Genomic DNA, 57671 nt, shown 5'->3' with positions numbered 1-57671 from the left:
GAGCAGCGTAAACGCCGCGCCGGACGGGAAAATGGCAACAAGATTTTTAATAAATCACGCGGGCGGCTGAATACTAAACTCGGGATCCCTGACCCGCAGTGATCAGGTGAAGAAAATCCAGATAAGGTCGATCACGGCCAGCAACAGGCAGAGCGCGACGTAGATCATAAAGTGTTCGCGCAGATTGTTGACCAGATAGTTATATAGACGCTGCATTGTTGTTCTCTTTAAAGGCACATCATTGTATGTGCCTGCATTTTTCAGGTGGCGCTGCGCTTACCTGACCGACAATTGGCTTCGATTGTAGGACTGATAAGCGCAGCGCCATTAGGCAAACCGCACGGATTAATCGTCAAAACGGGAAAGCGAGAAAGGCGCCAGGTTAAAGGTTTCTGGCTGCGACTGCGCGAATCGCGTGGCGATTTCACCCAGCACGGTGGCGAACTTAAAACCATGACCACTCAATCCGCCAATCAGCAAAGTATTTGGCTGACCGGGCAGTGTATCAATAATAAAATCTTCATCCGCTGTGTTGTCATAGGTACAAGCCGCGCCGTGTAAACAGCCGCCAATACCGGGCAGAATATTGCGCAGGAAGCTGAAAGCCTCAGAGCCATCGGTCGCCACGGTTCCGAACGGTTTGCGTCCTTGTGGTGTATTGATGAGCTGGCCGCCATTATGTTTGCCGATTTTAAGTTCATTCTCAACCGCCGGGAAACCATAGAACTGATCGCCATTCGGTAGTTCACCCGTAAACGCCGGGAAATTATTTTTACGGCTGTAGCGCCCATCGGCCTGGAACCAGGCAAACACTTTACGAACCGGTTGGATTGGCAATTGCGGGTAAAGCTGTTTAGCCCATGTACCGGCGCTGAGCAGCAATTTCTTCCCCTCAAAACGGCCTTCTGACGTTTCGATCGCCACACCGTCAGCGTGATGTTCAATCGCGGTTACCGGGCAATTGAAGAGCTGTGCGCAACCTGCGTCCTTTGCCAGTGCGATCAGCGTTTTTACCGCCAGCTCGCTTTTTAGTACGCCGGAGGCTGGCTCAAAAATGGCCTGGTAATTATCGGGCACCTGAATTTCCGGCCAACGCGCCATCACGCCTGCGGCATCCAGTCGCTCGACATCAAGGCCAAATTTTTCCGCACTCTGCGCCACGGTGGCCAGAAAGGTTGAATCTGCCGGGCCAAGGTTCACCACGCCGCTGCGTTCAAACAGTTCTTCACCGCTGGTGGCGGCAAGCGTGTCCCACAATTGCTGCGCGCGCAGCACCAGCGGGACATATTTTTCGCCTTCACCATACGCGTGGCGAATCAGGCGCGTATCACCGTGGTGGCTGCCTTCGGTATGAGGCGGCATGTGGGCGTCGGTCATCAGGACATTAAGGCCCGCTTTACGAGCGTAGTATCCGGCAGCCGCCCCGACGGAGCCACTGCCGACAATGATTAGGTCATATTGCATAGCGCTTCCTGGAATTGTTGTTTGATAAGTCGCATCAGCATGATGTGTATAGCAGGGTAATTAACAAGGAGGATGGATACAAGTCTGAAAATAAAGAAGGCACCCGAAGGTGCCTGTTGATAATTATTCGTATCAGCGCTAATGCCTGCGATACTCATTCGCCTGGTAATCGCCGGATTCAATTTTGGCGATCCCCGCCTCTAATATTGAAATAAATTGACGAGCGACATCGGTAGTCAACCAAAGCGTTTGACCTATTTCAGCTTCTTTCTTGCTCGATTCATTGGGGTCTTGGTAGTGCAGGCGCAACATCAGCGCATCGTAGCTATCAACGGTGCTGATGTCCCATCCGACGAGAGGATGGGTCTGGATGACTTCATTATTCTTTTCCATCATAACCCCTTATATCTTTGTTAAAAGGCAACAACTCTCGAGGTTCAATGCAGGTTTTTTTCGAAGCTTTTTCAGTATACCAACAACTTACTTAATATTCGAGATTTTAAATAAAATGCAACACAAATTCCTAAAGCACGCGTTTTGTTGCGCAATAAATCACCATTATGGCTGAGATTTTATTAATGGAATCAGAATAAGGCCAAAAGAAGCGGGGCGGGAAGAAATAAAAAAGCCGGGGCGACCCGGCAAAGAACACAATGAGGGAGCAAATTAATCGGTTATATCCGTCATACTTCAGGTTGCAGATGCGTTGGCTGCGTTCGTTCACCCCAGTCACTTACTTGAGTAAGCGCATAGGGAGTCTCTGACTTGCCACCTTCCTGCAACTCGAATTATTTAGGGTATGAACCAGTCATCCGCGCTTTCCCAGGTCTCCTGGAGAATTTCGCTGATCCGGTCTTTGTCTTCTTTTATGCCACCGATAACCGAAAGATTATTTGCCGATGCGTAGCGTACCGACACGGTGCCGCCGCTATCCGGAAACTGATTGTTAATTCGTCGGGAGAGTTCACCCGCCAGAGCGTCAAGCGCGCCAGCGGGGAGGGTTGTGGTTTTAGCAATAGTCACTTCAATGCGCATGGTTGCCCCCTGTATGTGTGCTGTATATTTATACAGTTAAAACAAAAAACTTACAACAGGGAGCGGGCGATTTATTTTTTAACCGTCCAGCGCACGGTTTCACCCGCGAGGAAGGGAATCAGGGTGTCGTCAGAAAGGGCAATGCTCTCAACCACCTGGCTTTCTTCACGCACCAGCTCAACGGTCGATTCATTCACCGGTAGGCCATAGAAACGAGGGCCGTTTAGCGAGGTGAAGGCTTCGAAGTGCTGTAGCGCATTCATCTCTTCGAAAACGGTGGCATAGCTGCTAAGCGCGGTAGGGGCGTTAAAGCAGCCCGCGCAGCCGCAACTCGCTTCTTTGCGATGACGCGCATGCGGCGCGGAGTCCGTTCCGAGGAACGCGCGCTCGAAGCCGCTGGCGACCAGTTCGCGCAGCGCCTGCTGATGAATATTGCGCTTGAGGATAGGCAGGCAGTAAAGATGCGGTCGCACGCCGCCAACCAGCATGTGGTTGCGGTTAAACATCAGATGCTGCGGGGTAATTGTTGCAGCCAGCAGTTCATTACCATCACGGACATAATCTGCAGCGTCTTTGGTGGTGATATGTTCGAACACCACTTTTAGCCCCGGTAAACGCTGACGCAACGGCTCCATAACCGTTTCGATAAAGCGCGCTTCGCGGTCAAAGATATCGATGTCCGCGTGAGTGACTTCACCGTGAACCAGCAGGGGCATCCCGAGTTTTTCCATCCGTTCCAGCACCGGCATAATGGCATCGATACTGGTGACGCCGTGGCTGGAGTTGGTGGTTGCGTTAGCCGGATACAGTTTGGCCGCCGTGAATACGCCTTCCTGAAAACCGCGTTCTACTTCGTCCGGATCGAGGGAGTCGGTGAGGTAACAGGTCATCAGCGGGGTGAAATCGTGGCCAGCCGGAACGGCATCCAGAATGCGCTGGCGGTAGCTGATAGCCGCTTCCACGGTAGTAATAGGCGGCACCAGATTTGGCATGATGATCGCACGACCATAGAGCTCGCTGGTATAAGGCACGACGGTCTTCAGCATCTCGCCATCACGCAGATGGATATGCCAGTCGTCTGGGCGGCGAATTTTCAGAACTTGCGGTAATGCGGTCATGTGTGTGCTCCGGCCTGGTGGGAAATCAGTCATTAGGGCTGTTTTTTGCCGGGCACTAAGGATAAACGTAAACGTTTTCCTTTGCACTCCTTTCTGTAAAAAAAGACGCCGACGAAAACAATCGACGGGCGTCTTTTTTACGCTGCTAAATCGTTAATCAGTAAACGGGATAATAATTTGCCCTGGTTTTACCTCAATGCCTTTGGCGTATTTTTTGGCCAGCGCTTCACCTTTGCTGGCATCTTCTTTCAGCACGTAAGCCGGTTGCTGATTAAAGTAATTGCGCAGTGACTGGTTCAGATAAGGCACCAGCGTTTGCACCACCGATTGCATTTTCTCCGGCGTCACTTTGGCATCAACCACTTCCATCTCTTGCAGGAAAATGGCGCCTTTCTCTTTGTTGAAGACCGGCAACGCTTTCAGTTTCAGGTCAATGGTCGCTTTCTGACTGCCAAACAGCGAGTTTAAATCCAGTTTAGCGTCACCGGTAAGGGTAACTTTATTCGGCTCTTCACGGCCAATGGCGCTGGTAAGATTATTCAGCACGATGTGCGCGTCGGCCACACCTGGAAGGCCAATATCTTTCGAGAAATTATTGTGCTTTTGCAGCGCCTGATTAATTTCCTGTTCACTCACTGTGTATTGCGTCAGTTGATTACAACCCGCCACCAGGCCGCCAACGATCAGTGCGGCAATGACAAAAAATCTCTTCATGAAGTTCCTCAATATGATGCTGTGCTGTAATCCTGTCCACAGGCAGCTTGCGCTTTCAGTCGTGATTATGACAGCGGAAAAGACTGAAAGTGCCATCTCTTCTTTCTTAGGATGAGATTCTACTGATGGCCTGCGTAATTTGCAGGCCAAAAATTATGCGTAATAAAAGGGTTAAAGGCGGGGTTCAAGCATGCGCGAGGTCGCGCGTTTAGGACTGAATTGCCACCATAAGGCAACGAACGTGATGATGCCGATAAGCCCTAACATCGCCCACGGCAACTCAGGCTGGTTCAGCGCTTTCCCGCTGTCGAACAGCCAGCCGCCACCGGTGTAGCCGAGTGCGCCGCCAAAGGCCAGGCCCAGGCGGCTAAAGCCCATATAGCTGCCGCGCGCGCGGGCATTTGCCAGATGTGCGCTCAGCGTTTCACGCGCCGGTTCCGCAATGATCGAACCGATGTAGAACGTACAAATTAATGTGAACAGCTGTTGTAGTGAGTCTGCCAGACCAATCGGCAAAAGGGAAATCGTCATGATCAATAGCCCTCCCATTAAACGCTGCTCAAGGCGAAAGCGTTTTTCGCTCCAGCGTGCAATGGGGTAGAGCAGCGTCAATGACAGCGCCGCCTCAATGGCGTACATCCATTTCACGGCAGAAGGCGAGCCCGCGATATCGTTCACCATGATCGGCAGCATTAGCATTACCTGCACCGCCAGCATGTAGTAACCGGTGAGGGTTAACACGTAGGTGACAAAACGCTTGTCACGCAGCACCTGTGCAAGCCCTTCGCGTACCGGTGTTCTTACAGTCGAGAGCTTCCACGCCGGGAGGTAGCAGGCGTTAAAGATAGCGCACAGGATAAACAGTACTGCACCCGCGCTACACACCAGGCGGAAGTCATATTGCAGTAGCCAACTGCCCATCAGTGCACCGATGACTGCGCCAGCGCTGTCCTGCATCATCAATAGTGAGAAAAAACGGCCCCGATGCGCCGGGCGCACCAGTTTCACCACCAGCGCGGAACGCGGTGGATCAAACAGTGTACCGCCGAGCCCGGAGAGTAAGCAGGAGAGCCACAATACCCACGGTTCGTGCGCGACCGCCATAATGGCAAACCCGCCCGCGCGCATCAGCATGCCGGTTACAATCATCGGTTTGGCGCCGAAGCGGTCTGCAATCGCGCCGCCAAAAATACCCAGACCTTGTTGTATTAACTGGCGCAGACCGAGCGCAATCCCGACCATTAATGCCGCCCAGCCCATCTGATCGACAAAACGAATAGAGATCAGCGGAAAGACGACAAAAAAGCCCAGCACAACCAGCATGTTATCGACTAAGAGGAAGTATTTACCCAGGCTCCTTGCCTGCGATACGCGGGACATTTCCCCTCCAGGGGAATAAAAAGAGATGAACATCTCCATTCTGCCGGGTCGCTTCACCTTTTCCCATATTGCCAGCGACAATATTTTTTTATCAAAATGCTGCTTTGATTGAGCTTGTTTATCGAAATCGCGATCGGGGTATGAAAAAAGGTATGTTGCTGTTTTCACAGACCCCCTGCAGACAGGTATAGTGAGTTAACCCGGGTTATTATTCAGGTACAGGAGTAAGAGATGTTTGGCTATCGCAGTAACGTACCGAAAGTGCGTTTGACAACCGATCGTCTGGTTGTGCGTCTGGTCCATGACCGTGATGCATGGCGTCTTGCCGATTATTACGCAGAAAACAGGCAGTTTTTGAAACCCTGGGAGCCCATCCGTGACGATAGCCACTGTTATCCTTCCGGCTGGCAGGCTCGCTTGTCGATGATTAATGAATTTCACAAGCAGGGAAGCGCGTACTATTTTGCGCTGCTCGACCCGGAAGAGAAAGAAATCATTGGCGTCGCCAATTTCTCTAACGTAGTGCGCGGATCGTTCCACGCCTGCTATCTCGGTTACTCGATTGGGCAAAAATGGCAGGGGCAGGGGTTAATGTTCGAAGCGCTGACCAGCGCTATCCGCTATATGCAACGTACCCAACATATTCACCGTATTATGGCTAACTATATGCCGCATAATCAGCGCAGCGGCGATTTACTGGCGCGGCTGGGGTTTGAAAAAGAGGGGTATGCGAAAAACTATTTGCTGATCGACGGCGAATGGCGAGACCATGTTTTAACTGCCCTCACCACACAAGAATGGACTGCTGGTCGCTAAGGAGAAGAGATGAAATACGAGTTAACCCCGCTGGAAGCACGCGTGATTGGCTGTCTGCTGGAAAAGCAGGTCACTACACCCGAGCAGTATCCGCTGTCGATTAACGGCGTGGTGACGGCCTGTAACCAGAAAACCAACCGCGAACCGGTGATGGCCCTCAGCGAGTCCGACGTGCAGGAGCTGCTGGATACGTTGGTTAAACGTCACTATCTGCGTACGGTCAGCGGTTTTGGCAATCGCGTGACCAAATATGAACAACGCTTCTGTAATTCTGAGTTTGGCGATTTAAAACTCTCCAGCGCCGAAGTGGCCATTATCACCACGCTGCTCCTGCGAGGCGCGCAAACACCGGGTGAATTGCGTGGCCGCGCGCAGCGCATGCATGAATTTAGCGACATGGCAGAGGTGGAAGCCACGCTTGAACGGCTGGCAACGCGCGAAGATGGCCCGTTTGTAATGCGTCTGCCGCGCGAGCCGGGCAAGCGTGAGAGCCGCTACACGCATCTTTTCAGCGGTGAGATGGAGGTGCTGGCCCAGATTGCTGATGACGTTGCCCCGGCGGATGACGATCTCCACGCGCGCGTTGAAGCACTGGAAGGCGAAGTTGCGGAGCTGAAACAGCGCCTGGATTCCCTGCTGGCGCATCTCGGAGAATAACGATGGCAAAATTACGCGTAGGCGTGGTGGGGCTCGGCGGGATCGCGCAGAAGGCGTGGCTCCCGGTACTCAGCGCCGCCACCGACTGGACATTGCAGGCGGCCTGGTCACCCGGTAAAGAGAAGGCACTTAAGATTTGCGAAACCTACCGCATGCCGTATGCGGATTCATTGGCTTCGCTGGCGGCGCAGTGCGATGCGGTGTTTGTCCACAGCGCAACGGCGTCGCACTCTTCGGTGGTCAGCGAATTGCTGAATGCGGGCGTTCACGTCTGTGTCGACAAACCGCTGGCGGAGAAACTGAGCGATGCCGAGCGTCTGGTTGAACTGGCTACACGCAAAAAATTAACGCTGATGGTCGGCTTTAATCGCCGTTTTGCGCCGCTGTACCGCGAGCTAAAAAGCAATCTCACGCACGCCGCGTCGCTGCGGATGGATAAACACCGCACTGACAGCGTCGGCCCGCATGACCTGCACTTCACCCTGCTGGATGATTATCTGCATGTGGTCGATACCGCGCTGTGGCTGGCGGGCGGTAATGCGCCCTTAAGCAGCGGCACGCTACAAACCACAGACGATGGTGAGATGCTCTACGCAGAGCATCACTTCAGCCATCCTACGCTTAGCGTCACGACCAGCATGCATCGCCGCGCCGGTAGCCAGCGCGAGTGGGTGCAGGCGGTGACGGACGGCGCGCTGTATGACATCACCGATATGCGTGAATGGCGGGAAGAGCGGGGCGCAGGCATCGTCACACGCCCCATACCCGGCTGGCAGACTACGCTTGAGCAGCGCGGATTTGTCGGCTGTGCGCGACACTTTATTGAATGCGTGCAAAATCAGACGGTTCCGGAAACGGCAGGCGACCAGGCGCTGATGGCGCAACGTATCGTAGACGCGCTGTGGCGCGAAGCCGTTGATGAATAACCTGCTGTAACATCTGGCAGTAGCAATTCATCCCGAACCCGGTAGACTAACGCCTCTTCAGGCTCCTGCCTGTAAACCGCAGCCCGGCAATCGCGCCGGGCTGTTGCAGGCATTTTGCTTCCGGTTGTGGAATAACACGTTAATGAATCTATTAAAATCGCTGGCGGCTGTCAGCTCGATGACCATGTTTTCGCGCGTGCTGGGTTTTGCACGTGATGCCATTGTGGCAAGGGTATTTGGCGCGGGAATGGCAACCGATGCCTTCTTTGTGGCGTTCAAACTGCCTAACCTGCTGCGTCGTATTTTTGCCGAAGGCGCATTTTCGCAGGCTTTTGTTCCGATTCTCGCAGAATATAAGAGCAAACAAGGCGAAGACGCGACCCGCGTATTTGTCTCGTATGTTTCCGGTTTATTGACGCTGGCGCTAGCGCTGGTGACGGTCATTGGCATGCTGGCGGCACCGTGGGTAATCACCATTACCGCGCCGGGTTTTGCCGATACCGCAGACAAATTTAACCTTACCTCGCAGCTACTGCGCATTACCTTCCCCTATATTTTGCTGATTTCACTCGCCTCGCTGGTGGGGGCTATCCTCAACACCTGGAACCGCTTCTCGGTGCCTGCGTTTGCGCCGACGCTGCTCAACGTCAGTATGATTGGCTTTGCACTGTCTGCAGCACCCTATTTCCATCCCCCGGTGCTGGCGCTGGCGTGGGCGGTGACCGTTGGCGGTGTGCTTCAGTTGGCTTACCAATTGCCGCATCTGAAGAAAATCGGCATGCTGGTGCTGCCGCGCATCAATTTAAAAGATGCGGGCGCGATGCGCGTAGTGAAGCAAATGGGGCCGGCTATCCTGGGCGTCTCCGTCAGCCAGATTTCGCTAATTATCAACACTATTTTTGCCTCTTTCCTGGTGTCTGGCTCCGTTTCGTGGATGTACTACGCTGACCGTCTGATGGAGTTTCCGTCCGGCGTGCTGGGCGTGGCGCTGGGGACGATTCTTCTGCCGTCGCTGTCGAAAAGCTTTGCCAGCGGTAATCATGATGAGTATTGCCGTCTGATGGACTGGGGGCTGCGTCTGTGCTTCCTGCTGGCGCTGCCGAGCGCCGTGGCGTTGGGCATTCTGGCGAAACCGCTGACGGTTTCCCTGTTCCAGTACGGTAAATTCACCGCGTTTGATGCGGCGATGACGCAGCGTGCGCTGGTGGCCTATTCCGTCGGCCTGATGGGGCTTATCGTGGTGAAAGTGCTGGCACCGGGATTCTATTCGCGTCAGGACATCAAAACACCGGTGAAAATCGCCATTGTGACGCTGATTATGACGCAGTTGATGAACCTCGCGTTTATCGGCCCCCTGAAGCATGCAGGTCTGTCGCTGTCGATTGGTCTGGCGGCCTGCCTGAACGCCAGCCTGCTCTACTGGCAGTTGCGTAAGCAGAAAATTTTCACCCCGCAGCCGGGCTGGAGCAAATTCCTCGTGCGTCTGATTGTCGCGGTGCTGGTGATGGCCGCGGCCCTGCTGGGGATGATGCACGTCATGCCAGAGTGGTCGCAGGGGACGATGCCGATGCGCCTGTTGCGCCTGATGGCCGTGGTTGTCGTCGGGATTATTGCCTACTTCGCCACGCTTGCGGTGTTGGGTTTCAAAGTCAAAGAGTTCGCACGCCGGACGGCGTAAAATGATGCGGCGGCGGGAGCGTAATTTTTCCCGCCGTCCTGATTGCGGTTAGACGGTGAATTTCTTGCCGCTACGCGGTTGTCCCGCCGTTTGCCCATCCTTGCCATACAATCCCGTCTCCTGATAAGGCTTCAGCACCTCCAGCGCCTGCTGGTTACGCGCGATTTGTCCTTCCAGCAACCAGCCATTGTGCTGATTAAGGTCACGCAATTGCTGCGTTTTCTGCGTAATGTTCAGCCAGCGCGAAGCCACGTCATCGTCATTGGCGCAACGTTGCGCTTCCTGCTCCACGCGACGTTGTTGTTCAAGATAATCGAGCGCCGCCAGCAGCGAGCTTTTATCTTCGGTTATGCGCTGCAGCAGGCTTCCGTTCACACTTCCGGCGGAAAGCTGCTGTTGTTCGGCATCCATCACCTCTTTCAGCGAGTTCAGGATAGCGGTCATTTGATCCAAAATATCGGGCAGACGACTCATGCGGTTAGTTACTCTGTAGATAATTCTGCGTTTCCTGAATCAACGCATCAGCAATTTTACCGGTATCCATCTTCAACTCACCGTTGCGAATGGCGATTTTCAACGCTTCGACGCGCTCCATGTTGATATCACGCGTATCCGATTGCGTTAAGGTCGTTTGTGCGTCACTCAGCTTGACTCGGGTGCTGTTGATTTCAGCGTTTTTTTCCACACGCGCTTTTGGCGTCTGGGTCTCGTTCGGCTCGCGAGACTGTACTGCGTTAACAGGATTCAGAGGCGATGTACGTTCAATGCTCATGTGATTTCCTCATGGAGGCTTATGATGGCGCGGGGATTGCCATATTCATTTGTTAATACTTTATCGGCAATCGCCGTACTTTCTTTATCAGGATTATAGGTTAATCAGAACATTCCCATCCGCGTTCACTTCACCGCTGACCACCTGGCCTGAGGACATCCGCACACGTGCGTTTTGCGCCACGGCGGCGTTATTCAGCGCCTGACCTTCGCTGTTGACGCTAAAGCCATCACCTTTCGCGATGACCTGGACGCGTTGCCCGGCTTTTACCCGCCACGCGGGGCGAATCATGGTTAGCTGCAACGCTTGTCCGGCGGCAACATCGCGAAGGCTGACTGCGTCCTGCGCCTGATTGATGTCCAGCATGGTGCGCGGCGGCAACTGATCCAGACGGCCACGTTTTAGCGTTACTGATTGTGCATTCAGCATTGTGCCCCGCGCGATCGGCCCGGCAGCGACCACATAATTGCCCGTGGCTTGCACCGTCACCTGCAAATAGCGTTTCTCATTACCGCAGCGTGCCACCACATTCAGGTTTCCCCACAGCCGGGCATTGCCTGGCGTACTGAGCACCGGTTGCTCACAGGAGGGCCACATCGCAAGAGGGCTACGCAGTTGCACCACCACCTCGTCACTCAACCCTTCCAGCCGCTGGCTGAAAAATGTCGACAACTGGCTTTGCAGATCCTGCGCCAGGGCGATCGGGCTGGCGAGCAGTATACACGCGGCCAGCGAGGTAGTGAGCTTCGGCATCGAACACTCCGTCAGAGAGGGTAGTGTGAGTATTTTACGCATCCGCCGCTGACATCAACGGAATAAATAGCGACGCATATTGCGTTTATTCCGGCGATAACGCACGCACAAGGCGAATTAAGCTGTCGACTGAAATTTTGCCATCTGCGGAGGAGCCATGCTCGATAAACTCGACGCCGCGCTGCGTTTTCAACAGGAAGCCCTGAATCTGCGCGCTGAGCGCCAGGAGATTCTGGCCGCCAATATCGCCAACGCCGATACCCCGGGGTATCAGGCGCGCGATATCGATTTTGCCAGTGAAATGAAAAAAGTGATGGAGCGAGGGCGGGCTGGTACCAACGGCGTGGCGCTGTCGCTCACATCCGTTCGTCATATACCCGCACAAAACTTCTCATCTGCTGCCACCGATTTGCTCTACCGCATTCCCGATCAGCCCGCGCTGGATGGGAATACCGTCGATATGGATCGCGAGCGCACGCAGTTCGCTGACAACAGTTTGCAGTACCAGACCGGGCTTACGGTACTGGGCGGGCAAATCAAGGGGATGATGAGCGTCCTCCAGCAGGGGAATTAATGCATGGCTTTACTGAATATTTTTGATGTGGCGGGCTCAGCGCTTACCGCACAGTCCAAACGGCTGAACGTGGCGGCCAGTAACCTGGCGAACGCCGACAGCGTGACCGGCCCGGATGGTCAACCGTATCGCGCAAAGCAGGTGGTTTTTCAGGTTGACGCACAGCCAGGCGCGGCAACGGGCGGCGTCAAAGTTTCCGATGTCATCGAAAGCCAGGCGCCCGACAAGCTGGTTTACCAGCCGGGTAATCCATTGGCGGATGCCAAAGGTTATGTGCGCATGCCAAACGTTGATGTGGTTGGCGAAATGGTAAACACCCTGTCGGCCTCGCGCAGCTATCAGGCTAACGTCGAGGTGATGAACACCGTGAAAAGCATGATGCTTAAGACCCTCACGTTGGGCCAATAACGGAGAGAACAATGTCCATTGCAGTGAACGTCAATAGCACCAGCGCGACCAGCGCAACCAGTAACAGCGGGTCGCTGACCAGCAGCAGCGCGGATGATTTACAGAACAGTTTCCTGACGCTGCTGGTGGCGCAGCTAAAAAACCAGGATCCCACCAACCCGATGGACAACAGCCAGCTTACCAGCCAACTGGCGCAAATCAGCACCGTAAGCGGCATCGAGAAACTGAATACGTCGCTGGGCTCTATTTCCGGGCAAATCGACAGCAGTAAATCATTGCAGGCATCATCGCTGATTGGTCACGGTGTGATGATCCCCGGAACGACAGTGCTGGCGGGCAAAAACAGCGATGGCGACGGCACGGACACCACGCCGTTTGGCGTTGAGCTGGAGCAGGCGGCCGACAAAGTGACCGCCACGATAACCGACAGTAACGGCAATGTTGTGAAGACGCTGGATATCGGCGCGCTGACCGCCGGTGTTCATACCTTCACCTGGGACGGTACTGGCACGGACGGTGCGGCAGTGGCGGATGGCGCATACAACGTCAGCATTACCGCCAGCAGCGGCACCACGCAACTGGTGGCGCAACCGCTGAAATTTGCGCTGGTTCAGGGGGTAACGCTGAGTGGGAACGGCAATCAGTTGGATCTCGGCACCTACGGCACCACCACGCTCGACGAAGTTCGTCAGATTATTTAATTCAGGAGTGAATCATGGGCTTTTCTCAAGCGGTCAGCGGCATGAATGCCGCGTCCAGTAATCTCGATGTTATCGGCAACAACATTGCTAACTCCGCAACCTACGGCTTTAAATCAGGCACCGCCTCGTTTGCTGATATGTTTGCCGGTTCGAAAGTGGGGCTAGGGGTCAAAGTGGCCGGGATCACCCAGGACTTTACTGACGGTACGACCACCAGCACCGGACGCGCGCTGGACGTCGCCATCAGCCAGAACGGTTTTTTCCGTCTCACCGACAGCAACGGTTCCGTTTTCTATAGCCGTAATGGCCAGTTTTCCCTCGATGCAAACCGTACGCTGGTGAACTCGCAGGGCTTGCAGGTAACAGGTTATCCGGCGTCCGGCACGCCGCCAACCATTCAGCAGGGGGCGAACCCCACGGCGATCACCATCCCGAACTCGCTGATGTCGGCAAAAGAGACCACCACAGCGGCGATGCAGGTCAACCTCAACTCGACAGATGCCAAACCGAGCGTCGCGACGTTCGATCCGGCTAATGCCGACAGCTACAACAAGAAAGGTACAGTAACCGTTTATGACAGTCAGGGTAACGCCCATGACATGAATATCTATTACGTCAAAACGGATGACAATAAGTGGGATGTTTACACCCAGGACACCAGTGTTAGCGGTGCGGCAGCGAAGAAAGCGGCGCAAATGTCCTTTAGCAGCAATGGCACGCTGAGCGGGATCCGTAATTACGACGACACGGGTACCCTCGCAACCGATGCCAACGCAAACCCTGAAATTCAGGTCGCTATTGATGCACTCAATGGCTCTGCCGCCGGTTCTTTCTCTCTGAGCTTCCTCAATTCCATGCAGCAGAACACCGGCGCAAATAACATCGTCGCCACCTCGCAGAACGGCTATGCGCCGGGCGATCTGGTGAGCTATCAGATTAACGAAGACGGCACCGTGGTCGGGAACTACTCCAACGAACAGAGCCAGTTGCTGGGGCAAATCGTGCTGGCGAACTTTGCCAACAACGAAGGCCTGCAATCGGAAGGCGATAACGTCTGGTCTGCAACGCAGTCTTCCGGCGTGGCACTGCTGGGTACGGCGGGCAGCGGTAACTTCGGCAGTTTGACCAACGGCGCGCTGGAAGCGTCTAACGTCGATCTCAGCAAAGAGCTGGTCAATATGATTGTCGCCCAGCGTAACTATCAGTCCAACGCTCAGACCATTAAAACCCAGGATCAGATCCTGAACACGCTGGTTAACCTGCGTTAATCCCGATAAGGCAGCTTTATGGATCACGCAATTTACACGGCGATGGGCGCGGCGAGCCAGACGATGGAGCAGCAGGCAGTCACCGCCAGCAACCTCGCCAACAGTTCAACGCCGGGGTTTCGCGCCCAGCTCAACGCCATGCGTGCGGTGCCGGTCGAAGGGATGTCCGTGCCGACGCGTACGCTGGTGACGGCTTCCACGCCGGGTGCGGATATGACGCCAGGCCAGCTCGACTACACCTCACGCCCGCTGGATGTCGCGCTGCAACAGGATGGCTGGCTGGCGGTGCAAACCGCCGATGGCGGGGAAGGATATACCCGCAACGGTAACATTCAGGTGGGGCCAACCGGGCAACTGACCATTCAGGGTAATCCGGTGATGGGCGATGGTGGCCCGCTCACCGTGCCGGAAGGCGCGGAAATCACCATCGCGGCGGATGGTACCATTTCGGCGCTTAACCCAGGCGATCCGCCGAATACGGTGGCTCAGGTGGGGCGACTGAAAATGGTAAAAGCGGATAACACGGAAATCGTGCGCGGCGATGATGGCGTATTTCGCCTGACCGCTGCGGCACAAGCCACCCGCGGCCCAATGTTGCAGGCCGATCAGACTATCCGCTTGCAGTCCGGCGTGCTGGAAGGCAGTAACGTCAAACCCGTGGCGGCGATGGCCGATATGATAGCCAGCGCTCGCCGATTCGAAATGCAGATGAAGGTTATCAGCAGCGTGGATGAAAACACGCAGAAAGCTAACCAGTTGCTGTCAATGAGCTAAGGAAAATCATGATCAGTTCATTATGGATCGCCAAAACCGGCCTCGACGCGCAGCAGACCAATATGGACGTTATCGCCAACAACCTGGCGAACGTCAGTACCAATGGTTTTAAGCGTCAACGCGCGGTGTTTGAAGATCTTCTTTATCAAACGGTTCGTCAGCCGGGGGCGCAATCTTCAGAGCAGACCACGCTGCCATCTGGTTTGCAGATTGGTACTGGCGTGCGCCCGGTTGCGACCGAACGTCTGCACAGCCAGGGCAACCTGTCGCAGACCGATAACAGCAAAGACGTGGCGATTAAAGGCCAGGGCTTCTTCCAGGTGCTGCTGCCGGATGGTACGTCTGCGTATACCCGCGATGGTTCATTCCAGGTCGATCAAAACGGTCAACTGGTGACGGCGGGCGGTTTTCAGGTGCAGCCAGCGATCACCATTCCGGCGAATACGCTGAGCATCACCATTGGCCGCGATGGCATTGTCAGCGCGACCCAGCAGGGGCAGACCAACCCGGTGCAGGTGGGGCAGCTTAACCTGACGACCTTTATGAACGACAGCGGGCTGGAAAGCATTGGCGAAAACCTGTACGTCGAGACGCAGGCTTCCGGTGCGCCGAATGATTCCACCCCGGGGTTAAACGGCGCGGGGCTGCTCTATCAGGGATATGTCGAGACCTCTAACGTTAACGTGGCGGAAGAACTGGTCAATATGATTCAGGTACAGCGCGCCTACGAAATTAACAGTAAAGCGGTATCGACCACCGACCAGATGTTGCAGAAATTGACCCAGCTGTAACGGTGGTGCCGGATTTGTCGGATGCGCTGCGCTTATCCGACCTACAGAGTTCATACGTTCGTAGGCCGGATAAGCGCAGCGCATCCGGCGCAAACCAAAAGATGAAAACCATGCAAAAAACCGCAGCGTTTCGTTATCCACTTTTAACGGCACTGGCGCTCTCTATGACCGGATGCGCCTTCATTCCCAGCAAGCCGCTGGTAGAAGGCGCAACCTCGGCGCAGCCGATCCCCGGCCCGGTGCCGGTAGCGAATGGCTCAATATTCCAGACCGCGCAGCCGATTAACTACGGTTATCAGCCACTGTTTGAAGACCGTCGCCCGCGCAATATTGGCGATACGCTCACTATCGTGCTTCAGGAAAACGTCAGCGCCAGCAAGAGTTCATCGGCCAATGCCAGCCGCGATGGCAAAACTAACTTCGGTTTTGATGTGGTGCCGCGCTATCTGCAGGGGCTTTTTGGCAATGCCCGTGCGGATGTTGACGCCTCCGGCGGTAACACCTTTAACGGCAAAGGCGGCGCGAATGCCAGCAACACTTTTAGCGGTACATTGACCGTCACCGTCGATCAGGTTCTGGCGAACGGCAACCTCCACGTGGTGGGGGAAAAACAGATTGCCATCAATCAGGGCACCGAATTTATCCGCTTCTCGGGCGTGGTTAACCCGCGCACCATCAGCGGCAGCAATACCGTACCGTCCACCCAGGTGGCGGATGCGCGAATCGAATACGTGGGTAACGGCTACATCAACGAAGCACAGAATATGGGCTGGTTGCAGCGTTTCTTCCTGAATTTATCGCCGATGTAATGAGGTGGATTATGTTTAAAACCCTGATTAGCGTAACGCTGGTTTTGGTGAGTACTCTGGCGCAGGCTGACCGCATTCGCGATCTCACCAGCGTACAGGGCGTCAGGGAAAACTCCCTCATTGGCTATGGCCTGGTGGTCGGGCTGGACGGTACGGGCGATCAGACCACCCAGACGCCGTTCACCACCCAGAGCCTGAACAACATGCTGTCGCAACTGGGGATCACCGTTCCGGCAGGCACGAACATGCAGCTGAAAAACGTGGCGGCAGTGATGGTCACCGCCCAGTTCCCGGCGTTTGCGCGTCAGGGGCAAACTATCGATGTGGTGGTCTCGTCGATGGGAAACGCCAAAAGCTTGCGCGGCGGCACACTGCTGATGACGCCGCTGAAAGGGGTTGATAGCCAGGTGTATGCCCTGGCGCAGGGTAACATTCTGGTGGGGGGCGCGGGCGCATCGGCGGGCGGCAGCAGCGTACAGGTTAACCAGCTTAACGGCGGGCGCATTACCGGCGGGGCCACCATTGAACGCGAGTTGCCAACGCAGTTTGGCGCGGGGAATACCATTAACCTTCAGCTGAACCAGGATGATTTCACCATGGCGCAGCAGATTGCCGACACCATTAACCGCCGCAGCGGATTTGGCAACGCCACCGCGCTGGATGCGCGTACCGTGCAGGTTCGCGCACCGCAGGGCGGCAGTGGTCAGGTGCGTTTGCTGGCGGATATCCAGAATCTGGAAGTGGGTGGCGTACCGCAGGATGCGAAGGTGATTATTAACTCGCGTACCGGTTCGGTGGTGATGAACCGCGAAGTGACGCTGGATACCTGTGCCGTGGCGCAGGGTAATCTGTCCGTCACCGTGAACCGTCAGGCGCAGGTTAGCCAGCCGGATACGCCATTTGGCGGCGGCCAGACGGTGGTAACACCGCAAACGCAGATCGATCTGCGTCAGAGCGGTGGTTCGCTGCAAAGCGTGCGCGAGAGCGCCAATCTGAATAATGTGGTGCGCGCACTGAACGCGCTGGGCGCGACGCCGATGGAGCTGATGTCGATTCTGCAATCGATGCAAAGCGCCGGGTGTCTGCGTGCGAAAGTGGAGATCGTCTGATGCTGGGCGACAGCAAGTTGACTGCCAGCGCGGCGTGGGATGCGCAATCGCTTAACGAACTCAAGGCGAAAGCCGGACAGGATCCGCAGGCTAACCTGCGGCCTGTCGCCCGTCAGGTGGAGGGCATGTTCGTGCAGATGATGTTGAAGAGTATGCGCGAGGCGCTGCCGAAAGATGGCCTTTTCAGCAGCGACCAGACCCGGCTCTACACCAGCATGTACGATCAGCAAATTGCCCAGCAGATGACCGCCGGGAAAGGGCTGGGGCTGGCAGAAGAGATGGTGAAGCAGATGCAGACCCAGAAGGAGCCGTCCGCCACGGCGGGTCAGGTACCGATGAAATTTGATCTGCAAACGGTCACCAGCTTCCAGAACGATGCGCTGACTCAGATGGTGCGCAAGGCACTGCCGAAAACATCTGGCGGCAGCGATGCGCCACTCTCAGGAAACAGTAAAGATTTCCTCGCGAAACTGGCGCTTCCGGCGCAGGTGGCGAGCGAGCAGAGCGGTATTCCGCACCATCTGATTCTGGCGCAGGCCGCGCTGGAGTCGGGGTGGGGCCAGCGACAGATCCGCCGTGAGAACGGTGAGCCGAGTTACAATCTTTTTGGCGTGAAAGCGTCAGGGAACTGGAAAGGGCCGGTGACGGAAATCACCACCACCGAATATGAATACGGTGAAGCGAAAAAGGTGAAAGCGAAATTCCGTGTCTACGGTTCGTATCTGGAAGCGTTGTCGGATTACGTCGGCTTGCTGACACGCAATCCGCGCTATGCGGCGGTCACTAACGCGTCGACGGCTGAGCAGGGCGCGCAGGCGTTGCAGAATGCCGGCTACGCCACCGATCCCCAGTACGCGCGCAAGTTAACCAATATGATTCAACAGCTTAAATCCTTAAGCGACAAAGTCAGCAGCGCGTACCGAAATGATATTGAAAATCTCTTCTGATACACCTCAAGTTTGCCAGATGGTGACCGATAACGATTAAAGGCCACGCGTCTGAACGTATAAAAGGAAGAACATGTCCAGTTTAATCAATAGCGCCATGAGTGGGTTGAGTGCGGCACAGTCGGCACTGAATACCACCAGTAATAATATTGCCAGCTACAACGTCTCGGGCTATACCCGCCAGACCACGGTGCTCGCTTCGGCGAACAGTACGTTAGGTGCGGGAGGCTGGGTCGGCAATGGCGTCTACGTTTCTGGCGTTCAGCGCGAATACAATGCATTCATTACCAACCAGCTGCGTACGGCGCAGAGCCAGAGCAGCGGGTTGACCACGCGTTATGAGCAGATGTCGAAAATCGACGATATGCTTTCCGGCACCACAAACTCCCTTTCCACCACGCTTCAGGATTTCTTCTCCAGCATGCAAACGCTGGTGAGCAACGCTGAAGATCCCGCCGCGCGTCAGACCGTTTTGGGTAAAGCGGATGGTCTGGTCAATCAGTTTAAAGTCGCCGATCAGTATCTCCGCGACCAGGATAAGCAGGTGAATCTTTCTATCGCTACCACCGTTGATCAAATCAACAACTACGCGAACCAGATTGCCAGCCTGAACGATAAGATTTCTCGCCTGACCGGCGTCGGCGCGGGCGCGTCACCTAACGACTTGCTGGATCAGCGCGATCAGTTAGTCAGCGAGCTCAACAAATTGGTGGGCGTAGAAGTAAACGTGCAGGATAGCGGAACGTTCAACGTCACCATGGCGAATGGCTATACGCTGGTGCAGGGCAGTAATGCACGCCAGCTGGCGGCTGTGCCGAGCAGCAGCGACCCAACGCGTACCACCGTTGCGTATGTGGATAACGTTGCGGGAAATATTGAAATCCCGGAAAAACTGCTTAACACGGGCTCACTTGGCGGCTTGTTGACCTTCCGCTCGCAGGATCTCGATCAGACTCGCAATAGCCTTAACCAAATGGCACTGGCCTTTGCGGATGCGTTTAACGCCCAGCACAAAGAGGGTGTGGATGCGAACGGAAAAGAGGGGAAGGACTTCTTCACGATTGGTAATCCTTCCGTAGTGGCGAACAGTAAAAATAGCGGTAAGGCGTCGCTGACGGCGGACGTGACCGATGCCTCCAGCGTGCAGGCCACGGATTATCGCGTGAGCTATAAAAACGGTGAATGGCAGGTGACGCGTCTTTCCGACAACACCACAGTGAAAGCGGAACAGAAGGATGGCGCATTAAACTTTGACGGGCTCTCCGTCACGGTGAGCGGCACGCCGGCCGAGAACGACAGCTTTACCGTCAAGCCGGTCAGCGATGCGATCGTGAACATGAGCGTGGCGATCAGTGATGAATCAGAGCTCGCGCTGGGTATTGATGACGCGGAAAATGGCGAGAGCGATAACCGTAATGGCCAGGCATTGCTCGATTTGCAAAACGCGAAGCTGGTGGGAAATTCCAAAACCTTCAACGACGCGTATGCGGCGCTGGTCAGCGATATCGGCAATAAAACCTCAACGCTTGAGACCAGCAGCACCACGCAAAGCAACGTCGTCACCCAGCTCAGTAAACAGCAACAATCTATTTCCGGCGTAAACCTGGATGAAGAGTACGGCAACCTGCAGCTCTTCCAGCAGTACTATCTGGCGAATGCCCAGGTGCTGCAAACGGCAAGCACGCTGTTTGATGCTCTGATTAATATTCGCTAAGGAGAGGAATAACGCATGCGTGTCAGTACCCTGATGATGTATCAGCAGAATATGCGCGGGATCACCAGTTCCCAGTCAGAATGGCTGAAGTACGGTGAACAGATGTCGACCGGCAAGCGGGTGAACCGTGCCTCCGATGACCCGGTAGCGGCCTCACAAGCGGTAGTGCTTTCGCAGGCTCAGGCGCAAAACAGCCAGTTTGCTACCGCGAGGACGTTTGCTACTCAGCGCGTGTCGATGGAAGAAAATACGCTGGCGCAGGTGACGACTGCGATTCAATCGGCGCAGGAAAAAATCGTTTACGCCGGGAACGGCACATTAAGCGATGACGACCGGGCCTCGCTGGCGACCGACCTGCAAGGGATCCGCGATCAGCTTCTCAATCTGGCGAACAGCCAGGACGGAAACGGGCGCTATATCTTTGCCGGATATAAAACCGATACGGCACCGTTTACTGATGGCGGTACGTACGTCGGCGGATCGGCGAATGTCGCGCAGCAGGTTGACGCTTCACGTTCAATGGTGATTGGCCATACAGGCGATAAAATCTTTGATAGCCTGACCAGCAATGCGAAGCCGGATACCGATACGAATCTGTTTGCGATGCTGGATAGCGCCATTGCCGCGCTCAATACGCCTGTAAGCGATGACGAAGACGCGCAGGCTCTTGCCAGCGCCGCTATCGACAAAACCAACCGTGGGCTAAGCAACTCGCTCAACAATGTGCTGAGCGTGCGTGCTGAACTGGGTACACAGCTTAATGAGCTGGATAAACTCGACGCGCTGGGCGATGACCGCGCGTTGAGCCAGACGCAGCAGATGAGTAACCTGGTGGATGTGGACTGGAATGAGACCATCTCTAACTACGTGATGCAGCAAACGGCGCTACAGGCATCGTATAAAGCGTTTAGTGATATGCAGGGAATGTCGCTGTTTCAGTTGAATAAATAATGTTACAGGCCGGATACGGCTATCCGGCCTGTAAGCGTGACTATGCAGTTTGCAACGCGGTACGGCGCAGACGACGGGTTTCCACCCAACGAACACCCCATGCGCAGGCACCTGCAAGCGTCGCCAGCCCGACAACCCCTTCCCAGCCGGCCAGCGCATACAGCTGACTACCCAGAACTGACCCCAGCGCCATGCCAATAAAGACCACCGTAAACAGCAGTGCGTTCAGGCGACCCCGCGCCTGAGGTTCCAGGCTATAAACCAGGTTCTGGTGCGCAACCAGGCTTGATTGCAGGCCCAGGTCGAAGCCGATGGCGGAGAGGGCGATTATCGCCAGTTGGGCCATCGGTGGCAAAACGGGCAGAATAAACATCAGTGCAAAGGAAACCGTGACCAGTGCAGCGCCTAACTGGGTGACTTTCTCCGCACCTACTTTATCTGCCAGCCCACCGGCCAGCGGCGCGGCAAGCGCGCCCGCCGCACCCGCAATCCCAAAACCACCCGCGACGGCGCTGCCCATATGATGATGTTCCAGCAGCATGACCGCGAGCGTTGACCAGAATGCGCTAAACGCAATTGAAAGCAAGCCTTGTGCCAGCGCGGCGCGGCGTAATGTGGGATAACGCTGCCACAGATGCACCAGTGACGCCATTAATGCCGGATAGCTCAGACTGGAGTGCGCGGTAAAGCGTGGCAGTACGCGCCACATCAGCACGCCAATCAGCGCAATACTGACCGCAGCAGCCTGATACACCACTCGCCAGCCAAAGAGTTCACCAATCACGCCGCTCACGGTGCGCGACAGCAAAATTCCCAGTAACAACCCCGTCATCACTGTGCCGACCATTTTCCCTTGCTTCCCGGCAGGGGCGAGGATAGCGGCGGCAGGCACAATATCCTGCGCCATCGTTGCCGCCATACCGATCAGCAGGCTGACAACCAGCAGCGGATGAAAATGCTGCGTCACGCTGCACAGCAGCAGAAGGGCTGCCAGCATGCCGCTTTTTAACAGGATTAGCGTACGACGATCGTAGCGGTCGCCGAGCGGCAGCAGAAATAGGATTCCCAGCGCGTAGCCCGCCTGAGTGAGCGTGGGGATGAGCCCCATGCCTTCAACACTCAGATGCAAAGTATTGCCCATCAACGGCAGCAGCGGTTGGGCATAGTAGATGGCGGCAACGCTGAAGCCTGCGCCTAACGCAAGGATAAAGATAAGCCAGCCCGGATTAACGTGTGTTTTCATCAGATGTTCCTCAGATACGGTATGGCGCTATTTTTCCCTGAAGCGTGCTGGCACGGTAGCCAGCGCAGTGGTAAAACAGTTATACGTTTGACGTATAGGTAAGTGGATAATGAAGAAGCAGGAGCGTATAGACAGAGTTGAGCTGATGCGAACGTTTATTCGCATTGTCGAATCGGGTTCGCTATCGGCGGCGGCGCGTCAGCTTGAAACCACCCAGGCGACCATCAGCCGTCGTTTGCAATCGCTGGAGTCACTGTTGGGGGCGAAATTAATTCTGCGCTCCACGCATGCGATGAAACTCACTGACGATGGCGAGCGCTGTTACCAACATGCGCGACAGGTGGTGGATGCCTGGCTGGCGCTGGAGGATGAATTACAGCTTACGGACGATCAGCCCGTTGGTACGTTGCGGGTGCGTGCGCCGCATGCATTTGGCCAGGAACAATTGTTGATGCCACTGATTGGTTTTCTGGCCGAACATCCACAGCTGTCGGTCGAATGGATGCTCAATGATAAAAACGTCGACTTTATCAGTGACAATATTGATTGCGCGATCCGCGTTGGGACGGAAGTTGACCCGGCCACCATCTCTGTGCTGCTGGCTGAAGTCCCACGCTGTACGGTGGCCTCTCCTGAACTGTTAGCAAAGTTCCCCGAAATTACCCATCCCAGGATGATGTCGGCATTGCCATGGATTGCGATCAGTACCTTCTATCAGCATGACGTCACGCTGCATCGTCATGAGGAGAGTGTGACGTTTTCACTGGTGCCGCGTCTGAGTACGGACAGTCTCTACGTCGCGAAAAATGCCGCGCTGGCGGGGCTGGGGATCGCTATTGTATCAACATGGACGGTGGAAGAGGATCTGGCACAGGGTAGGCTGGTTGAACTGTTACCGGAGTGGCAGGTGGCCGCGCTGCCTGTTCATCTGGTCTATCCGTGGGCGCGTTATTATCCAACACGGTTGCGTAAGTTTCTCGATTTGATGCGTGAAGTGATGCCGAAAATTGCCGGGATGCAGCTACCGGGAAAGGCATAAAAAAAAACCGGCCACAGGGGCCGGTTTGCTTTTTAGCGTATCGGTTACTCAACAGGCTGCGGACGCGTCGGCGCCGCAGAGGCCTGATGGGTTGCGCTATGGCCACCCGCAGCACCTTTACCGTCGAAGCCGAATGCCGGGCGAACCCAGTCGCTATGGCGCGGCGCTTCCGGCACATAAGCTGGAGCCGGTGCGCGAGTCATCGGCGCGCTGGCGTGATGTGCCGCAGCAGGTGCAGTTTCGACAACAGGCTCTGCCACCACTTCTGGCTCGGCGACGGCAACCGGTGCTTCTTCGACCACTGGCGCTTCTACCGGTGCAGCGGTTTCAGCAACCACTTCTGCAACCGGCGCTTCCGGCTCAACTGCGGCAGGCTGCACTTCTTCAACCACTTCCTGCGCAACCACGGCGTCTTCTTCGGCGATGATCTGCGGTTGTTCAGTTACCGGCGCTTCAATCACTTCCGGATGGGTGGTTTCAACTGCCGGTTCAACAATCTCAGCAACAGGCTGCGCTGCGGCGGCAGGTTCAACGGTTTCAACCGCTGCTACTGGCGCTTCGGCAACCACAGGCTCAATCGCTGCAACTGGCGCAACAACCTGCTCTACGGTTTCCTGAACGACAACATCCTGTTCGCGTTGCTCTTCAACCACCTGATCCTGCGGACGGGTTACCGGATAACGGATCCACACTTTACCTGACGCCAGCTCCGGCGATGCGCACGCGACGGTCAGCGGCATCGGAGACTGGGTCGGATAACGCTCGTCACGATAGCGACGACGACGCTGACCGCTCACGCGCAGATGACGCGGGGAACGGCGTGAACGACGCGGCATACCCGCTGTATCACGTGCTTCACCGTTGTCATCATGCTCGGCCTGAGCCGGCGCGCTTTCAACGACGGCAGGCAGATCGACTTTTGCCAGCTCGGTACGCGGTGCGGACGTTTCCTGCGGAATATCGTCTTCGAAGGTTTCGCGCGCTGCCGTCTCTTCCGCGGTTTCAATGCGGATTTTTTGCGTCAGCTGGCGTTGCTTACGACGCGGCATAGTCTGCACGCGCTCTTCCTGTGCATTGTCCTCTGCAACGATTTCGTCACGAACTTGTGATTTGGCTTCCTGCTGTGCCTGACGTTTTTCATCGTTGTTGCGACGACGATTACGTTCACGGCGCGGCTGCTGCTCGTCACGGGATTTTGCTTTCTCGCCATCGTCCGCGATGTTCTGCTGACGGTTGTCGCGCGTTTCCGCATTTTGCTGCGGTTTTTCGCGACGGTTGCGGCGGTTGTCCTCACGACCCTCGCGGCCTTCACGTGGTTCGCGGGCTTCGCGTCCTTCGTTATCGCCACGATTGTTATCACGACGTTCGTTGCGGTCGCCACGATCGCCTCGGTCGTTGCGGTCATTACGATCGCGACGATTGTTTTGACGCGGCTTGCGACGCTCCTGCTGGCGAGCAGGTTTCTCTTCTTTCTTCTCAGGCTGCGGCTCAACGACTTTCTCTTCGCTACCACCGAACAGGTTTTTCAGGGCGCTGAAGAAGCGAGACACCAGGCCAGGCGCGGCAGGCGCAGCGGCTGTTTTGGCTGCGGTCGGCGCGGAGACTGCCGGTTTTGCCGTTGTCGGTTCAGGCGGAACGTCTGGCATCACAAAGGTCGCGAGAGCCGGTTGCTCAGGCAGTTTACGTTCAGCAGGTTCGTCTTCAGACGGCAGTGCCATCTCTTCTTCGTGCAGTTTCGGCAGCAGATAGCTCAGGGTCGAGGTCTCTTCGCCTTTACGAACGCGCAGTACATGATAGTGCGGCGTTTCCATCTGATCGTTCGGCACGATAATGCAGCGAACGTCGCCACCCTGACGGCTTTCAATGGCGCTTACCGCGGCACGTTTTTCGTTCAGCAGGTAAGACGCAATTGGCACAGGGACGATGGCGTGTACTTCTTTGGTGTTCTCTTTCAGCGCTTCTTCTTCAATCAAACGCAGGATCGAGAGAGCCATGGATTCGTTGTCACGCACGGTGCCGGTACCGGAGCAGCGCGGGCAGACGTGATGGCTGGATTCACCCAGTGACGGGCTCAGACGCTGACGCGACATTTCCAGCAGGCCAAAGCGTGAGATGTGGCTGATTTGGATACGCGCACGATCCTGGCGAACCGCTTCGCGCAGGCGGTTTTCTACCGCGCGCTGGTGGCGTACCGGCGTCATATCGATGAAGTCGATAACAATCAGACCGCCGAGGTCGCGCAGGCGCAGCTGGCGGGCAATTTCATCAGCGGCTTCAAGGTTAGTGTTGAACGCGGTTTCTTCGATATCGCCGCCGCGGGTTGCACGCGCGGAGTTGATGTCGATGGCGGTCAGGGCTTCGGTGCTATCGATAACGATAGACCCACCGGAAGGCAGACGCACTTCGCGCTGGAATGCGGATTCAATCTGCGATTCGATTTGGTAATGGCTGAACAGCGGGATTTCACCGGTGTACAGTTTGATTTTGCTGCTGAAATCCGGACGACCCAGCGCGGAAATATGCTGGCGAGCCAGCTCCAGCACTTTCGGGTTGTCGATGAGGATTTCACCGATGTCCTGACGCAGATAGTCGCGGAAGGCACGCACAATGACGTTGCTTTCCTGGTGAATCAGGAACGGCGCAGGGCGGCTTTCAGCGGCTTTTTTGATGGCTTCCCAGTGTTTCAGGCGGAAGCTTAAATCCCACTGCAATGCTTCGGCAGATTTGCCAACGCCTGCGGTGCGAACGATAAGGCCCATGCCATCCGGCAGCTCAAGGCTTGCCAGCGCTTCTTTCAGTTCAGTGCGATCGTCGCCTTCGATACGGCGAGAGATACCGCCCGCACGCGGGTTGTTCGGCATCAGCACCAGATAACTGCCCGCCAGGCTGATAAAGGTTGTCAGCGCAGCGCCTTTATTGCCGCGTTCTTCTTTATCGATCTGGACAATCACTTCCTGACCTTCACGGAGCACGTCTTTGATATTCGGACGGCCATGTGCGCTGTAGTTAGCGGGGAAGTATTCGCGGGCAATTTCTTTGAGAGGGAGGAAACCGTGACGTTCAGCGCCGTAGTCAACAAACGCTGCTTCAAGACTCGGTTCAATACGGGTAATTTTGCCTTTGTAGATGTTCGCTTTCTTCTGTTCATGGCCTGGGCTTTCAATATCCAGATCATACAGACGCTGCCCATCAACGAGGGCGACACGCAACTCTTCCTGCTGAGTTGCGTTGATTAACATTCTTTTCATCGTAACTTACTCATTATTCTTACATTGACGACTAAGCTGCGAGCAGAGTGATACCTTTCCGGGGTAAACCGATGGCCTCGTGACTGTTCACGTCGCCAACCTCACGGTTGTCGCTCGCTTAAGAGGCGCAGAGTGTCGGTCGCCTGTATTTCAAACGGAAACACAGCGCAATTATCAGGGGAACAGCCTGGGATAACTCTCCAGAGAAGATTCCATTTATACTCATCGTCATTCTCTCACCAGACGCGTGGCTTCGCCTGCTTACCCCAGTTGCTTTGACTTAGGTAAGCTTCCGGGGACGCCCGGCTTGCCGTCATTCTGTTGAGTGAAATCCAGTAAAGTATCTACCGGTAAGGACTGCAACCCGCAGCCCGCTAACTGTCTGAAAGATCAATACGTCTTACGCCATTGCTGCGTGGATGATCGGACAGACAAAACTGGTCATTCCGTTTAATTCCTTGCACTAACAAGATGAACACGGAAAACGTCTTCATTATTCCTTGCTAACCTTGTTATAGCAAGTTGACTTTCACCTTTTATCACCCGGTTAATCACAGTTTTTTCACTTGCTCGTTGAGATTGCTCTAATAACAATCAACGCATTCAGTGAAGAAGACCCTGAGTCAGGGTAATGATAAAAATCTATTCGAACTATGAAGAGTATAAGCACAGAAAAATGAGTGGCGCTATTGAGCAGGGATATTTAGAATCGCCCACCATGAAAACTGAGACTCCAACCGTAAAAATGGTTGCCATCAGCGCTGATGAAGCCGGGCAACGAATTGATAACTTTTTGCGCACCCAACTGAAGGGCGTGCCGAAGAGTATGATTTACCGCATCCTGCGTAAGGGTGAAGTGCGGGTGAACAAAAAACGCATCAAACCCGAGTACAAACTGGAGGCGGGCGATGAAGTGCGTATCCCGCCAGTGCGCGTTGCGGAACGCGAAGAAGACGCCGTTTCACCGCATCTGCAAAAGGTGGCCGCGCTGAGCGACGTTATCCTTTATGAAGATGAACATATTCTGGTGCTGAATAAGCCATCCGGTACGGCAGTACACGGTGGCAGCGGTTTGAGCTTCGGCGTGATTGAAGGCCTGCGCGCGCTGCGCCCGGAAGCGCGCTTCCTGGAACTGGTGCACCGTCTTGACCGTGATACATCAGGCGTGCTGCTGGTGGCGAAAAAGCGCTCTGCGCTGCGTTCGCTGCATGAACAACTGCGTGAAAAAGGGATGCAGAAAGATTATCTGGCCCTTGTGCGCGGTCAGTGGCAATCGCACGTTAAAGCGGTGCAGGCGCCATTGCTGAAAAATATTCTGCAAAGCGGTGAGCGTATTGTACGCGTGAGCCAGGAAGGCAAACCGTCAGAAACGCGTTTTAAAGTCGAAGAGCGCTATGCGTTTGCCACGCTGGTGCGCTGTAGCCCGGTGACGGGGCGTACGCACCAGATCCGTGTGCATACCCTTCATGCGGGACATCCGATTGCCTTTGACGATCGCTATGGTGACCGCGAATTCGATCAGCAACTTACCGAAGCGGGGACCGGGCTTAAGCGTCTGTTCCTGCATGCGGCGGCGCTGAAATTCACTCACCCAGGCACGGGCGAAGTGATGCGCGTAGAAGCGCCAATGGATAACGCCCTGAAGCGCTGTTTGCAGGTGTTACGTACTATCAAATAAAAGAAGGGCAGCCTCAGGCTGCCCTTCTTGTCAGTATGTACACTCTATCTACTTAACGGATTAAACCCTTCCCGGCGCAGCATCTGGCACAGTGCAATCAGCGGCAGCCCCACCAGCGTGTTTGGATCGCGACCTTCGAGACGTTCAAACAGCGCGATGCCTAATCCCTCGCTTTTAAAACTGCCTGCGCAATTCAGCGGGCTCTCTTTTTGCACATAATGGTTTATTTCTTGCTCAGTCAGATGACGAAAATGGACATCAAAAGGTTCGCATTCAGTTTGTAACTGGCCATTAACAGAATTATAAAGCGCCAGGCCCGTATAAAAAGTCACAATATTGCCACTGGCTTTCTTTAATTGTTTACGCGCATTTTCTTCCGTATGCGGTTTGCCGGTTATTTCGCCATCCAACACGCAAACCTGGTCAGAACCAATAATCAGATGATGCGGAAAACGTTCAGCCAGCGCCTGCGCTTTCGCCTGCGCCAGACGCAGCACCAGATGGCGCGGGGTTTCGGCGGGGAGGGGAATTTCATCGACCTCGGGCGCGGCGCAGGTGAAAGGGATACCGAGTTTCTCTAACAGCAGGCGGCGATAAGGCGATGTGGAGGCTAAAATAATTTCAGGCATAATTTTTTAGGTAAACTCTGGCGAATTAGATTGCGACATTTTAAACTACACGCCGCAATGTGTGCGAATTATTGGCAAAAGGCAACCTGAGGCTGCCTTTTTCTTTGACTCTATGACGTTACAAAGTTAATATGCGCGCCCTATGCAAAAGGTAAAATTACCCCTGACTCTCGACCCGGTTCGTACGGCTCAAAAACGCCTTGATTACCAGGGTATCTATACCCCCGATCAAGCGGAGCGTGTCGCCGCGTCCGTAGTCAGTGTAGACAGTGATGTAGAATGCGAGATGTCCTTCGCTATCGATAACCAACGCCTCGCGGTTCTGACCGGTGATGCGAAGGTGACGGTATCGCTGGAATGTCAGCGTTGCGGGAAACCGTTTACTCACCAGGTTTACACAACGTATTGTTTCAGCCCGGTCAAAAATAATGATCAGGTTGAAGCACTCCCGGAAGCGTATGAGCCGATTGAGGTTAACGAATTCGGTGAAATCGATCTGCTGGCGGTGGTTGAAGATGAAATCATCCTCGCCTTGCCGGTGGTTCCGGTGCATGATTCTGAACACTGTGAAGTGTCCGAGGCGGACATGGTCTTTGGTGAATTGCCTGAAGAGGCGCAGAAACCAAACCCATTTGCCGTATTAGCCAGCTTAAAGCGTAAGTAATTGAGGAGTAAGGTCCATGGCCGTACAACAAAACAAACCAACCCGTTCCAAACGTGGCATGCGTCGTTCCCATGACGCGCTGACTGCAGTTACCAGCCTGTCTGTAGACAAGACTTCTGGTGAATCCCACCTGCGTCACCACATCACTGCCGACGGTTTCTACCGCGGTCGCAAGGTTATCGCTAAGTAATCACGCGATACTCTAAGGATTTCGCGTTGCAGGAAGGCGGCAAGCGAGAGAACCTCCAATCGCATAGATGACTATGCGATTGGAGTGAACGAACGCAGCCAACGCCCCTGTAGCGTGAAAGACGACGAGTTCAAGCGTGGTGAAGCTTAGTGAGGCATTCCCCGTGTAAGCGGGGATTCCCAAACCGAGCGGCGACGATAACCTTGACACATCTAACCCTGGCGTTAGATGTCATGGGGGGAGATTTTGGCCCTACCGTGACAGTGCCTGCAGCACTGCAGGCACTGAATTCCTATTCGCAACTCACACTTCTTCTGGTCGGTAACCCCGACGATATTACGCCATTACTTGCCAAAGCTGATTTTGAGACGCGCTCTCGTCTGCAGATTATTCCTGCACAGTCAGTTATTGCCAGTGATGCACGGCCTTCACACGCCATCCGCAACAGTCGCGGAACATCGATGCGTGTGGCGCTGGAGCTAGTGAAAGAAGGGCGAGCTGAAGCCTGCGTTAGCGCCGGGAATACAGGCGCGCTGATGGGGCTCGCAAAATTACTGCTCAAACCACTTCAGGGGATTGAGCGCCCGGCGCTGGTGACGGTATTACCCCATCAGCAGAAGGGAAAGACGGTGGTGCTCGACCTGGGCGCTAACGTCGATTGTGATAGCACAATGTTGGTTCAGTTTGCGGTGATGGGCTCGGTGCTCGCGGAAGAAGTGGTTGGCATTGAAAACCCTCGCGTGGCGCTGCTAAACATCGGTGAAGAAGAGACGAAAGGGCTGGACAGCATTCGCGATGCTTCACAGATACTAAAAACATTGCCGTCTCTGAACTATATTGGCTACCTGGAAGCGAACGAATTGCTGACGGGGAAAACAGATGTTTTGGTTTGTGACGGGTTTACAGGTAACGTCACGCTAAAAACCATGGAAGGGGTTGTCAGAATGTTCCTTTCGCTGCTGAAATCGCAGGGCGAGGGGAAAAAAACGGCGTGGTGGCTGATTTTATTAAAACGTTGGTTACAAAAAAGTCTGACCCGGCGATTCAGTCACCTCAACCCCGACCAGTATAATGGTGCCTGTCTGTTAGGATTACGCGGCACGGTGATTAAGAGTCATGGTGCGGCGAATCAACGCGCGTTTTGCGTGGCGATCGAGCAGGCAGTGCAGGCGGTGCAGCGACAAGTCCCTCAGCGGATTGCCGCTCGCCTGGAATTGTTATACCCGGCTGGTTTTGAGCCGCAGAACAACGACGCAAAGTAAGCGAGCGGCGTGCTGATGTGCAAAGCTGATGGGTATGTTACCGGATAAGATTGAGCGTACATGTATACGAAGATTATTGGTACCGGCAGTTATCTGCCCAAGCAAGTGCGTACGAACGCCGACCTGGAAAAAATGGTTGATACGACTGACGAGTGGATTGTCACGCGCACAGGTATCCGTGAACGCCGTATCGCAGGCCCGGATGAATCCGTTGCAACGATGGGCTTTGAAGCCGCTCAGCGCGCGCTGGAAATGGCGGGCGTGGATAAAAACGATATCGGCTTGATCGTTGTTGCTACCACTTCTGCAACGCACGCTTTCCCAAGCGCTGCCTGCCAAATTCAGAGCATGTTAGGCATCAAAGGCTGCCCGGCATTTGACGTCGCCGCAGCCTGTGCGGGCTTCACCTACGCCCTGAGCGTAGCAGACCAGTACGTGAAATCCGGCGCGGTGAAAAATGCGCTGGTGATTGGTTCTGATGTGCTGGCGCGCACCTGCGATCCTGCCGATCGCGGCACGATCATTATCTTCGGTGACGGCGCGGGCGCCGTGGTTCTGGGGCAGTCTGAAGAACCGGGAATTATCTCCACCCATCTGCACGCAGACGGTAGCTACGGCGATCTTCTGACGCTGCCTAACGCCGATCGCGTTCATCCAGAAAATTCGATTTATCTGACCATGGCCGGGAATGAAGTGTTCAAGGTTGCGGTCACTGAACTGGCACACATCGTCGAAGAGACGCTGGCGGCCAACAATCTTGACCGTGCTGAACTCGACTGGTTAGTGCCACATCAGGCCAACCTGCGTATCATCAGCGCCACGGCGAAAAAACTCGGCATGTCGATGGATAACGTTGTGGTGACGCTGGATCGTCACGGCAATACCTCCGCGGCCTCTGTGCCTTGCGCATTCGATGAAGCGGTGCGTGATGGTCGTATTAAGCGCGGGCAACTTGTGCTGCTGGAAGCCTTTGGTGGCGGGTTTACCTGGGGCTCTGCACTGGTTCGTTTCTAAGTATAAGGATAAAAAAATGACGCAATTTGCTTTTGTGTTCCCTGGGCAGGGTTCTCAAACGGTTGGGATGTTGTCCGAATTAGCGGCAACTCACCCAATTATTGAAGAGACTTTCCGTGAAGCGTCTGACGCGCTGGGTTATGATCTGTGGGCACTGACCCAACAGGGCCCGGCGGAAGAGTTGAACAAAACCTGGCAGACACAGCCTGCACTCCTGACCGCATCCGTTGCGCTGTACCGTTTGTGGCAGCAGCAGGGCGGTAAAGCGCCGGTTCTGATGGCTGGCCATAGCCTGGGTGAATATTCTGCGCTGGTTTGCGCTGGCGTCATTAATTTCGCTGATGCGGTTCGTTTGGTGGAACTGCGTGGCAAGTTTATGCAGGAAGCCGTGCCGGCAGGCACCGGCGGCATGTCCGCTATTATTGGCCTGGACGATGCGTCTATCGCCAAAGCCTGTGAAGAATCTGCCGAAGGGCAGGTGGTTTCTCCGGTGAACTTTAACTCGCCGGGCCAGGTGGTTATCGCCGGACACAAAGAAGCCGTTGAACGCGCGGGTGCTGCCTGTAAAGCCGCTGGCGCAAAACGTGCGTTGCCACTGCCGGTCAGCGTACCGTCTCACTGTGCGCTGATGAAGCCTGCTGCTGAGAAACTGGCCGTTGAGCTGGCAAAAATTACCTTCAACGCACCGCAGATCCCGGTCATCAACAACGTGGATGTGCAGTGTGAAACCGCGCCGGACGCCATTCGTGATGCCCTGATCCGCCAGCTGTACAGCCCGGTTCAGTGGACGAAGAGTGTAGAACTGATGGCTGCGAAAGGTGTTGAGCACCTGTATGAGGTTGGACCGGGTAAAGTCCTTACCGGCTTGACCAAACGTATTGTAGATACCCTGACGGCATCGGCGATCAACGAGCCGGAAGCCCTGTCAGCGGCACTTGCGCAATAAAAGAGGAACGCATGAGCTTTGAAGGAAAAATTGCCCTGGTGACAGGCGCAAGCCGCGGTATTGGCCGCGCAATCGCTGAAACTCTCGTCGCCCGCGGCGCGAAAGTTATCGGCACTGCGACCAGTGAAAACGGCGCGCAGGCGATTAGCGACTACCTGGGTGCGAACGGTAAAGGTCTGATGTTGAATGTGACCGACCCGGCATCTATCGAATCTGTTCTGGAAAATATTCGCGCAGAATTTGGCGAAGTGGACATTCTGGTCAATAATGCCGGGATTACACGTGATAACCTGTTAATGCGCATGAAAGACGATGAGTGGAACGATATCATCGAAACGAATCTTTCATCAGTTTTCCGTCTGTCAAAAGCAGTAATGCGCGCTATGATGAAAAAGCGTCACGGTCGTATTATTACTATCGGTTCTGTGGTTGGTACCATGGGAAATGCTGGTCAGGCTAACTACGCTGCGGCGAAAGCCGGTCTGATCGGTTTCAGTAAGTCGCTGGCGCGTGAAGTTGCGTCTCGCGGCATTACGGTGAACGTTGTTGCTCCGGGCTTTATTGAAACGGACATGACGCGTGCGCTGTCTGATGACCAGCGTGCGGGTATCCTGGCGCAGGTTCCTGCGGGTCGCCTCGGCGGCGCACAGGAAATCGCCAACGCGGTTGCATTCCTGGCATCCGACGAAGCAGCTTACATCACGGGTGAAACTTTGCATGTGAACGGCGGGATGTACATGGTCTGACCGCGATTTGCACAAAATGCTCAGGATGCGCGCAGTCTACGTAGTTCTGGGCATAATTAGTGCAAAATGATTTGCGTTATTGGGGGGTATGGCCTCAAAATAACGTAAAATCGTGGTAAGACCTGCCGGGATTTAGTTGCAAATTTTTCAACATTTTATACACTACGAAAACCATCGCGAAAGCGAGTTTTGATAGGAAATTTAAGAGTATGAGCACTATCGAAGAACGCGTTAAGAAAATTATCGGCGAACAGCTGGGCGTTAAGCAGGAAGAAGTTGTGAACTCCGCTTCCTTCGTTGAAGACCTGGGCGCAGATTCTCTTGACACCGTTGAGCTGGTAATGGCTCTGGAAGAAGAGTTTGATACTGAGATTCCGGACGAAGAAGCTGAGAAAATCACCACCGTTCAGGCTGCCATTGATTACATCAACGGTCACCAGGCGTAAGTGAACATCTCCAGGCGGTCACTCGACCGCCTGAGTTTTATCTTTTTATCCCAACGAATCTTATTTATTCCCTCCCTGGAGGACAACCGTGTCTAAGCGTCGTGTAGTTGTGACCGGACTGGGCATGTTGTCTCCTGTCGGCAATACCGTAGAGTCTACCTGGAAAGCTCTCCTTGCCGGTCAGAGTGGCATCAGCCTGATCGACCATTTCGATACTAGCGCCTATGCAACGAAATTTGCTGGCTTAGTAAAGGATTTTAACTGTGATGACATTATCTCGCGCAAAGAACAGCGCAAGATGGATGCCTTCATTCAATATGGAATTGTCGCTGGCGTACAGGCCATGCAGGATTCTGGCCTTGAAGTGACGGAAGAGAACGCAACCCGCATCGGTGCCGCTATTGGTTCCGGTATCGGTGGTCTCGGCTTGATCGAAGAAAACCACAGTTCGCTGGTAAACGGCGGACCGCGTAAGATCAGCCCGTTCTTTGTTCCATCCACAATTGTTAATATGGTGGCCGGTCATCTGACCATCATGTTTGGTTTGCGTGGGCCAAGTATCTCTATCGCAACGGCTTGTACTTCAGGCGTACATAACATCGGCCACGCTGCTCGTATCATCGCCTATGGCGATGCAGACGCGATGGTGGCCGGTGGCGCAGAAAAAGCCAGTACTCCGCTCGGTGTGGGTGGCTTTGGCGCAGCGCGCGCACTCTCTACCCGCAATGACAACCCACAGGCAGCGAGCCGTCCGTGGGACAAAGAGCGTGATGGCTTCGTGCTGGGTGACGGTGCAGGTATGGTGGTACTCGAAGAGTACGAGCATGCGAAAAAACGCGGCGCGAAAATCTACGCTGAAGTTGTCGGCTTTGGTATGAGCAGCGATGCTTACCATATGACGTCACCGCCGGAAGACGGCGCTGGCGCGGCGCTGGCGATGGTCAATGCACTGCGTGATGCGGCGCTTGAACCGGGCCAGATTGGCTACGTTAACGCACACGGCACATCAACGCCGGCGGGCGATAAAGCAGAAGCGCAGGCGGTGAAATCTGTCTTCGGTGATGCAGCCAGCCGCGTAATGGTGAGCTCAACGAAATCCATGACCGGTCACCTGTTAGGTGCGGCGGGTGCGGTAGAATCAATCTACTCTATCCTCGCACTGCGCGATCAGGCTGTACCGCCAACCATCAACCTGGATAACCCGGATGAAGGTTGCGATCTGGACTTTGTTCCTCACGAAGCCCGTCAGGTAAGCGGAATGGAATACACCCTGTGTAACTCCTTCGGCTTCGGCGGCACCAATGGTTCGTTGATCTTTAAAAAGATCTAATGCTGACGGCGGGTTTGCCCGCCGACGCTAAGACCGTTTAAGAAGGCCCGCTTTGCGGGTCTTTTTTTATCTTCAGTTTTCTCTGCTTGTCCTGTGCTATTCATCCTGCGACACTATCCGCCCACCGAAAAGGAGCGCCTTATGTTCTTGATTAACGGCCTGGAACAGGACACCCTCGCGGTCAACGACAGAGCAACACAGTTCGGCGACGGCTGCTTTACGACTGCCCGGATAGCGCAGGGGGACGTATCCTTTCTCTCTGCCCATCTTGCCCGCTTACAGCTTGCCTGCCAGCGTTTAAACATCGTCTTCAATGACTGGACTCTCCTGCAAGACGAAATGCGTCAACTGGCGACTCAGCAACAGCAAGGCGTGCTGAAAGTCATTATCAGCCGCGGAGTGGGGGGCAGAGGCTACAGCGGTGCGGACTGTCTCGCTGCGACGCGAATTCTTGCTACCTCCTCGTCACCTGCCCATTACATGAACTGGCGCAGGGAAGGCATAACGTTAGCGCTGAGCCCGGTACGTCTCGGGCGCAATCCGTATCTCGCGGGTCTGAAGCATCTTAATCGGCTGGAACAGGTGCTGATCCGCTCTCATCTTGAGCAGACGGACGCCGATGAGGCGCTGGTTCTTGACAGCGAAGGGTGGGTTACGGAATGCTGTGCGGCTAACTTGTTCTGGCGTAAGGGGCGAGATGTTTTCACGCCGCGCCTTGACCAGGCGGGCGTGAATGGAATTATGCGCCAGCATATTATTGCGCAGCTTGCCGAATCGCCTTATCAATTGATTGAGGTGGTCGCACTGCCGGAAGCGTTAGCCGATGCAGACGAAGTGTTAATCTGCAATGCGTTGATGCCGATAGTACCGGTGCAGCATTATGCCGGGCACGATTGGCCGTCACGCGAACTTTACCTCTATTTAGCCCCACTTTGTGAGTTGTCTGATTAGCATGAAGAAATTGTTAGGCGTTATTTTGATACTGCTGGTAGTGATGGCTATCGCTGCGGGCATTGGCGCATGGAAAGTTCGTCAACTGGCGAACAGTACTCTGTTAATTAAGGAAGAGACCATTTTCTCCCTCAAAGCGGGAACCGGCCGCCTGGCGCTGGGCCAACAGCTTTACGGCGAAAAAATCATTAATCGTCCGCGCGTCTTTCAGTGGCTGCTGCGTCTTGAGCCCGAGCTCTCTCACTTCAAGGCTGGTACCTATCGCTTTACGCCATCCATGACCGTACGCGAAATGCTGCAATTGCTTGAGAGCGGTAAAGAGGCACAGTTCCCGCTGCGCTTCGTCGAAGGTATGCGGGTGAGTGACTATCTGCGTCAGCTACGCGAGGCGCCGTATGTAAAACATACGCTGGCCGATGACAGCTACGAAACCGTTGCAAAAGTGCTTGAGCTGGAACACCCGGATTGGGTGGAAGGCTGGCTGTGGCCGGATACCTGGATGTACACGGCCAATACCAGCGATGTGGCGATTCTCAAACGTGCGCACCAGAAAATGGTGGCCGAGGTCGATAAGGTCTGGGAAGGGCGTATGGAAGGGCTGCCGTATAAAGATAAGAATGAACTGGTGACGATGGCCTCAATTATTGAGAAAGAGACTGCCGTGGCTGAAGAGCGCGATCGTGTGGCCTCTGTCTTTATTAACCGCCTGCGTATCGGTATGCGCCTGCAAACCGACCCAACCGTGATTTACGGCATGGGAGAGCGTTATAATGGTAAATTGACGCGTAAAGATCTGGAAACGCCAACGGCTTACAATACTTATGTGATTGCTGGTATGCCGCCGGGGCCGATCGCGGCACCTGGGGAAGCGTCGCTGAACGCTGCGGCTCATCCGGCCAAAACGTCGTATCTCTATTTTGTTGCTGACGGAAAAGGCGGACACACCTTTAATACCAATCTGGTCAGCCATAACCGCTCAGTGCAGGACTATTTAAAAGCCCTTAAGGAAAAAAATGCGCAGTAACTATATCGTCATCGAAGGTCTGGAAGGCGCAGGGAAAACCACTGCACGCGATGTGGTGGTAAAAACCTTGCAGGAACTGGGCATCACGGATCTGGTTTTTACCCGTGAGCCGGGCGGGACTGTCCTTGCTGAAAAACTGCGTAGTCTGGTGCTGGATATCAAATCTGTCGGCGATGAAGTGATCACCGACAAAGCCGAAGTTTTAATGTTCTATGCCGCACGCGTACAACTGGTTGAGACGGTCATTAAACCGGCGCTGGCAAAGGGCGAGTGGGTGATTGGCGATCGCCACGATCTCTCCACCCAGGCGTATCAGGGCGGCGGACGTGGTATCGATCAACATATGCTGGCGACGTTGCGCAATGCAGTGCTGGGGGATTTCCGCCCGAACCTGACGCTTTATCTGGATGTTACGCCGGAAGTGGGCCTTAAGCGCGCCCGTGCGCGCGGCGATCTTGACCGTATTGAGCAGGAGTCGCTGAACTTCTTCAACCGTACCCGCGCGCGTTATCTTGAGCTGGCGGCGGCCGATGACAGCATTCGCACTATCGATGCGACGCAACCGCTGGAGCAGGTTATGAGCGACATCCGCCAAACGGTTATTGACTGGGTTGCGGAGCAGCAGGCATGAAGTGGTATCCGTGGCTGCGTCCCGCTTTTGAACAGCTGATTACCAGCTATCAGGCCGGTCGGGGTCATCATGCGTTGCTGGTACAGGCGCGCGCTGGCATGGGCGATGAAGCACTGGTCTATGCCCTGACGCGTTACCTGATGTGCCAACAGCCTGAGGGCCATAAAAGCTGCGGAAAATGCCATAGCTGTCAACTCATGCAGGCTGGTACGCATCCGGACTATTACGCGCTTGCGCCGGAAAAGGGCAAGAGCACGTTGGGTATTGATGCGGTGCGTGAGGTCAGCGAGAAGCTGTACGAGCATGCCCGCCTGGGCGGCGCTAAAGTGGTATGGATTGCCGATGCCGCGATCCTCACGGAAGCCGCCGCCAATGCGTTGCTGAAAACGCTGGAGGAGCCGCCGAAAAATACCTGGTTCTTCCTCGCCTGTCAGGAACCTGCGCGTTTGCTGGCAACCTTGCGCAGCCGTTGTCGTCTTTTCCATCTCGCCCCACCGTCTGAACAATACGGTTTAGCGTGGCTGGAACGTGAAGTGACAATGTCACAAAATGAACGGCTGGCGGCGTTACGCCTCAGTGCCGGCGCGCCTGCTGCGGCGCAAACGCTACTGTTGGAAGAGAACTGGACACCCCGGGCAAAACTGTGTCAGGGACTCTCTGCTACCCTTAGCAGCGGTGACTGGCTGGCACTGCTGCCGTTACTAAACCATGAAACGGTGGCCCAGCGTTTGCACTGGCTGGCATCGTTACTGTTGGACGCGCTCAAGCAACAGCAGGGGATTCGCACTATCGTGAACGTCGATTACGCCGCGTTAGTGCACCAGATTGCTCATGGGGTAACGACCACGCGTCTTCAGGCTATCGTGGCGGATATCTGTACCTGTCGCGAACAGTTGCTGAACGTGACGGGCCTGAACCGCGAACTGATCCTCACCGAGCGCCTTCTGCGCTGGGAACATTACTTGCAACCTGGTGCGGTACTGCCGGTATCGCATCTCTAAGAGAGACATTATGTTTTTAGTCGACTCGCACTGCCATCTTGATGGCCTCGATTATGAAAACCTGCATAAAGATGTAGATGACGTGCTGGCCAAAGCCGCCGCACGCGATGTGAAATTTTGTCTGGCTGTCGCCACAACCTTACCGGGTTATCGCAGCATGCGCGATCTGGTCGGCCAGCGTCCTGATGTTGTTTTCTCCTGCGGCGTCCACCCTCTGAATCAGGATGAAGAGTACGATGTAGAAGAACTGCGCCGTCTGGCGGCAGAAGAGGGCGTGGTCGCTATGGGGGAGACCGGGCTCGACTATTATTACACGCCGGAAACGAAATCCCGCCAGCAGGTCTCTTTCCGCCAGCATATTCAGATTGGCCGCGAACTGAACAAACCTGTCATCGTGCATACCCGCGACGCACGTGTTGATACGCTGGCGATTCTTCGCGAAGAAAAAGTGACGGATTGCGGTGGCGTACTACACTGTTTCACAGAAGACAGAGAAACCGCAGGTAAGTTGCTGGATATGGGGTTCTATATCTCTTTCTCCGGGATTGTCACCTTCCGGAATGCTGAACAACTGCGCGATGCCGCACGGTATGTGCCGTTGGATCGTCTGCTGGTTGAAACGGATTCGCCGTATCTGGCGCCAGTACCGCATCGCGGGAAAGAGAATCAGCCCGCGATGACGCGTGATGTTGCGGAGTACATGGCCGTTCTGAAGGGCGTTTCCGTCGAAGAACTGGCGCAGCAGACAACACAAAACTTTGCCCGTCTCTTCCATATTGAGCCCGCCCGCCTGCAACTTCCCTGATTTCACGGCTTATTTTAAAGCTCGTAATTAATAATCAAAGCGAGTAAAGTTCACCGCCATAAAAATGGCGGTGGATGGATTTTTTGTAACATTTGGCAATCAGTTATGTAAAGTTTCATAAGTATTTCATCTGTCGCTCATTGAAACGTGATAGCCGTCAAACAAAGTTCAGGGTATTTATTTTACTCTGTGTAATAAATAAAGGGCGCTTAGATGCCCGTTACATCGCGAGGTTACTCCCCCCTCGCTAATGCGTGAAAACGTAGAAAAAATACACAACATCATTCTTGTTGCGTCAGCAGGCACCGTAACTGCCGCTCACGCAGACGTAGCCCGAAAGGTGATGTGTAAAAGCACAAATACTCAGGAGCACTCTCAATTATGTTTAAGAATGCATTTGCTAACCTGCAAAAGGTCGGTAAATCACTGATGTTGCCAGTATCCGTACTGCCTATCGCAGGTATCCTGCTGGGCGTCGGTTCTGCAAACTTCAGTTGGCTGCCAGCCGTCGTTTCCCATGTTATGGCGGAAGCGGGCGGTTCCGTTTTTGCCAACATGCCGCTCATCTTCGCTATCGGTGTTGCACTGGGCTTCACCAATAACGACGGTGTTTCCGCTCTGGCTTCCGTTGTGGCCTACGGCATCATGGTAAAAACCATGGCTGTGGTTGCGCCGCTGGTTCTGCATCTCCCGGCTGAAGAAATCGCCGCGAAGCACCTGGCGGATACCGGTGTTCTCGGCGGTATTATCGCCGGTGCGATCGCCGCGTACATGTTCAACCGCTTCTACCGTATCAAGCTGCCTGAGTATCTGGGCTTCTTCGCCGGTAAACGTTTCGTTCCGATCATTTCTGGTCTGACCGCAATCTTTATGGGCATCGTGCTCTCCTTCATTTGGCCGCCGATTGGTACTGCTATCCAGACCTTCTCACAGTGGGCTGCTTACCAGAACCCGGTCGTGGCATTTGGTATTTACGGCTTCATCGAACGCTGCCTGGTGCCGTTCGGTCTGCACCACATCTGGAACGTACCTTTCCAGATGCAGATTGGTGAATTCACTAACGCAGCAGGCCAGGTGTTCCACGGTGATATCCCGCGTTACATGGCCGGTGACCCGACTGCGGGCAAACTGTCCGGTGGCTTCCTGTTCAAAATGTACGGCCTGCCGGCTGCGGCGATTGCTATCTGGCACTCTGCTAAACCGGAAAACCGTGCAAAAGTGGGCGGTATCATGATCTCCGCGGCGCTGACCTCGTTCCTGACCGGTATTACCGAGCCGATCGAGTTCTCCTTCATGTTCGTTGCGCCGATCCTGTATGTCATTCACGCGATTCTGGCTGGCCTGGCATTCCCGATCTGTATCCTGCTGGGTATGCGTGACGGTACCTCGTTCTCTCACGGCCTGATCGACTTTATCGTTCTGTCTGGTAACAGCAGCAAACTGTGGCTGTTCCCGATTGTCGGTATCTGCTATGCGATCGTTTACTACACCGTCTTCCGCGTGCTGATTAAAGCACTGGACCTGAAAACGCCGGGTCGTGAAGATGCATCCGAAGACAGCAAAGCTGGCGCGACCAGCGAAATGGCACCGGCTCTGGTGGCTGCTTTCGGCGGTAAAGAAAACATCACTAACCTTGATGCCTGCATCACCCGTCTGCGCGTTAGCGTGGCGGATGTCGCGAAAGTTGACCAGCCTGGGCTGAAGAAACTGGGCGCGGCAGGTGTGGTTGTTGCGGGTTCCGGCGTTCAGGCGATTTTCGGTACGAAATCCGATAACCTGAAAACCGAAATGGATGAATACATCCGCAATAACTAAGCTCGGTTGAGCGAAGTTGGGGAGAAGAAAAGGGGAGCCGAATGGCTCCCCTTTTTGCATCCTGAGGTTGCCTGATGCTCTGCGCTTATCAGGCCTACAGTTCAGTGAAGGGTAGGCCTGATATTGGGTATTACGCGATGGCGTTCTCTTCTAACTGGCGCATAAATTGCCGCACCCATTCCATCCGTGTTTTACGCTCGCTCAGGTCCTGGAAGAACTTCAGCCGCGTTGGGCCGTCCAGGCGAAAGTGCTGCGGCTGTTTCTGCAGCAGGCCAATCAACCAGCTCGGGTTCACATGGTTTTTCTCTGCGAACTCAATCACGCCGCCTTTCTCATTGCCTTCCAGCTTCCGAATACCCAGCTTCTGCGCCTGTTGACGCAAACGCGCGATATCCAGCAGCGTTCGCGCCGCATCCGGTAACAGACCAAAGCGGTCAATCAGTTCCACTTTGATTTCGTCCAGCTCGCTTTCACTTTTTGCACTGGCGATACGCTTATAGAAAGAGAGACGTGTATTGACGTCAGGAATGAAATCGTCCGGCAGCAGCGACGGCATACGCAGTTCAACTTCCGTTTGCTGGCTGGTGAGATCTTCCAGCGACGGCTCGCGGCCCTCTTTCAACGCATCGACGGCGTTTTCCAGCAGTTCCATATAGAGCGAGAAGCCAATGGTTTCCATTGAACCGCTCTGATCTTCACCAAGCAGTTCACCCGCGCCGCGAATTTCAAGGTCGTGGGTCGCCAGCGCAAACCCCGCGCCGAGATCTTCCAACGAAGCAATGGCTTCCAGACGTTTCTGCGCGTCGGTGGTCATCGCCTTTGGATGCGGTGTTAGCAGCCAGGCATAGGCCTGGTGATGCGAACGCCCCACGCGGCCACGCAACTGGTGCAGTTGCGCCAGACCGAAGTGATCCGCCCGTTCAATAATGATGGTATTGGCGGTGGGAATGTCGATCCCGGTCTCGATGATAGTGGTACACACCAGCACGTTAAACCGCTGGTGATGGAAATCGTTCATCACGCGTTCCAGTTCGCGTTCGCGCATCTGTCCATGGCCTATTGCGATACGCGCTTCTGGCACCAGTTCAGCCAGTTTATCCGCTGTTTTCTGGATGTTTTCAACGTCATTAAACAGGTAATAGACCTGACCACCGCGCAGAATTTCACGCAGAATGGCTTCACGCACCACCAGATTATCGTATTCACGCACGAAGGTTTTCACCGCCAGTCGACGCGCAGGCGGGGTGGCAATAATCGACAAATCACGCATGCCGCTCATCGCCATATTCAGCGTCCGCGGGATTGGCGTGGCGGTGAGCGTCAGGATATCCACGTCGGCGCGCATCGCTTTAATGCGTTCTTTGTGACGCACGCCGAAGCGGTGCTCTTCATCGACAATCAGCAACCCTAAATCTTTCAGCTTCACGTCGCTTTGCAGCAACTTGTGGGTGCCGATCAGTATGTCGATTTTACCGTCTGCCGCTTGCTCGAGAATTTGTGTCTGCTCTTTGGCACTACGGAAGCGAGAGAGCATTTCAATACGCACCGGCCAGTTGGCGAAGCGGTCACGGAAGTTATCGTAGTGCTGTTGCGCCAGCAGGGTGGTTGGCACCAGCACGGCCACCTGTTTGTTGTTTTCAACGGCAAGGAATGCGGCGCGCATCGCCACTTCGGTTTTACCAAAGCCAACGTCGCCGCACACCAGGCGGTCCATCGCCAGCGGCTGGCACATGTCGCTTAACACAGCATTAATAGCCTGCGCCTGATCCGGCGTGGTTTCGAACGGGAAGCTATCGCAGAAAAGCTGATACTGTTCACGATCGTGTTTAAAAGCAAAGCCTTCTTTCGCCGCGCGCTGGGCGTAAATATCAAGCAACTCTGCCGCGACATCACGCACTTTCTCAGAGGCTTTCTGCCGCGCGCGGGCCCAGGCATCGCCGCCCAGTTTATGCAGCGGCGCGTTTTCTTCTGCCCCACCGGCGTAGCGGCTAATCAGGTGTAGCGAGGAGACCGGCACATAGAGTTTGGCTTCGTTGGCGTAGGTCAGCATCAGGTATTCACCTTTGATGCCGCCAGCCTCCAGGGTGGTCATCCCTGCGTAGCGCCCAACCCCGTGTTCCAGATGCACCACCGGCTGGCCGATATGGAGCTCGGCCAGGTTGCGGATTAAGGTATCAGGATTGATGGTGCGGCGGGAGTCCTGACGACGTCGTGCCACGCGCTCGCCCAGCAGATCGCTTTCGCAAATCAGCACCCGGTTATTCTGCGTGTCGATAAACCCGTGCTCCGCCGCGCCAGTCATCAGATAACGCCCGGTATCCGTCGCTTCATCCAGCCGCAGAATGCGTTTTGGTGACAACTTAATCCGCGCCAGCAGCTCACCTAACGCTTCACGACGTCCTTCACTCTCCACGGAGAAAATCACCGGGCCGGTGAACGATTCCAGGAAGCGGCGCAGGTTATCCAGCGGCGCTTTGTTTTGCGCCTGAATCGCCAGCTCTGGCAGTGGACGAAAGCCGAGGTTAGTATTGGCGGCTTTCTCCGCCAGATGCTCAGTTTTGAGCTGAATCCGCGGCCATTTTTTTAGCTCACCGTTGAGCTCGTCCGGGCGCAGCCACAGGCGTTCGGGCTCGAGCAACGGGCGCATCGGGTCAACGCCGCGATTCTCGAAGCGCGCCTGAGCATCGGCCTGGAAGCGCGTGGCGCTGGCATCGAGATCGCCGGTATTCACCAGCAGCGTATTGGCCGGGAAGTAGCTGAACAGCGGCGGTAGCGGTTCGCTAAAGAATAGCGGCTGCCAGTACTCGATACCCGCAGGCAGCGTACCTTTGCTCACCTGTTGATAGATGTGCTCGGCATCGCGCTTCACATCGAATTTATCGCGCCACTGGCTGCGGAACAGTTCGATGGCGGTCTTATCGGTTGGGAATTCGTGTGCAGGCAGAAGATTAATGGAGTCGACTTCTTCCAGCGTGCGCTGGCTGTCCGGATCGAACACGCGCAGGCTGTCAATTTCATCATCGAAGAAATCGAGACGATATGGCTGCTCGCTGCCCATCGGGAAGAGATCGAGCAGCGCGCCGCGCGTAGCGTACTCGCCGTGCTCCATGACCTGATCCACGTGACGATAACCCGCGCTGTCGAGCTGCGCACGCAAGGCATCGCGTGACAGACGCTGCCCTTTTTTCATCATCAAGGCGTGGCCGTGCAGATAACTGTGCGGGCAAACGCGCTGCATCAGCGTGCTTACGGGCACTATCAGCACGCCGCGCTGCATCATCGGCAATTGATAAAGCGTTGAAAGACGAGACGAAATAATATCCTGGTGCGGCGAAAAACTGTCGTAAGGCAGCGTTTCCCAGTCAGCAAGGTTCATCACCAGATTATCGGTAAACTGGCTGATTTCATCGTGCAATCGCAGGGCATTCTGCATATCCGGTGCAATCAGGATAACCGGGCCGGTATGACGTTCGGAAATCTCCGCGACCAGCGTGGCGCAGGCCGCACCGGTCAATTCCCCCAGTTGACGCTGATCGCCAGCTTTGGTGGGTAGGGCGTAACGGGCTAGTTCAGGCATAGCGGGGCACGTTCTCCAGAAACCGCAAAGTGACACGGTAAAAATATCAATTTATTACGCTTATTATCCGTGATGGCGGCGGGAGTGCAACTGCGGAAAATCGAGGTGAGTCAATGCCAGGCCCGAAAGCCTGGCGTGAGGGGTCAGGACGTCGCCAGCGCGCGTTTTGCCGGTGGGCTAAACAGCAGATCGTCCGTCAGGCGGCGCGAAATCTGGCGCACTAAAAGGCCAAACAACGTACACACGATCAGGCTTAGCAGCGGGTAAGTGAGCAGCAGCGCCAGTTCGCTGGTTGCCGTAAGCGCATGCCCGTTGACCTGTTTGATGAGTATCAGGCTTGCGCCTTCGACCAGAATACGGTGCGTGGTGTAGATGGCGATGGTGTTTGAACCTACAACGTTCAGCCAGTTATTTTCGCGCGGTTGAATCACGTGACTGGCTCGCCAGAACAGCTTCATGATGACGAAAATCGACAGCAGTGCCATCAGCAGCGGTATCCCTTTGAAGTAGAGTGCTACGGCGGCGAGCGCGAAAACCAGAAGTGGAACAAATGCCTTGCGTGGTAGCGCTGTCGTTAGCCAGGCCATAATCGCCGTGCCGTACCATGCGCCCAGCGCATAATAGATAACGTTACGCATCACGCTGTTCATTCCCCACCACGGTAGCGGCAGGAAGTTGATTGCCACGCTGAGAAGGGCTAACGCGATGATGAGCGGCGCTTTCGCGCGTGCGAACAGTTTGCAGATAACGAAATAGACCACCAGCGCGTAGAGATACCACAGGCTGGTGCTGGCGGTCAGCATGCCATACAAAAACTCGCCGGGGTTATCGGCGTAGGCGGCGTTGGCGGCATTGCCAAGGTCGCGCTCCGGCGCCAGCCAGCTGTTTAACTGGCGTAGCGCCAGCCACTGCAACAGCCCCCACAGCGCCAACACGTAAACGATGTTCCAGATGCGTTTATCAACGCAGCCTTTCCACGGCACGTCGGCAATATAGCGCTGAATGAGAAAGCCCGAGATAAAGAAAAAGACCGGCATGCGGAACGGGGCGAGGTATAAATTAAAGTAGATCCAGCATTTTGAGAGCGTCTCTGACAAGGGATGCTGGAACGCAGAGAGATGCGGATAGAAGGTAATTACCGAGTGGTACACCACCACCAGGCAGATGCATAGCCCTTTTATCTGATTGATCCAGAGTGTCTTTTTTTGCATGTCGCCGAGCCTTTGTTGCCAAAAAATAAGGCGTTATCCTGAAGGCCATAAAAAAGGATGTAATGGGTAACAGTCTGTATTCAGACCATTTTCAGAAAAGGATCAGGTAACAGATAGCCCTTTATTTCCACGTTATTGTGGACATCAATCGTCTGTTTTATCTGCTAATCTGGAACCAGTTGCTTGATTTTTAGGAATATTTTAACCGGGCAATGACGAAAACTTACTGTTTCACTCATTTACGCTCTTTGCTTTCGCTTATATACTCATGCCTCTGCTATCAGCAAAGACGGATTACATGTATCAACCTGTCGCACTATTCATTGGCCTGCGTTACATGCGTGGGCGTGCAGCGGACCGCTTCGGTCGCTTTGTTTCCTGGCTGTCGACAATCGGCATTACGCTTGGCGTAATGGCGCTGGTCACCGTGCTTTCGGTGATGAACGGTTTTGAACGCGAGCTGCAAAACAACATTCTGGGGCTGATGCCCCAGGCCATCCTGACCGCTGATAACGGTTCACTCAATCCCCAAACGCTGCCTGAGAAAGACGTTAAGCTTCAGGGCGTCACGCGGGTTGCACCGTTAACCACCGGCGATGTGGTGCTGCAAAGCGCGCGCAATGTCTCGGTTGGCGTGATGCTGGGGGTTGATCCCGCCCAGAAAGATCCGCTGACGCCATATCTGGTCAACGTCAAACAGAGTGCGCTGGAAGCGGGCAAATACAACGTTATTCTTGGTGAACAGCTAGCGGGGCAACTGGGCGTTAATCGTGGCGACCAACTGCGCGTGATGGTGCCGTCGGCCAGTCAGTTTACGCCGATGGGCCGCGTTCCGAGCCAGCGTCTGTTTAATGTCATCGGCACCTTCGCCGCGAGCAGCGAAGTCGATGGTTACCAAATGCTGGTTAATATTCAGGACGCCTCGCGCTTAATGCGCTATCCGGCGGGGAATATCACCGGCTGGCGTCTGTGGCTTGATAAGCCGTTGCAGGTTGACACTCTTAGCCAGCAAACGCTGCCGGAAGGCACCAAATGGCAGGACTGGCGCGAGCGTAAAGGCGAGCTGTTCCAGGCAGTGCGCATGGAGAAAAACATGATGGGGCTGCTGCTGAGCCTGATCATCGCGGTGGCGGCCTTCAATATCATTACCTCTCTGGGGTTGATGGTGATGGAAAAGCAGGGCGAAGTCGCCATTCTGCAAACCCAGGGGCTGACACCACGTCAAATTCTGATGGTCTTTATGGTTCAGGGCGCGAGCGCGGGCGTGATTGGTGCGCTGCTTGGCGCCGTACTGGGCGTGTTGCTCGCCAGCCAGCTTAATAACTTAATGCCAGTTATCGGCGCGTTTCTCGATGGCGCGGCGCTGCCGGTAGCTATCGACCCGTTGCAGGTCATCGTGATTGCGCTGGTGGCGATGGCGCTGGCGTTACTCTCTACGCTTTATCCTTCCTGGCGCGCTGCCGCCACTCAACCCGCTGAGGCTTTACGTTATGAATAAGATCCTGTTGCAATGCGACAACCTGTGCAAACGCTATCAGGAAGGCTCTGTGCAAACCGACGTGCTGCACAATGTGAGCTTTAACGTAGGCGAAGGCGAGATGATGGCGATTGTCGGTAGCTCCGGCTCCGGTAAAAGTACGCTGCTGCACCTGCTGGGTGGGCTCGATACGCCGACCTCCGGTGATGTTATTTTCAGCGGTCAGCCGATGAGCAAGCTCTCTTCGGCGGCAAAAGCTGAGTTGCGTAACCAGAAGCTGGGCTTTATTTATCAGTTCCATCATCTGCTGCCCGATTTCACCGCGCTGGAAAATGTGGCGATGCCACTGCTTATTGGCAAGAAAAAATCGGCGGAAATCAACGCACGCGCCTTAGAGATGCTGAACGCCGTAGGGCTTGGACATCGTGCGCGTCATCGCCCGTCAGAACTTTCGGGTGGTGAGCGCCAGCGCGTGGCAATTGCCCGTGCGCTGGTTAACAACCCGCGTCTGGTGCTGGCGGATGAACCGACCGGCAACCTGGATGCCAAAAACGCTGACAGCATATTTAAACTGCTGGGGGAATTGAATCAGTCGCAGGGAACGGCGTTTCTGGTGGTTACCCATGACCTGCAACTGGCGAAACGTATGGGACGCCAGCTTGAGATGCGCGATGGCCGTCTTACCGATCAGTTATCCCTGATGGGAGCAGATTGATGGCTCCGTCTCTCTCCCTTCTCATTGGCCTGCGCTTTAGCCGTGGGCGTCGCCGCAGCGGCATGGTGTCACTGATCTCCGTGATTTCCACCGTCGGTATCGCGCTGGGTGTCGCGGTATTGATCCTCGGTTTAAGCGCCATGAACGGCTTTGAACGCGAGCTTAACAATCGCGTACTGGCCGTGGTGCCGCACGGGCAAATTGAAGCGGTAAACCAGCCGTGGAGCAACTGGCGCACCATCCTGCCGCAGGTTGAAAAAGTGAACGGCATCGCGGCGGCGGCACCGTACATTACCTTCACCGGGCTGGTGGAAAGCGGTAGCAATATGCGCGCGATACAGGTGAAAGGTGTCGATCCTGCGCAGGAAAGCCGTTTAAGCGCGTTGCCGAAATTTGTGCAGGGCGAAAGCTGGAGCGACTTCAAGGCCGGTAGCCAGCAAATCATCATCGGCAAAGGCGTGGCGGATGCGCTGAAGGTGAAGCAGGGCGACTGGCTGACCATCATGATCCCGAATGCCAACGCAGAACATAAGTTGCTGCAACCTAAACGCATTCGTCTGCATGTCTCCGGCATTTTGCAGCTTAGCGGCCAGCTCGATCATAGCTTTGCCATGATTCCACTGCAGGATGCTCAGCAGTATCTGGAAATGGGTGACAGTGTCACGGGCATCGCTATTAAAGTTAACGATGTCTTTAACGCCAATAAACTGGTGCGTTCGGCAGGGGAAGTGACCAACAGCTATGTCACGATTCAGAGCTGGATTGGCACCTACGGCTATATGTACCGCGATATCCAAATGATCCGCGCGATTATGTATCTGGCGATGGTGCTGGTGATCGGCGTGGCGTGCTTTAACATCGTCTCGACATTGGTGATGGCGGTGAAAGATAAAAGTAGCGATATTGCGGTGCTGCGCACATTGGGCGCAAAAGACGGGCTGATCCGCGCGATTTTCGTGTGGTATGGTTTACTCGCTGGCCTGCTGGGCAGCCTTCTCGGTGTGGTGATTGGCGTGCTGTGCGCGCTGAATCTGACGCCGATTATCAAGTGGATTGAAGGCGTTACGCGCCATAAATTTTTGTCTGGTGATATCTATTTTATTGACTTCCTGCCGTCTGAACTTCACTGGCTGGATGTCTTTTATGTGCTGGTCACCGCACTGCTGCTGAGTTTGCTGGCGAGCTGGTATCCGGCTCGCCGCGCCAGCCGTATCGACCCGGCGAGGGTGCTGAGTGGCCAGTAATTTAACGTCCTGACGGTGCAGTTTTGCCGCTGCGCGCGTCAGTAAGAGGAATTTACGATGATGCATTATGGATTTGATATAGGCGGCAGCAAAATTGCACTCGGCGTGTTCGATATGACGCGACAGTTAGTCTGGGAAACACGTGTCGCCACGCCAAAAGAGAGTTACGACGCGTTTCTTGACGCCGTTTGCGGGCTGGTGGCGCAAGCCGATGCGCGCTTCAATTGTCAGGGAACGGTGGGTATCGGTATTCCTGGCATGCCGGAAACCGAAGACGGTACGCTGTATGCGGCCAACGTGCCTGCCGCTACGGGTAAACCGCTGCGCGCAGACCTGACTCGGTTGCTAGAGCGCGATGTCCGTCTTGATAACGACGCAAACTGCTTCGCTATCTCAGAAGCGTGGGACGATGAATTCACCCAATACCCGCTGGTGATGGGGTTAATTCTGGGCACCGGCGTCGGTGGCGGCATTGTGCAGAACGGCAAATCGATTACCGGCCATCGCTATATTACCGGAGAGTTCGGTCATATCCGCTTGCCGGTGGATGCGTTAGAGGTGGTGGGGCGTGATTTTCCGTTAACCCGCTGCGGCTGCGGGCAACGGGGCTGTATCGAAAATTACCTTTCCGGGCGCGGATTCGCCTGGCTTTATGCACATTTTTATCACCAGCAACGCACCTCACCGGAGATTGTCGCATTGTGGGAGCAGGGCGACAGGCAGGCGCGTGAACACGTTGAGCGCTATCTGGATCTTCTGGCGGTGTGCCTGGGCAATATTTTAACTATCGTGGACCCTGATTTAGTGGTTCTCGGTGGCGGGTTATCAAACTTTTCAGCTATTACAGATGGGCTTGCGCAGCGCCTGCCGCGCCATTTACTCCCCGTCGCTGCCGTACCGCGCATAGAACGCGCAAGGCACGGTGACGCGGGAGGAATGCGCGGCGCTGCCTTCCTTCATCTCACAAACTAATACATGGAGTAGATATGCAGTCGCGCCGCTTACATCGATTGAGCCGTTTTCGTCGGAATAAACGTCAGCTGCGCCAGCGTCTGCGCCAGCGGATTTTTTTCACTGACAGGGTGATACCAGAGCATATGGATAAACCAAGAGTTCTTGTGCTAACGGGCGCCGGTATTTCGGCTGAATCGGGTATTCGCACGTTTCGCGCGGCTGATGGATTGTGGGAAGAGCATCGGGTTGAAGATGTCGCCACGCCGGAAGGATTCCAGCGCGATCCGGCGCTGGTTCAGGCGTTTTACAATGCGCGCCGCAGACAGCTCCAGCAACCTGAAATCCAGCCGAATGCTGCGCATATCGCGCTGGCGAAGCTGGAAGAGGCGCTGGGCGATAACTTTATGCTGGTGACGCAAAATATCGACAATCTGCACGAGCGCGCTGGCAGCAAAAATGTGCTGCATATGCACGGCGAATTGCTCAAAGTGCGTTGCACGCAGAGCGGGCAAGTGCTGGACTGGACTGATGATGTGACGCCGGACGACAAATGTCATTGCTGTCAGTTCCCGGCGCCGCTGCGTCCTCATATCGTCTGGTTTGGCGAGATGCCGTTTGAGATGGACCACATCTATCTGGCGCTCTCTATGGCCGATATTTTCATCGCCATTGGAACCTCCGGTCACGTCTATCCGGCGGCAGGTTTTGTGCATGAAGCGAAACTTCACGGCGCGAAAACCGTGGAGCTTAATCTCGAACCCAGCCAGGTGGGCAGCGAATTTGAAGAGAAGTACTACGGGCTGGCGAGTGAAGTGGTGCCGGCATTCGTGGAAAAACTGCTGCAAAAAATGTAATCCTGCCACCCGGCGATGTTCGCCGGGTGGCAGTCGCTTAATCTGCGCGGTAGATAAATTCGCCCTCCAGTACGTCTACGCTACTGGTGCCGACGAAAATGTTGAATCTCCCGGGTTCAATAACCTGCTCGCCATCCGCGTTGTAGAACGCGAGCATCTCCTCGCTCACCTCAAAAATCACCCGTCGCGTTTCGTCGCCGCGTAAGGCGATCTGCCTGAAATCCTTCAGCATCATGACCGGACGCGCGACGCTGGCGACGCAATCGCGGAGATAGAGCTGGACTGTCTCAATGCCGGCATGTGACGTCAGATTTCGCACCGTAATACCCACACTCAGCGTTTCGCCTGCGCTAAATTGTGCGGCGAGGGTTAATTCGCTGAGTTCGACACGATGCCATGAGAGCCCGAAGCCAAACGGGAAGAGTGGCGTAGTGGGGCAATCGAGATATTTTGAAATAAACCGGGGGCTGTGGTCGGACTTATCCGCGGGCCTGCCGGTCGCGAGTGCATTGTAATAAATCGGCACCTGGCCGTTTGCACGTGGGAAACTCATCGCCAGACGTCCGCTCGGGTTCGATTTGCCGTACAGTACATCAGCGATCGCGTGCCCACCTTCACTGCCGGGAAACCACGCCTCAATGACGGCATCAACATGCTCCACGACATCGCTTAGCACCAGTGGACGACCGTTGAACAGGATCAATACCGTTTTCTTCGCGGCCTGCGCGATCGCCTGAATGAACGAAACCTGATGTCGCGGGAGATGGATATCGGTGCGGCTTGCGGCTTCACCGCTCTGCATCATGTGCTCACCCATAGCCAGCAGCACGACATCGGCCTCACGCGCATACTGCAATGCGCGCGCCTGCTCGGTTTGCCGTTGTTCTTCACTCATGCAGAATTGCGCATCAACCTGGGTGGTGGCACCAAATTCACCAAGAAAATCATAATTAAGCAGCAGATCGCAGCCCTGCGTACTTAGCAGCTCTTCCGATGTGATCACCTCATTAAGTGCCTGTTTCAGGGTGACACTGCGTGACTTCTCGCCATAGACCGCCCACAGGCCAATAATATCCGGATTATCGGCATAGGGGCCAATCAGCGCGACTTTTATGCCGGGTTTCAGCGGAAGCACGGCGTTGTCGTTTTTTAACAGTACAAGGCTGCGGGCAGCGGTTTCCCGTGCCAGCGCCAGATGATCCGGGTGATAAAACCATGCCCGTTCTTTTTCTTCTGATGCGCCGCGAAACGGGTCGTCAAACAACCCCAGGGTTTCTTTAAGTTGCAATACGCGTGTTACTGCCTGATCCAGCCGCTTCATTGGAATAACGCCTTCATTCACCAGCCCGGCCAGATAATTGACATAGCAGGGCGATTTCATGTCGATATCCAGCCCGGCGAGAAAGGCCAGTTGGCTGGCATGGCGCTCATCCTCTGCCACGCCGTGAGGGATGAGTTCCTTGACGGCGGCATAGTCGGCGATGGTCACGCCGTCGAACTGCCAGCGATCGCGCAAGATGGTTTGCAACAACCAGCGATTCGCGCTGGCGGGAATGCCATCGATTGTATTGAAGGCTGACATCACCAGTTTGCAGCCTGCCTTAACTGCGGCAAGATAAGACGGGAGATAATCGTCGAAAAGGGACTGACGAGAAAGCTCAACGGTGTTGTAATCGCGCCCGGCGACAGGCGCGCCATATCCGGCGAAATGCTTCACACAGGCCGCCAGTCCTTCACCGCGTTCCAGGTTGTGCTGAAAGCCGCGCACACAGGCGCTGACCATACGGCTGTTGAGTAGCGGATCTTCCCCTGTCGACTCCATACAGCGGCCCCAGCGCGCATCGCGAACCAGATCGGCCATCGGCGCAAAGGTCACATGACTGCCTGCGCTGACGCCTTCTTTCGCCGCCACCTGACAGCAGCGTTCAATTAGCGTGGGCGACCAGCTACAGCCCAGCGCCAGCGGGATGGGGAAAACGGTGCGATAGCCGTATACGATATCCGCCATAAACAGCAGCGGAATTTTCAAACGGCTGTTTTGCAGATACTGCTCCTGAATATGACGCGTCTTTTTCGCGCCTGAGACGTTCAAAACCGAGCCAGCACACTGAACCTGTTGCTGGCTGATGCCAAGCTTCGCTTTTGGGCCAACAGTAAGCTGAGGCTCGTCGACAAAAAACTCGCCGGAAAGCTGCACTAGCTGGCCGACTTTTTCCTCCAGCGTCATTTGCGCCAGCAGCGTGGTGATTCTGCTCATCAGTGGGTTTCCTCTGTTTCACGCTTCAGCGCCGCTTTTTCCGCCAGCTTAAACCACGGGAACCACAGTAAGGGGGAAAGAATCAGCTGTAAAAAAAGATGCAGGAGAATAATGGAGGTCGCGCCGCCAATAGAGGCAAAAAAGCCCAGCGGCAGGCCGAAAATGGTTTGCGCGCCGACAATTTTGGCGACCAGTCCCATCTTGATCAGCGCCCAGGAAAGCGTTATCGCAATCGCGTTATTGGTGATAAAAGGCACCATCAGGTGATAGTTCATCACCAAGGGGGTACCGAAAATAACAGGTTCAGTGATGCCAAAGAGGGCTGGCGTGAGTGCCAGACGGCCTACCTGTTTAAATTGCTTACTGCGTGACAGGCACATCAGCAGTACCAGCCCCAGCGCCAGCCCCCCCCAGGTGACGATATTAAAGAATGCCAGGCCCAACACATTAGGCAGTTCCTGACCGTTCTGCCAGGCAGCCAGATTTTCAAGATCCATGGCCAGCCAGATGGGCGTCACCAGCGGCAGCACGACATTGGTTCCGTGAATGCCCAAAAACCAGAAGATCTGCATAATCAACGTTACCAGCAGGAATGCCAGCAGGCTTCCGCCCAGCCCTTTCAGGGGTTGCTGAATCAGCGTATAGATGCATTGGTGGAAACTGCCCCAGGGTGTTTCCATAAAGGCGCGGTTAATCAGCATCGCCACCAGGCCTACGGTCAGAAAGGGTAATAGCCCCTGAAAGACACGGCTGATCATGGGCGGGACGCCTTTTGGCATTTTTATTGTCCAGCCGCGTTGCACCACAAAGATGAACAGCCGTCCAACGCCAAGGCCGATCAGCATGGCCGAGAAAACCCCCTGCACGCCGAGCCAGGTAAGAGGAATGGCGCTGATATTGCCTTCGGCATCCGCCAGCGGCGTGACGATCAAAAAGGCCATCACGGCGGCAATGCCGCAGAGGGAGCCGTCGACTTCGACGTCATAATGACTGACCAGATGGCGTGCCATAAAAAAGGTGACGTAGAGTGCCAGCATACCCAGTGTGCAGGTGGCGACGCCGCTGAATACCGGAACCATCTTTGTTGCGACAAAGAATTGATGCACGCTATCGATGGGGAAAACGATAAGCAACACGCTAATCGAGCCGATAAGCGTAATAGCGATGGTGGAAACCATTGATACAGAGATGGTTTGCAACCATGGGCTGCGCCCCAGAGCGGCAATAATAGGATCTAATTTCTGAAAAGCTTTCTCAAATTTATTCATGATAAATATATTTAATTGGCCAAGGTTGTCGTTATTTTTGTGATTATCAAAACGGGAATATGTTAAGCGTATCAATCTTTAAACATAACAACCTGTTCTACTCTAAAGCAGAAAATGAACATCTGGCGTGCATTTCAGTCAGAAAAAAGATAGTTAATTGATATCGCTGGATTTAAGATGTCTGAAAGTTGTTCTTTTATGGATTGAATTCGAGATGATTTATAAAAATATCATTAAGGCGATTCGGGAATTAATTACCAAGAATAATATTTCTGTGGGTGAAGCTTTACCTCCTGAATATCAACTGGCCCAGCGCTGGGATGTGTCGCGCAATACTATCCGTAAAGCACTGGCGGAACTGGCTGCAGAGGGCATCATTGAGACACGAAAGGGTGCCGGAAGCTTCTTGTGCGGTAAGAAATTTACGCCGCAGGTCAATACCTCGATGGGCTTTAGCGAAATTGCGCGCCTGCATGGTAAGCCATCCACCAGTCGCGTACTGAAGTTTGAAGCGTTGCCCGCCACGGAGGAGATCGCCGCAAAACTAAACATTGCGTCCGGCGAGTGGGTTTATCAGGTGAAACGAATACGCCTCATCGATAATATTCCTATGCAACTGGAAAACACCTGGCTTTCGGTCACACGGTTTCCGCAGCTAACAATCAGCGATATGAATAAATCAAAGTTTGATTTTTTTGAACGCGTGTGTGGAATAATCCTATCAGGATCGTTTGAAACATTTTCGACCGAGCTGGCGAATCAAGAGGTGGCGCAGATACTGAATATTAGCGTTAAAGATCCGGTCATGAGAATGGAAACGCAGGCGGTGGATATCCACCATGCAATTCTTGATTATTCTATTCTCTATAATAATAGTTATGAATTTAATGTGCAGTATTTTTGGCCAAGGCAACTATCCCGCTGAGGTTTTTCTGGAACAGGATGATTTATTTTTTTAAATGTCTATAATGCAGCGGTGTATAAGTCATTTTCAAGGAGTGAACTGATGCTAAAGTGTTTTTTTAAAATATTACCGATGGCTTTATTTGTAGTATCAATGAATTCAGCACGAGCTGCCGATGAAGAACAAGAGCGAATGGAGATTCAGCAGCCAATTATTGATATGGTTTTTAAAGAAAAATGGTCAAAGCTTGATACATTGTTTTCCAGCTATGTTAATGGTTTTCCTTCAACCAGTAATGGAACACATAAACTTATCTTAGCGTACCTTGCGGTTACTGATAATAATGTCAGTAAACCTGATGGCGGTGAATCTACAGCAGATGACTGGCTAAAAGCTAACCCAGACTCCACGGTCGCGATGATGCTCAAGGCGAGTAGCTATAGTTCTAAGGCTTTCTACCTGCGCGGAGAAGGGGCTGCAGAAACGGTTGATGAAGATGTATGGCCAAAATTCAAAGCATTGATTGAACAAGAAAAAAGCTATTTATTAAAACATAAAAATATCGCAGATAAAGATCCTATGTGGTATCAGTTAATGATATCGGTGGCACGAAATCTTAACGACCATGAATTATTAATGAAAACCCTGGAAGAGGGTAGCCAAAAATATCCTACCCACCAAAATATCTATCTCGATGCCATGGAAGGCAGCCTACCGAAATGGGGCGGGTCTCCTGAGCTCGTTGAAAAAATTGCACAACTTGCGGCGAGCAGAACATCGGCGCAATCAGGCAAATCGTATTATTCCTATGTATGGTATAACGCATTATCATTCCAACCGGAAATGATGGAGTTACTGGATGCGGGGCAAATCATTTCATGGGAGACGATGAAGACGGGGTGGCACGATCGCTATAAAGCATACCCCACACCGCAAATCGCGACAGAATATATGACCACAGCCTGCCTGGCTCAGGATGAAAAAGGGTTTACTGAGGGATATTCATGGGTGAACAATCAGTATGGCGAGCTGGTTGAGCAAGTGTGGTTACGCAATATGAGCTATAACCGTTGCGCTGATTTCTTTAGGTCGAAGCACAAATAATCGCAGTTGAAAACGGATGAAAGCGTCGGGGCTACCCTTTACCCCGACGCTGGAACGGATTACCGTCCCGCCTTCAACTTCTGAT

The 57671-nt window shown here is 54.5% G+C and carries 57 protein-coding genes (2 of these 57 cut by a window edge); 39 read left to right on the top strand and 18 right to left on the bottom strand.

All coding sequences use genetic code 11. From position 1 onward, the window contains the following. Positions 1-102 carry the final stretch of a rhodanese-related sulfurtransferase gene (locus DBY68_RS14365; RefSeq protein WP_108475764.1) on the top strand. The gene continues 948 nt to the left of window position 1, outside the view, so 102 of the gene's 1050 nt are visible here — the last part of the coding sequence; the start codon falls outside the window, past its left edge; its stop codon occupies positions 100-102. On the opposite strand, the gene DBY68_RS14360 is transcribed toward DBY68_RS14365, so the two are convergent. The 7 genes from DBY68_RS14360 to mdtH form a co-directional block, all read right to left on the bottom strand. Further along, on the bottom strand, positions 103-216 hold the full coding sequence (locus tag DBY68_RS14360) for a DUF2770 family protein (protein ID WP_108475763.1): 114 nt from the start codon (positions 214-216) through the stop codon (positions 103-105). Positions 217-345: 129 nt separating this feature from the next. Beyond that, positions 346-1464, bottom strand: a complete 1119-nt coding sequence (gene solA / locus DBY68_RS14355; protein WP_108475762.1) for an N-methyl-L-tryptophan oxidase — start codon at positions 1462-1464, stop codon at positions 346-348. A 138-nt stretch (positions 1465-1602) separates the two neighbouring features. Next, positions 1603-1857, bottom strand: a complete 255-nt coding sequence (gene bssS / locus DBY68_RS14350; RefSeq protein WP_015964888.1) for a biofilm formation regulator BssS — start codon at positions 1855-1857, stop codon at positions 1603-1605. 399 nt (positions 1858-2256) lie between these two features. Then, positions 2257-2499 carry a DNA damage-inducible protein I gene (gene dinI, locus DBY68_RS14345; RefSeq protein WP_108475761.1) on the bottom strand — a complete coding sequence of 81 codons (243 nt, stop codon included), beginning with the start codon at positions 2497-2499 and terminating at the stop codon, positions 2257-2259. 71 nt (positions 2500-2570) lie between these two features. Continuing rightward, positions 2571-3617 (bottom strand): dihydroorotase, encoded by a 1047-nt coding sequence (pyrC, locus tag DBY68_RS14340; protein ID WP_108475760.1) that lies wholly within the window; start codon positions 3615-3617, stop codon positions 2571-2573. A 153-nt stretch (positions 3618-3770) separates the two neighbouring features. Beyond that, positions 3771-4331 carry a lipoprotein gene (locus tag DBY68_RS14335; RefSeq protein WP_108475759.1) on the bottom strand — a complete coding sequence of 187 codons (561 nt, stop codon included), beginning with the start codon at positions 4329-4331 and terminating at the stop codon, positions 3771-3773. Between the two features lie 171 nt (positions 4332-4502). Continuing rightward, positions 4503-5711: a multidrug efflux MFS transporter MdtH gene (gene mdtH / locus DBY68_RS14330; RefSeq protein WP_108475758.1), complete on the bottom strand. Its 1209-nt coding sequence runs from the start codon at positions 5709-5711 to the stop codon at positions 4503-4505. 231 nt (positions 5712-5942) lie between these two features. On the opposite strand from mdtH, the gene rimJ reads away from it, so the two are divergent. The 4 genes from rimJ to murJ all read left to right on the top strand — a co-directional run bounded on the left by rimJ (position 5943) and on the right by murJ (position 9788). Further along, positions 5943-6527, top strand: coding sequence for a ribosomal protein S5-alanine N-acetyltransferase (gene rimJ / locus DBY68_RS14325; RefSeq protein ID WP_108475757.1), 585 nt, complete (start codon positions 5943-5945; stop codon positions 6525-6527). 9 nt (positions 6528-6536) lie between these two features. Next, entirely contained in the window at positions 6537-7184 is a 648-nt protein-coding gene (locus tag DBY68_RS14320; protein WP_108475756.1) for a YceH family protein, read from the top strand. Between the two features lie 2 nt (positions 7185-7186). Then, the gene (locus tag DBY68_RS14315; RefSeq protein ID WP_108475755.1) at positions 7187-8110 is read left to right on the top strand and encodes a Gfo/Idh/MocA family oxidoreductase; all 924 of its coding nucleotides are present in this window, start codon (positions 7187-7189) and stop codon (positions 8108-8110) included. Between the two features lie 142 nt (positions 8111-8252). Next, positions 8253-9788: a murein biosynthesis integral membrane protein MurJ gene (gene murJ, locus DBY68_RS14310; RefSeq protein WP_108475754.1), complete on the top strand. Its 1536-nt coding sequence runs from the start codon at positions 8253-8255 to the stop codon at positions 9786-9788. Between the two features lie 48 nt (positions 9789-9836). Here the strand turns inward: murJ and flgN are convergent, their stop codons facing one another. The 3 genes from flgN to flgA form a co-directional block, all read right to left on the bottom strand. After that, positions 9837-10262 carry a flagella biosynthesis chaperone FlgN gene (gene flgN, locus DBY68_RS14305; protein ID WP_108475753.1) on the bottom strand — a complete coding sequence of 142 codons (426 nt, stop codon included), beginning with the start codon at positions 10260-10262 and terminating at the stop codon, positions 9837-9839. Positions 10263-10266: 4 nt separating this feature from the next. Beyond that, positions 10267-10560, bottom strand: a complete 294-nt coding sequence (gene flgM / locus DBY68_RS14300; protein WP_108475752.1) for a flagellar biosynthesis anti-sigma factor FlgM — start codon at positions 10558-10560, stop codon at positions 10267-10269. A gap of 93 nt (positions 10561-10653) precedes the next feature. Further along, a complete protein-coding gene (gene flgA / locus DBY68_RS14295; RefSeq protein ID WP_108475751.1) occupies positions 10654-11313 on the bottom strand; it encodes a flagellar basal body P-ring formation chaperone FlgA in 660 nt (219 codons plus the stop codon). A gap of 157 nt (positions 11314-11470) precedes the next feature. Here flgA and flgB point away from each other — a divergent pair, with 157 nt between their 5' ends. The 11 genes from flgB to flgL all read left to right on the top strand — a co-directional run bounded on the left by flgB (position 11471) and on the right by flgL (position 21359). Then, on the top strand, positions 11471-11887 hold the full coding sequence (gene flgB / locus DBY68_RS14285) for a flagellar basal body rod protein FlgB (protein WP_108475750.1): 417 nt from the start codon (positions 11471-11473) through the stop codon (positions 11885-11887). A 3-nt stretch (positions 11888-11890) separates the two neighbouring features. Further along, complete coding sequence (flgC, locus tag DBY68_RS14280) at positions 11891-12295, top strand: flagellar basal body rod protein FlgC (protein WP_108475749.1); 405 nt, start codon at positions 11891-11893, stop codon at positions 12293-12295. Positions 12296-12306: 11 nt separating this feature from the next. Beyond that, positions 12307-12996 (top strand): flagellar hook assembly protein FlgD, encoded by a 690-nt coding sequence (gene flgD, locus DBY68_RS14275; protein ID WP_108475748.1) that lies wholly within the window; start codon positions 12307-12309, stop codon positions 12994-12996. A 14-nt stretch (positions 12997-13010) separates the two neighbouring features. Continuing rightward, the gene (gene flgE / locus DBY68_RS14270) at positions 13011-14264 is read left to right on the top strand and encodes a flagellar hook protein FlgE (RefSeq protein WP_108475747.1); all 1254 of its coding nucleotides are present in this window, start codon (positions 13011-13013) and stop codon (positions 14262-14264) included. An 18-nt stretch (positions 14265-14282) separates the two neighbouring features. Further along, positions 14283-15038 carry a flagellar basal body rod protein FlgF gene (locus DBY68_RS14265; protein WP_108475746.1) on the top strand — a complete coding sequence of 252 codons (756 nt, stop codon included), beginning with the start codon at positions 14283-14285 and terminating at the stop codon, positions 15036-15038. Between the two features lie 8 nt (positions 15039-15046). Continuing rightward, complete coding sequence (gene flgG, locus DBY68_RS14260) at positions 15047-15829, top strand: flagellar basal-body rod protein FlgG (RefSeq protein ID WP_015964871.1); 783 nt, start codon at positions 15047-15049, stop codon at positions 15827-15829. Positions 15830-15939: 110 nt separating this feature from the next. Beyond that, positions 15940-16638, top strand: coding sequence for a flagellar basal body L-ring protein FlgH (gene flgH, locus DBY68_RS14255; RefSeq protein WP_108475785.1), 699 nt, complete (start codon positions 15940-15942; stop codon positions 16636-16638). 11 nt (positions 16639-16649) lie between these two features. Further along, positions 16650-17747 (top strand): flagellar basal body P-ring protein FlgI, encoded by a 1098-nt coding sequence (locus DBY68_RS14250; protein WP_108475745.1) that lies wholly within the window; start codon positions 16650-16652, stop codon positions 17745-17747. Next, positions 17747-18694: a flagellar assembly peptidoglycan hydrolase FlgJ gene (gene flgJ, locus DBY68_RS14245; protein ID WP_108475744.1), complete on the top strand. Its 948-nt coding sequence runs from the start codon at positions 17747-17749 to the stop codon at positions 18692-18694. Before DBY68_RS14250 ends, flgJ begins: the two co-directional genes overlap by 1 nt. A 73-nt stretch (positions 18695-18767) precedes the next feature. Next, positions 18768-20408 (top strand): flagellar hook-associated protein FlgK, encoded by a 1641-nt coding sequence (gene flgK, locus DBY68_RS14240; RefSeq protein ID WP_108475743.1) that lies wholly within the window; start codon positions 18768-18770, stop codon positions 20406-20408. A gap of 15 nt (positions 20409-20423) precedes the next feature. Then, the gene (flgL, locus tag DBY68_RS14235) at positions 20424-21359 is read left to right on the top strand and encodes a flagellar hook-associated protein FlgL (RefSeq protein WP_108475742.1); all 936 of its coding nucleotides are present in this window, start codon (positions 20424-20426) and stop codon (positions 21357-21359) included. Between the two features lie 40 nt (positions 21360-21399). Here flgL and DBY68_RS14230 read toward each other — a convergent pair whose 3' ends face one another. Further along, the gene (locus DBY68_RS14230) at positions 21400-22602 is read right to left on the bottom strand and encodes an MFS transporter (RefSeq protein WP_108475741.1); all 1203 of its coding nucleotides are present in this window, start codon (positions 22600-22602) and stop codon (positions 21400-21402) included. A 109-nt stretch (positions 22603-22711) separates the two neighbouring features. Here DBY68_RS14230 and DBY68_RS14225 point away from each other — a divergent pair, with 109 nt between their 5' ends. Next, positions 22712-23641: a LysR family transcriptional regulator gene (locus tag DBY68_RS14225; protein ID WP_108475740.1), complete on the top strand. Its 930-nt coding sequence runs from the start codon at positions 22712-22714 to the stop codon at positions 23639-23641. A 44-nt stretch (positions 23642-23685) separates the two neighbouring features. Here DBY68_RS14225 and rne read toward each other — a convergent pair whose 3' ends face one another. Further along, on the bottom strand, positions 23686-26889 hold the full coding sequence (gene rne / locus DBY68_RS14220; RefSeq protein ID WP_108475739.1) for a ribonuclease E: 3204 nt from the start codon (positions 26887-26889) through the stop codon (positions 23686-23688). 718 nt (positions 26890-27607) lie between these two features. Between rne and rluC the strand changes: the two genes are divergently transcribed. Beyond that, positions 27608-28567, top strand: coding sequence for a 23S rRNA pseudouridine(955/2504/2580) synthase RluC (gene rluC / locus DBY68_RS14210; protein WP_108475737.1), 960 nt, complete (start codon positions 27608-27610; stop codon positions 28565-28567). A 44-nt stretch (positions 28568-28611) separates the two neighbouring features. On the opposite strand, the gene DBY68_RS14205 is transcribed toward rluC, so the two are convergent. Further along, positions 28612-29196, bottom strand: coding sequence for a nucleoside triphosphate pyrophosphatase (locus DBY68_RS14205; protein ID WP_108475736.1), 585 nt, complete (start codon positions 29194-29196; stop codon positions 28612-28614). A gap of 142 nt (positions 29197-29338) precedes the next feature. Between DBY68_RS14205 and yceD the strand changes: the two genes are divergently transcribed. The 14 genes from yceD to ptsG all read left to right on the top strand — a co-directional run bounded on the left by yceD (position 29339) and on the right by ptsG (position 42021). Further along, on the top strand, positions 29339-29860 hold the full coding sequence (yceD, locus tag DBY68_RS14200; protein ID WP_108475735.1) for a 23S rRNA accumulation protein YceD: 522 nt from the start codon (positions 29339-29341) through the stop codon (positions 29858-29860). A gap of 16 nt (positions 29861-29876) precedes the next feature. Further along, entirely contained in the window at positions 29877-30050 is a 174-nt protein-coding gene (rpmF, locus tag DBY68_RS14195; RefSeq protein ID WP_002440227.1) for a 50S ribosomal protein L32, read from the top strand. A gap of 203 nt (positions 30051-30253) precedes the next feature. Next, positions 30254-31312, top strand: a complete 1059-nt coding sequence (gene plsX / locus DBY68_RS14190) for a phosphate acyltransferase PlsX (RefSeq protein WP_108475734.1) — start codon at positions 30254-30256, stop codon at positions 31310-31312. A 60-nt stretch (positions 31313-31372) separates the two neighbouring features. Then, positions 31373-32326, top strand: a complete 954-nt coding sequence (locus DBY68_RS14185) for a beta-ketoacyl-ACP synthase III (RefSeq protein ID WP_108475733.1) — start codon at positions 31373-31375, stop codon at positions 32324-32326. Between the two features lie 16 nt (positions 32327-32342). After that, a complete protein-coding gene (gene fabD / locus DBY68_RS14180) occupies positions 32343-33272 on the top strand; it encodes an ACP S-malonyltransferase (RefSeq protein WP_108475732.1) in 930 nt (309 codons plus the stop codon). Between the two features lie 11 nt (positions 33273-33283). Further along, on the top strand, positions 33284-34018 hold the full coding sequence (gene fabG / locus DBY68_RS14175) for a 3-oxoacyl-ACP reductase FabG (protein WP_108475731.1): 735 nt from the start codon (positions 33284-33286) through the stop codon (positions 34016-34018). 209 nt (positions 34019-34227) lie between these two features. Further along, positions 34228-34464, top strand: a complete 237-nt coding sequence (gene acpP / locus DBY68_RS14170; protein ID WP_003857954.1) for an acyl carrier protein — start codon at positions 34228-34230, stop codon at positions 34462-34464. 88 nt (positions 34465-34552) lie between these two features. Further along, positions 34553-35794: a beta-ketoacyl-ACP synthase II gene (gene fabF, locus DBY68_RS14165; protein ID WP_108475730.1), complete on the top strand. Its 1242-nt coding sequence runs from the start codon at positions 34553-34555 to the stop codon at positions 35792-35794. A 141-nt stretch (positions 35795-35935) separates the two neighbouring features. After that, positions 35936-36745, top strand: coding sequence for an aminodeoxychorismate lyase (gene pabC / locus DBY68_RS14160; RefSeq protein WP_108475729.1), 810 nt, complete (start codon positions 35936-35938; stop codon positions 36743-36745). A 1-nt stretch (position 36746) separates the two neighbouring features. Continuing rightward, on the top strand, positions 36747-37769 hold the full coding sequence (yceG, locus tag DBY68_RS14155; RefSeq protein ID WP_108475728.1) for a cell division protein YceG: 1023 nt from the start codon (positions 36747-36749) through the stop codon (positions 37767-37769). Then, positions 37759-38400, top strand: coding sequence for a dTMP kinase (gene tmk, locus DBY68_RS14150; protein ID WP_108475727.1), 642 nt, complete (start codon positions 37759-37761; stop codon positions 38398-38400). The genes yceG and tmk overlap by 11 nt, the downstream gene beginning before the upstream one ends. Then, positions 38397-39401 (top strand): DNA polymerase III subunit delta', encoded by a 1005-nt coding sequence (gene holB / locus DBY68_RS14145; protein WP_108475726.1) that lies wholly within the window; start codon positions 38397-38399, stop codon positions 39399-39401. Before tmk ends, holB begins: the two co-directional genes overlap by 4 nt. Positions 39402-39411: 10 nt before the next feature. Further along, on the top strand, positions 39412-40206 hold the full coding sequence (locus tag DBY68_RS14140) for a metal-dependent hydrolase (protein WP_108475725.1): 795 nt from the start codon (positions 39412-39414) through the stop codon (positions 40204-40206). 381 nt (positions 40207-40587) lie between these two features. After that, positions 40588-42021: a PTS glucose transporter subunit IIBC gene (gene ptsG / locus DBY68_RS14135; RefSeq protein ID WP_108475724.1), complete on the top strand. Its 1434-nt coding sequence runs from the start codon at positions 40588-40590 to the stop codon at positions 42019-42021. A gap of 130 nt (positions 42022-42151) precedes the next feature. Here the strand turns inward: ptsG and mfd are convergent, their stop codons facing one another. Then, positions 42152-45598 (bottom strand): transcription-repair coupling factor, encoded by a 3447-nt coding sequence (mfd, locus tag DBY68_RS14130; protein ID WP_108475723.1) that lies wholly within the window; start codon positions 45596-45598, stop codon positions 42152-42154. 143 nt (positions 45599-45741) lie between these two features. Next, positions 45742-46809: an acyltransferase family protein gene (locus tag DBY68_RS14125; RefSeq protein WP_108475722.1), complete on the bottom strand. Its 1068-nt coding sequence runs from the start codon at positions 46807-46809 to the stop codon at positions 45742-45744. Between the two features lie 298 nt (positions 46810-47107). Between DBY68_RS14125 and lolC the strand changes: the two genes are divergently transcribed. Genes lolC through cobB form a run of 5 tightly spaced genes read left to right on the top strand, consistent with a single transcriptional unit; the run spans position 47108 to position 52053 of the window. After that, positions 47108-48307: a lipoprotein-releasing ABC transporter permease subunit LolC gene (gene lolC / locus DBY68_RS14115; protein WP_108475721.1), complete on the top strand. Its 1200-nt coding sequence runs from the start codon at positions 47108-47110 to the stop codon at positions 48305-48307. After that, a complete protein-coding gene (gene lolD, locus DBY68_RS14110) occupies positions 48300-49001 on the top strand; it encodes a lipoprotein-releasing ABC transporter ATP-binding protein LolD (RefSeq protein WP_108475720.1) in 702 nt (233 codons plus the stop codon). Before lolC ends, lolD begins: the two co-directional genes overlap by 8 nt. Beyond that, positions 49001-50245, top strand: coding sequence for a lipoprotein-releasing ABC transporter permease subunit LolE (gene lolE / locus DBY68_RS14105; RefSeq protein ID WP_108475719.1), 1245 nt, complete (start codon positions 49001-49003; stop codon positions 50243-50245). Before lolD ends, lolE begins: the two co-directional genes overlap by 1 nt. 60 nt (positions 50246-50305) lie before the next feature. After that, the gene (gene nagK, locus DBY68_RS14100) at positions 50306-51217 is read left to right on the top strand and encodes an N-acetylglucosamine kinase (RefSeq protein ID WP_108475784.1); all 912 of its coding nucleotides are present in this window, start codon (positions 50306-50308) and stop codon (positions 51215-51217) included. Between the two features lie 14 nt (positions 51218-51231). Next, on the top strand, positions 51232-52053 hold the full coding sequence (gene cobB, locus DBY68_RS14095; RefSeq protein ID WP_108475718.1) for a Sir2 family NAD+-dependent deacetylase: 822 nt from the start codon (positions 51232-51234) through the stop codon (positions 52051-52053). Positions 52054-52090: 37 nt separating this feature from the next. On the opposite strand, the gene bglX is transcribed toward cobB, so the two are convergent. Both bglX and DBY68_RS14085 read right to left on the bottom strand, forming a co-directional pair. Next, on the bottom strand, positions 52091-54310 hold the full coding sequence (bglX, locus tag DBY68_RS14090; RefSeq protein ID WP_108475717.1) for a beta-glucosidase BglX: 2220 nt from the start codon (positions 54308-54310) through the stop codon (positions 52091-52093). After that, the gene (locus tag DBY68_RS14085) at positions 54310-55578 is read right to left on the bottom strand and encodes a PTS transporter subunit EIIC (protein ID WP_233503893.1); all 1269 of its coding nucleotides are present in this window, start codon (positions 55576-55578) and stop codon (positions 54310-54312) included. The genes bglX and DBY68_RS14085 overlap by 1 nt, the downstream gene beginning before the upstream one ends. A 214-nt stretch (positions 55579-55792) precedes the next feature. On the opposite strand from DBY68_RS14085, the gene DBY68_RS14080 reads away from it, so the two are divergent. Together DBY68_RS14080 and DBY68_RS14075 are read left to right on the top strand one after the other, a co-directional pair. Then, positions 55793-56503, top strand: coding sequence for a GntR family transcriptional regulator (locus DBY68_RS14080; RefSeq protein WP_108475716.1), 711 nt, complete (start codon positions 55793-55795; stop codon positions 56501-56503). 81 nt (positions 56504-56584) lie between these two features. Next, complete coding sequence (locus DBY68_RS14075) at positions 56585-57586, top strand: DUF4034 domain-containing protein (RefSeq protein ID WP_108475715.1); 1002 nt, start codon at positions 56585-56587, stop codon at positions 57584-57586. 59 nt (positions 57587-57645) lie between these two features. Here DBY68_RS14075 and potD read toward each other — a convergent pair whose 3' ends face one another. Beyond that, a protein-coding gene (potD, locus tag DBY68_RS14070; protein WP_108475714.1) for a spermidine/putrescine ABC transporter substrate-binding protein PotD crosses the window boundary here: on the bottom strand, positions 57646-57671 show its 3' end. The gene runs 1021 nt beyond the window's last position; only the last 26 of its 1047 coding nucleotides appear in the window; its start codon lies off the right edge, out of view; the stop codon is at positions 57646-57648.

The sequence above is a fragment of the Pseudocitrobacter sp. RIT415 genome (genome assembly GCF_003057695.2).
Taxonomy (GTDB): domain Bacteria; phylum Pseudomonadota; class Gammaproteobacteria; order Enterobacterales; family Enterobacteriaceae; genus Pseudocitrobacter; species Pseudocitrobacter faecalis.
Note: the sequence above shows the minus strand (reverse complement) of the source record. Positions and strands in the feature narration are given on the sequence as shown.

Coding starts and splice junctions, on each gene's coding strand:
- DBY68_RS14140 (WP_108475725.1), top strand. CDS start 39,412: ATGTTTTTAGTCGACTCGCACTGCCATCTTGATGGCCTCGATTATGAA.
- DBY68_RS14250 (WP_108475745.1), top strand. CDS start 16,650: ATGTTTAAAACCCTGATTAGCGTAACGCTGGTTTTGGTGAGTACTCTG.
- DBY68_RS14230 (WP_108475741.1), bottom strand. CDS start 22,602: ATGAAAACACACGTTAATCCGGGCTGGCTTATCTTTATCCTTGCGTTA.
- flgK (WP_108475743.1), top strand. CDS start 18,768: ATGTCCAGTTTAATCAATAGCGCCATGAGTGGGTTGAGTGCGGCACAG.
- cobB (WP_108475718.1), top strand. CDS start 51,232: ATGCAGTCGCGCCGCTTACATCGATTGAGCCGTTTTCGTCGGAATAAA.
- lolD (WP_108475720.1), top strand. CDS start 48,300: ATGAATAAGATCCTGTTGCAATGCGACAACCTGTGCAAACGCTATCAG.
- bssS (WP_015964888.1), bottom strand. CDS start 1,857: ATGGAAAAGAATAATGAAGTCATCCAGACCCATCCTCTCGTCGGATGG.
- nagK (WP_108475784.1), top strand. CDS start 50,306: ATGCATTATGGATTTGATATAGGCGGCAGCAAAATTGCACTCGGCGTG.
- flgJ (WP_108475744.1), top strand. CDS start 17,747: ATGCTGGGCGACAGCAAGTTGACTGCCAGCGCGGCGTGGGATGCGCAA.
- flgD (WP_108475748.1), top strand. CDS start 12,307: ATGTCCATTGCAGTGAACGTCAATAGCACCAGCGCGACCAGCGCAACC.
- DBY68_RS14320 (WP_108475756.1), top strand. CDS start 6,537: ATGAAATACGAGTTAACCCCGCTGGAAGCACGCGTGATTGGCTGTCTG.
- rluC (WP_108475737.1), top strand. CDS start 27,608: ATGAAAACTGAGACTCCAACCGTAAAAATGGTTGCCATCAGCGCTGAT.
- DBY68_RS14360 (WP_108475763.1), bottom strand. CDS start 216: ATGCAGCGTCTATATAACTATCTGGTCAACAATCTGCGCGAACACTTT.
- flgE (WP_108475747.1), top strand. CDS start 13,011: ATGGGCTTTTCTCAAGCGGTCAGCGGCATGAATGCCGCGTCCAGTAAT.
- ptsG (WP_108475724.1), top strand. CDS start 40,588: ATGTTTAAGAATGCATTTGCTAACCTGCAAAAGGTCGGTAAATCACTG.
- holB (WP_108475726.1), top strand. CDS start 38,397: ATGAAGTGGTATCCGTGGCTGCGTCCCGCTTTTGAACAGCTGATTACC.
- mfd (WP_108475723.1), bottom strand. CDS start 45,598: ATGCCTGAACTAGCCCGTTACGCCCTACCCACCAAAGCTGGCGATCAG.
- solA (WP_108475762.1), bottom strand. CDS start 1,464: ATGCAATATGACCTAATCATTGTCGGCAGTGGCTCCGTCGGGGCGGCT.
- rimJ (WP_108475757.1), top strand. CDS start 5,943: ATGTTTGGCTATCGCAGTAACGTACCGAAAGTGCGTTTGACAACCGAT.
- yceG (WP_108475728.1), top strand. CDS start 36,747: ATGAAGAAATTGTTAGGCGTTATTTTGATACTGCTGGTAGTGATGGCT.
- murJ (WP_108475754.1), top strand. CDS start 8,253: ATGAATCTATTAAAATCGCTGGCGGCTGTCAGCTCGATGACCATGTTT.
- rne (WP_108475739.1), bottom strand. CDS start 26,889: ATGAAAAGAATGTTAATCAACGCAACTCAGCAGGAAGAGTTGCGTGTC.
- fabD (WP_108475732.1), top strand. CDS start 32,343: ATGACGCAATTTGCTTTTGTGTTCCCTGGGCAGGGTTCTCAAACGGTT.
- lolE (WP_108475719.1), top strand. CDS start 49,001: ATGGCTCCGTCTCTCTCCCTTCTCATTGGCCTGCGCTTTAGCCGTGGG.
- flgB (WP_108475750.1), top strand. CDS start 11,471: ATGCTCGATAAACTCGACGCCGCGCTGCGTTTTCAACAGGAAGCCCTG.
- DBY68_RS14075 (WP_108475715.1), top strand. CDS start 56,585: ATGCTAAAGTGTTTTTTTAAAATATTACCGATGGCTTTATTTGTAGTA.
- flgL (WP_108475742.1), top strand. CDS start 20,424: ATGCGTGTCAGTACCCTGATGATGTATCAGCAGAATATGCGCGGGATC.
- yceD (WP_108475735.1), top strand. CDS start 29,339: ATGCAAAAGGTAAAATTACCCCTGACTCTCGACCCGGTTCGTACGGCT.
- acpP (WP_003857954.1), top strand. CDS start 34,228: ATGAGCACTATCGAAGAACGCGTTAAGAAAATTATCGGCGAACAGCTG.
- DBY68_RS14080 (WP_108475716.1), top strand. CDS start 55,793: ATGATTTATAAAAATATCATTAAGGCGATTCGGGAATTAATTACCAAG.
- DBY68_RS14125 (WP_108475722.1), bottom strand. CDS start 46,809: ATGCAAAAAAAGACACTCTGGATCAATCAGATAAAAGGGCTATGCATC.
- DBY68_RS14335 (WP_108475759.1), bottom strand. CDS start 4,331: ATGAAGAGATTTTTTGTCATTGCCGCACTGATCGTTGGCGGCCTGGTG.
- DBY68_RS14265 (WP_108475746.1), top strand. CDS start 14,283: ATGGATCACGCAATTTACACGGCGATGGGCGCGGCGAGCCAGACGATG.
- DBY68_RS14225 (WP_108475740.1), top strand. CDS start 22,712: ATGAAGAAGCAGGAGCGTATAGACAGAGTTGAGCTGATGCGAACGTTT.
- rpmF (WP_002440227.1), top strand. CDS start 29,877: ATGGCCGTACAACAAAACAAACCAACCCGTTCCAAACGTGGCATGCGT.
- lolC (WP_108475721.1), top strand. CDS start 47,108: ATGTATCAACCTGTCGCACTATTCATTGGCCTGCGTTACATGCGTGGG.
- pabC (WP_108475729.1), top strand. CDS start 35,936: ATGTTCTTGATTAACGGCCTGGAACAGGACACCCTCGCGGTCAACGAC.
- flgH (WP_108475785.1), top strand. CDS start 15,940: ATGCAAAAAACCGCAGCGTTTCGTTATCCACTTTTAACGGCACTGGCG.
- flgN (WP_108475753.1), bottom strand. CDS start 10,262: ATGAGTCGTCTGCCCGATATTTTGGATCAAATGACCGCTATCCTGAAC.
- flgG (WP_015964871.1), top strand. CDS start 15,047: ATGATCAGTTCATTATGGATCGCCAAAACCGGCCTCGACGCGCAGCAG.
- DBY68_RS14085 (WP_233503893.1), bottom strand. CDS start 55,578: ATGAATAAATTTGAGAAAGCTTTTCAGAAATTAGATCCTATTATTGCC.
- flgC (WP_108475749.1), top strand. CDS start 11,891: ATGGCTTTACTGAATATTTTTGATGTGGCGGGCTCAGCGCTTACCGCA.
- DBY68_RS14315 (WP_108475755.1), top strand. CDS start 7,187: ATGGCAAAATTACGCGTAGGCGTGGTGGGGCTCGGCGGGATCGCGCAG.
- dinI (WP_108475761.1), bottom strand. CDS start 2,499: ATGCGCATTGAAGTGACTATTGCTAAAACCACAACCCTCCCCGCTGGC.
- mdtH (WP_108475758.1), bottom strand. CDS start 5,711: ATGTCCCGCGTATCGCAGGCAAGGAGCCTGGGTAAATACTTCCTCTTA.
- DBY68_RS14205 (WP_108475736.1), bottom strand. CDS start 29,196: ATGCCTGAAATTATTTTAGCCTCCACATCGCCTTATCGCCGCCTGCTG.
- pyrC (WP_108475760.1), bottom strand. CDS start 3,617: ATGACCGCATTACCGCAAGTTCTGAAAATTCGCCGCCCAGACGACTGG.
- tmk (WP_108475727.1), top strand. CDS start 37,759: ATGCGCAGTAACTATATCGTCATCGAAGGTCTGGAAGGCGCAGGGAAA.
- flgM (WP_108475752.1), bottom strand. CDS start 10,560: ATGAGCATTGAACGTACATCGCCTCTGAATCCTGTTAACGCAGTACAG.
- DBY68_RS14185 (WP_108475733.1), top strand. CDS start 31,373: ATGTATACGAAGATTATTGGTACCGGCAGTTATCTGCCCAAGCAAGTG.
- fabG (WP_108475731.1), top strand. CDS start 33,284: ATGAGCTTTGAAGGAAAAATTGCCCTGGTGACAGGCGCAAGCCGCGGT.
- flgA (WP_108475751.1), bottom strand. CDS start 11,313: ATGCCGAAGCTCACTACCTCGCTGGCCGCGTGTATACTGCTCGCCAGC.
- bglX (WP_108475717.1), bottom strand. CDS start 54,310: ATGAGCAGAATCACCACGCTGCTGGCGCAAATGACGCTGGAGGAAAAA.